The following is a 56755-nucleotide window of genomic DNA, read 5'->3' as shown; positions in this document are numbered from 1 at the left end:
GGCATGGGCAAATGCAGGGCCTCGAGGGGGGCCAAGGCCAACTCGTCGAGTAACGTCGCCACCAGCCGGCCCGGGGCGCCGTCTTCGTCGTAGAGCTGCGGGAAGCTGACCGCCTTGCCGATCAATTCGTGCAGCAATGGCGACACCGACAGCGTGCAACATTGCCGGGGCAGGGCGCTGGCGGCGTCCGGGCTGATCAACAGGCAATATACATCTGCTTCGCCAGCGCCACGGGCCGCGTGGGTCACACCGCCGGGAATCCACAATGCGCATTGCGGCGGCACGATCCAGATACCCGCCTCGATCACACAATGCACCACGCCGCGCAAGGTGTAGATCAATTGCCCGTGTTGATGGTGGTGAGGGATATGTTCCCAGCGTTCGGACGTACTCGAGGCGCCCACTGCAACAATCGAGCGAGGGATCGCGGCGGCGTCCCGGACCCGGCAGGGGTCGTATTGGTCGAGGCGGTGATGAACCATGCTGATAACTGCCGTGGCTGGATTGCGAAATATTCTGGCTATTCTGTGCAATGCTGTCCAGCGTCATGCGCCCTATGATGAGAACCAATCTCATCAAAGGAGCTTTGCCATGCGACTCGACAGTTCAACTTTCCCGGTGGTGAAAATCTTTTTCGACGCGCCTAGCGAGGGAGCGCCGGAAGACGCCTTCCTGACATTCGAACGTCTGCTGGCGCGTGAGCAGCCCTTCTTGCTGCTGCACGAAAAAGCCGTGGATGAGAACAATCACGAACACGCCCACGAAGAGCGCAAGCGCGCTTCTATCTGGATGAAGAAAAACAAGGCTGCCTTGCGCGCTTACGTCAAAGGCATGATCCAGGTGGAGCCCAGCGCTGCCAAGCGCCTGGCCCTCAAGCCCTTTGCCGTGACGTTCGGCAAGGCCTGGGGTTACCCGCTGCTGGTGGTGGAGTCCAAGGATCGCGCCTGGGCGTTGGCCCAGGATGTGCTGGATGCAGAAGTGTCGGATGTGGCGTATTTCTGAGCCTGGCCAAAGCTCGACAGCGTCCACAATTGAACTACCTTGATTGACGAGCCTTCCCACTCGGTACTCAAGCATGCGCACTTTATGGACGCGGTACCTGGCGTTGCTGGAAAACGACCTGAGCACGCAGATTTTCGACAATGTTAAAAACCTGTTGGTCTGCGCGTTGTTGTTTGCGGCGGGGACCAACGCGCTGGTGGGACCACGCGAGTTGCTGATCGGTATCTTCGCCTCCAGCGTCGCGGGCTGGGGCTTGATTGTGCTGTCCACGGTGCTGATGCTGTTGAACGTCAGCGACGGCATCCGCCGCCTGGCCAAGTTGCGTTATCACTTGGCGTTGCAACTGTTGTTGATCCTGATCTACGTGGTGATTGCCGAGCGGGTGGTAGAGATTGTGTGGGTGTTGCGCGCCCATTGACGTATCCTCCGCGCCTCGTTTACCACTGATTCGAACAAAGATGACAGGACAAGCTATGCAGGCGCTGCTGGAGTCGATCCTCGACGAAGTGCGCCCCTTGATCGGCCTCGGCAAAGTCGCCGATTACATTCCCGCGCTGGCCGACGTGCCCGCCAACCAACTCGGCATCGCGGTATACGGCAACGACGGCACGGCCTACTGCGCTGGAGATGCAGACACGCTGTTTTCGGTGCAAAGCATTTCCAAGGTCTTCAGCCTGGTGCAGGCCATCGACCATGGCGGCGAATCCATCTGGGAGCGCTTGGGCCACGAGCCCTCGGGGCAGCCGTTCAACTCCATGGTGCAGCTGGAATTCGAGCGTGGCCGCCCGCGCAACCCCTTTATCAACGCTGGCGCGCTGGTGATCTGCGACATCAACCAGTCACGCTTCGCCGTGCCGATTCTGTCGATGCGCGACTTTGTACGGCGCCTGTCGGGCAATCCGCAGATCCTGGTCAACAGCGTCGTGGCCGAATCTGAAGCCCAGCATGGTGCGCGCAATGCGGCCATGGCCTACCTGATGAAGTCGTTCGGCAACTTTCATAACGATGTGGACGCGGTGCTGCACAGCTACTTCAACTATTGCGCGTTGCAGATGAGCTGCCTGGACCTGGCCCGAGCGTTCAGCTTCCTGGCCAATGAAGGCGTGAGTGCCCACAGTGGCGAGCAGGTGCTGACGGCGCGCCAGACCAAGCAAGTGAATTCGATCATGGCCACCAGCGGGCTGTATGACGAGGCGGGCAATTTTGCATACCGCGTGGGCCTGCCGGGCAAGAGCGGGGTCGGCGGCGGGATCGTCGCGGTGGTGCCGGGGCAGTTTACGGTGTGCGTATGGTCGCCGGAGTTGAACGCAGCGGGCAACTCGCTGGCGGGGATGAAGGCGTTGGAATTGTTGAGTGAGCGGATTGGGTGGTCGGTGTTTTGAACTCGGTCCCCCTGTGGGAGCTGGCTTGCCTGCGATAGCGGTTTTTCAGTGCTGGATGTGCTGGCTGACACAGCGCCATCGATCACTGTAGGAGCGAGCTTGCTCGCGAAAAACGCCCAGGCTCTGCGGTCATCCAGGTTGCCCGCGTCATCGTTGACGATCTTCGCGAGCAAGCTCGCTCCTACAGTAGGTCAGTCGCGGGGCCTGTTGAGACGCGGCACGATCATGCCCACCTCACTCTGATAGCGCCGATACCGTTCACCAAACAGCGCCACTAAATCCCGCTCTTCGAAACGGGCGCCAATGAACAGATACACCGACATCCCCAGCGCAAACAGCAGATGCCCCACGGTCATATGCGGCGTTGCCCAAAAGGCGATCAGGAAGCCCAGGTACAGCGGATGACGCACGACTTTGTAGAGCATCGGCGTCCTGAATGTCGGGCCCGATTGTGGGGCGTTGCGCCAGCGATCAATGGCCTGTTTCAGCCCGAACAACTCGAAGTGACTGATCAAGCAGGTTGCCAGCACCACGATGCCCCAGCCCAGCCAGAACAGGCCGGTCAGCATTGCCTTGGCCCAGGCGGCGTCAACCTCCCAAACGGTCTGTGTAATGGGCCGCCACTGCCAGAACAGCAGCGCGAGCATCAGGCTGGAGAGCAACACATAGGTGGAGCGCTCTACCGCTGCCGGGGCGAAGATTGCCAGCCAGCGCTTGAAGCGTTTACGTGCCATGGCGCTGTGCGGGATGCCGAACACCATGATCAGTGACGCGTTGATCAGGAGTGCCTGCGCCCAGTCGATGCGCGCGCTGGAGTCGATGTGTTTGGGTACGACCACAGCCCCCACGAAGCCCATCATGTAAAGCAAGGTGAATAAGAAAACCAGGTAGCAGCAGGTGCTATAGGCCAGGCCAGCCAAGCGTGCCGTGAGGGTGTTTGAAGAGGTCTGCCGTTTCATGGACGATTCCTTTCGCACATGGTGAATGGGTGAGCCAGTCGATGGCTGGCTCGCTCAGACTAACGGCATTCAAGTAGGCAGTAACCTGTTGGAATTGACAGTTGCAAGAGCGATTGGCGATTAACCGACGTTCAACCGATCCAACAAGCTATACCAGGCCACGCCTGCGCCAATGTAGAACCGCTGCAAGCGATGCAATGGCAAGCGCTGCAAGGGCGTTATCGGGTAGGCGAAGTCGGCCGTGCTGTCGCATAGCCGCCCAGCCAATTGCTGACCCAGGCTGGTACACAACGCGATCCCGCGCCCATTGCAACCCAACGCCAAGGTGAGCCCCGGCGCCGGTTCGTGGACATGGGGCATGAAGTCCCGCGTGATCGCGATGCGGCCGGCCCAGCGGTAGTCGAATTCCAATGGCCCCAGTTGCGGAAACAGCAGTGCCAGGGAGCGCTCCAGGTGGGCAAAATCGGCCGGCCCGGTGGGGTCGTTGAACAGACCGCGGCCGCCCATCAGCAGGCGTCCATACGCGTCTTTGCGAAAATACAGTAGCAAGCGTTGCGCGGTCGACACGGTCTCCTGCCCTGGCAAAATGCTTTCGGCTGCGCGGCCACTCAATGGCTTGGTGGCGACGATAAAACTATTGGCCGCGAGAATGCTCTGGGCCATGCCTGGCCATAAGTGATCGCTGTAGCCATTGGTGGCCAGCACCACTTGATCTGCCGTGACCTGCGCGCCGCCGGCTGTCTGCAATTGCCAAACCGAGCCCTGGCGCTGCAAGCCTGTCACCGCACTGTGGCCATGCACCCGTGCGCCGGCCGCCAACGCCGCTGCCACCAACCCGCGGGCATACGCCAAGGGTTGAATGGCCCCGGCACGTCCATCCAGCCAGCCGCCGGCAAACGCCGAGCTGCCCATGCGTGACGCCACCGCAGTGGCGTCCAGGCGCCGTACTGGCACGCCGCGTCGGGCCCATTGTTCGGCCCGTGCATGTAACCCGGCCACCGCCTTTTCACTGTACGACACCTGCATCCAACCCTTGCGCACCGGCGCGCAATCGATGCCATGGCGTTCGATCAGCTTGAACACCAGGTCCGCTGACTTCGACACCGTGGCGATCAACGGCTCGGCGCGTTCCGGCCCGTACTTCTGTACCAGCTGCTGCGGGTCATATTTGAGCGTGGGGTTGACCTGCCCACCGTTGCGCCCCGAGGCGCCCCAGCCTGGCTCATGAGCCTCCAGCACACACACGCACACGCCACGCTCTGCCAAGTGCAGCGCCGTCGATAAACCGGTATAGCCGGCTCCGACAATCGCCACGTCGACCTTCACCGACTCGTTCAATGCCGGTGTTGGCACCACTGACGGCGCAGTCGCCGACCACAACGACTTCATGGCAGGCTCCGCGTGTTGCCTGTGGGGTGCAGCACGCGCCGCAGGAAGTCCTGGGTACGCGCATGCTGCGGGTTGCCCAGCACCTGTTCGGCGGGGCCGCTTTCGACTATGTAACCGCCGTGCAGGAAGCACACGCGGTCGGCCACTTCGCGGGCAAAGCCCATTTCGTGGGTGACCACGATCATGGTCATGCCTTCATCGGCCAGGGTGCGCATTACCGCCAGCACATCGCCGACCAGTTCCGGGTCGAGGGCCGAGGTGGGTTCGTCGAACAACATGGCGTCGGGTTTCATCGCCAGGGCGCGGGCGATGGCAACGCGTTGCTGCTGGCCGCCGGAAAGTTGTTCGGGGTAGGCGTCGGCCTTGGCGCTCAGGCCGACTTTTTCCAACAGCACAAGGGCTTCTTCGTGGACTTGGCGGGGCGGTTCGCCTTTGACGTACACCGGGCCTTCCATTACGTTTTCCAGCACCGTGCGATGGGGGAACAAGTTGAAGCGCTGGAACACCATGCCCATGCGGCTGCGCAGAGCGTGTACGGTCTTGCTGCCACGTTGTACGGTTTCGCCGAACACGTTGATATGCCCGCCGTCGTAGGCTTCCAAGGCGTTGATGCAGCGCAGCAGGGTGGATTTGCCCGACCCGGAGGGGCCGATCAGGCACACCACTTCGCCCTTGGCCACGTCAAGGTCGACGCCGTGCAGGACGCGGTGATCACCGTAGTGTTTTTGCAACTGGCGAATCTCGATCATGCTTTTTTCCTCCGGCCCAGGTACTGCTCCATGCGACGCAGGCCATACACCAGTGGCAGGCTCATCAACAGGTAGAGCAGGGCGACCAGGGTGTAGACGGTCATGTTCTGGAAGGTCGACGAGGCGATCAGTTGGCCCTGGCGCGTCATCTCGGCGACGGTGATGGTCGACACCAGTGACGAGTCCTTGAGCATCATCACCAGGGTGTTGCCGTAGGGCGGCAGGGCGATGCGAAAGGCCTGGGGCAGAATCACACGGCGCATCATCAGCCCCGTGCGCATCCCTAAGGCTTCGGCGGCTTCACGTTGGCCTTGTTCGACGGCGATGATGCCGGTGCGGAAGTTCTCCGCCTGGTACGCCGAGTAGGCGATGCCCATACCGATCACTCCGGCATAAAACGCGGTGAGATGGATGCCCATGTCTGGCAGCACGAAGTAGATGTAGAACAGCTGCACGATAATCGGCAGCCCCCGGATTACGTTGATGATGGTGCTGGCGGTCCAGGACAGCGCGCGAATCGGCGACAGCTTGAGCAGTGCCAGCACCAAGCCGAGGGCGCTGCTGAGCAGGAACGACAGCACGGTGATCTGGATCGTCACCCAGGCGCCTTGCAGCAGGATCGGCAGGAAGTCCTGGGCGTTCTGCAGGAACTCAGCCAGGTTCATGGGCGCTCCTGGGCGTCCAGCCCCCATTTCTTGAGGATGCTGTCCAGCGTGCCGTCGGCCTTGATACTGGCGATGGCGGTGTTCAGGCGCTCAAGGGTTGCGGCATCGCCCTTGCGCACCACCAGGCACACTTCGCCGACGTTAGTGGGCTTGTAGTCAGGCGCCAGTTTCACGCCTTTGAACAGCTTTTGACGGATCTGGTAGGCCACCACCGGCTGGTCACCCACGGCGGCCTTGATGCGGCCCAGGGACAGGTCGCGAACCATCTCACCGATGGAGTCGTAGGTGCGGATCTCCTTGAAGATGCCCAGCTTGTTCAGTTGGTCGTAGAAGATTGTGCCGGCTTGCACGCCGACGACCTGGCCTTTGAGCGGCATCAGGTCAGGGTAGGCGGCATCGTCGTCGGCGCTGATGATCAGCCCTTCACCATAGGCGTAAACCGGGGCGCTGAAGTCGACCACTTGGGTACGCTCCGGGGTCTTGAGCATGCCGGCGGAAATAAAGTCCAGCTTGCCGGACGTCAGGGACGGGATCAGCGCGGCAAAGTTGGTCTGCTCGATCTGGCTGCTGAACCCGCCGGCCTTGCCGACGGCTTCGGTCACGTCGACCATCACGCCCTGGATGCTGTTGCTCTTGATATCCAGGAAGGTAAACGGCGAACCACTGGCGGTTGCACCGACTTTGTACGAGGACGCACTGCCTGCGTGCGCGACACTGATGCAGAGCGTGGCGCACAGGCCGAAGGCAAGGCGGCGGAACAAGGGCGAAAGACTGTTCATCGGGTTACTCCAGACGGAAAACGGAAAGCCAGTACCGCAAGCGGCTGTCGATAAAATCGCAAGCTCTATGCCATTTCGAATCAAATAAATCGCAAACGATGATAAAAATATTGGAAAATGAACCGGTCGTATCGATATACGATATTTAATGGTCATTAATCTAGTTTTAAGGTAGAAATATCACCACGCCTGAGCCACCTGCCCGCGAGTTCGCCATGCCCGAAGACCGCAACAGTTTGCACAACCAATCCCTAGAAAAAGGCCTGTCTGTGCTCAAGGCTTTCAGCGCACAGCGCCGTAGCATGAGCCTTGCAGAGGTGGCAGAGGCCGCTGGCATGACCAAAAGCTCGGCCCAGCGCATGGTGTTTACCCTCGAAAGCCTGGGTTACCTTCGGAAACACTCGCGCACACGCCATTACCAACTCACCCCTCGGGTATTGGAGTTGGGCTTCAGTTACCTGGATGCGCATTCGTTGATTGAAGTGGCCAACCCGTTCTTGTCCGAGTTGACCCGATTGACCGGCGAGACGTCGTGCCTTACCGAGCCGGCGGGCTACGACATGACGTACATCGCGCGCTTTGTCAGCGCAGGGTTCGTGCCGGTGCACATGCCGATTGGCTCACGGGTGCCGATGTATTGCACGGCGTCGGGGCGGGCGTATTTGAGTGCGTTGCCGCAGGAGGAGGCGTTGGCGTTGATCGAGAACAGCCAGCGAGTGGCGCATACCAGCCGCACCCTGACTGACGTCGAGGCGATCATGGCCTCCTTGGAGCAGGTGAGGGCGCAGGGCTATGCGGTGAACACTCAGGAACTGTTCCTCGGCGACATGACCATCGGCGCGCCAGTGCTGGGTGGCAATGGCCGGCCCGTGGCCGCAGTGCATGTAGTGGCGCCGACCAGTCGCTGGAGCAGGGCGGATTCTGAGCAACAGTTGGCGCCTGCGCTTTTGCAGTGCTCCAGAGCATTGAGTAACTCTGCGCGTAATCTCGAATAACAAAAGTCTGGGCTGACCTGTGTTTTATCGCCCCTGTTTTTGCGCAAGCCACCTTTGGTCAACAGAGTCCAAGACGTTCCTGCAAGTGATTTTGCATTGATAGCCTTTTGCCAACTGGTAGTCTTTCATATCCTGACTAATCAAGTAGAATTCTCGGCGTTTGTCACGTCTCGATCATGCAAGACCTTTTTTGTTGTACGCCTTGGAGGCTTGTTTGAAAGGATTTCCTATCGACCTTGATCGTCTCAAGGGCTTGGCCGCCACCCGGGGTGGGCGTGTAGCGTTGGCCGGGTTCGAGTATCAGCGTGCCTTTGCGACATTACGAATGGTATCCATGCTGATTGGTCACGTCGTCAAAGGATCTAGTACGCAAATTCCGGCGTGGATACGTTATGAGTGGGCGGAAGATATCGACGAGTTGGACACCAATGGTGGTGTCACCTTGTGGCAATGCAAGCAAGGTAACGATTGGACCGAACCCGCAAAATTGGCCAAAGTTTTTTCCGGTTTTGCGCCTAAGTGGTTATGGACAGCGGACACGCAGCGCGAGCGCCTGAATCTGCGCCTTGTGACCAACGACGTTGCCTACGCTGAGTTTCGCGACTTGCCAGGAGCATTGAAAAAAAAGACTGAAGTGTATGCGCATTTTTTGAACGCTGTTCGGGAGACTGCCGGAAAGGGCAGCGATCTTGCGCAGTGGCAAGATGAGGCTCAAGCGTTCGGCCTTAGAAAATTGTTCAATGAGATGTGGTCAGCAACGCAGGTTCTGTTTGTGCCCGATGAAGCAGCCGCGAGTACGGCAGCACTGTGGCCAGCCGAAGATGATGCTGTGAATGCATTGGCCAGGGCGCACTGGCTGGCACCGGATCAAAACCCCCAGGACGTTATTCACTGCTTGCATGCATTGCTGGGACTTGCGCCTTCGAACACCGGTCTCGGCGGGCAGATTGACCGATTGACTACCACTCCGCTGGGCATCAGGCCGATTGATGTTAACGATCGGCTCGACCCTTTCCGTCGAGAACATGTGAGCTCAAGCTTGTTCCTGCCATTGATTGACCGCACCGCGCTGCAGCAATTGCGAAAACTCCCCCAGAAGCGATATGTCGCACGTCGGCCGGAATGGAAGGATGTGGTGCACGGTAGTGACGCTACCATAGGTTTTTTTGAGCGCAGCATTACATCCGATGTTGTTGATGGTCTGCGCAACGCATTGAACGATTGCCTCCAGTCTCAAGAGAAACTGCGCTTGCAGTTGCTGGTCGGTGCGCCAGGTAGCGGCAAAAGCACGCTGGCTATACGTGCAGCGGCACAGTTGGTAGACGAAGGCGTCTGTACTGCTATCGACGCTCGTTTTGCAGTGAATGACGAAGAAGAAGTCCTTGCGGTGGTCGCTACGTTGCAAGGGCGGCAGGATCCCAAGCGGGCCTTGTTGCTGGTGCTGGATGACCCGCTAGGTGTTGCCAGCCTTTGGCCACGTGTGCTGGACAAATTGTCCAAGTTGCGACCGAGAATGGTGGTGTTGGCCGCGACACCTGAGTTTTTGCTGGATCGATATAGTCAGCAACTAAGCAGTTTGCGCTTATTGCCTCCCAGGCGAGTGGAGCGCCCTGACTGCTCCGAGCGTCTAACGCTGGCCCGCTTTTATCCAAAGTCGGATATGACGGAGCTATCATCGGGTAATGAGGAACTGCTGGTGTTAACGATGCTAGCCGCCACTAATACCCCGTTCGATGAGATCATCGATGGGCTATGGGACAACTTGGCAGAAGGTGCTCGATTGCCACGGACAGTCCTGGGGCGTGAGCTACCGTGGCAAGTAGCAGCACTTTGGCTGGTGGTGTTCTTTAATCGCGCCTACGGTGCGTGCCCGCTACTTCTACTTAAGGCATTTCTGGCTCCGTGGTTTCGTGATGACGAAGAAGTGGGTGAGCGGCTGGCACAAATGAAAAGTGCTCACGGTTGGGGGGTGTTTCAGATCGAGGAATCACCTGCGAGTTTCGCCTCCCAAGGCGGTGTGGTTCGTACCATGCATACACTGGTTGCACAAGCTGCCTGGGATCGGCGACCTGCCGCCAGTTGGTCGGTGACCGAGTCTATCGCGAAGGCCAGCTTGCGTTTTCCAATGGCGGCACGGCCTCTGGCGCAAGCGCTGGTAGCACTTCATGAGTTTTCTGCGGCGGAGGCTAAACCGTTGCTCACCGCAGTGGCCAATGCCTGGTGTGCCGCCGATGTAGTCACGCTGGAAACGCGTTACCTGTGTGAGCTTTGTTGGATATGGAAACGTAGTGCGGTGCCAATGCCGCCCTGTATCAATGGGGCGTTACTGCACCGAATAGCGTTGAATGATGAGCAGAGTTGGTTGGCGGCTTACCACGTCCTTTATCTGGGCTCCACGACACAGGTACGCAGTTTGTCCCATGCGTTGCCCTATCGGGACGTGCTGGACTCAGCCGATTTTTTTATCGAGCAGAGTCGCGCAATGGCTCTGTGCAGCGCACTTGTAGATCAGCCTACGCTGCAGGCAAGGTTGCTGGATCACATCTGGTGTGCTTTCGACGACACCAAAGGCGCGAGAATCAGCAGCAATTTTCTCAACTGGATGATGATTCATGGTGGCGCCTGGTCGGTTGTCTCACGCAAAGACGTCATTCGTGCTTGGATCGCACAACACCCTGACGACACTCACGTGCGTGTCGCCTTTATGATGCACCTTAAGCGACTCACTCCGGCTGATTGCACTGCGACGCTCAATGATTTGCGTCGATGGTTAGCCGAACACCCCGAGGATATGGATGTACGCAATAGTTTTCTGGCCCATCTTGGCAAATTCAGTGAGATCGACCAGGCTGCCATTCTAGACGACTACGTGAGCTGGCTTGCCGTTCACCCTAACGATTCAAATGTACGTAATGGTTTTCTCAAGCACATCGACAAGCTCAGTGTTGCGGAGCAGATATTGGTGCTTGATGCTTATTGGGAATGGCTGGCCGACCATCCTGAAGATACGAATGTGCGCGCCGCTTTTCTAAGTCATGTACACAAGTTCAGCGAAGAGAAACAGGCGTTTATTTTCAGTGAGTATTCCGAATGGCTGACTCGTCACTCTGATGACACCAACGTACGTTCAGCTTTGCTGAAATGTTTGCACCAGCATGCACACCACACGTTGCCGAAAGTTATTGAGCAGACACTTACCGGGCTAAGCTACGAGACACGAGACTTCCACCCTGCTGGAGCCGTGCTTCTGGCTGTGGGGGGGCTTGGCGTAGAGCATCTGCAGCTTATTGTTCGCTGGCTTCAATGGCTTGCACAGGTGCTTGAACGCTACAAAGGGATTAAGTCAGCAGCATTTTTCATGAGGGGCTCTCTCACCAACGTTCTCGAGCAGGCACGTGGGCATGCGCAAAGCGATGAATGCCCTGAGCATGACAGGGTATACGCATTACAAGCCATTGAGCATTTGGAGAACTCAATCCGACAGTGGAGAGAGTCTGTCGGTCGACCCGTGACAGCATGAAAAAAATGCGCCCCTGAGGGCGCATTTTTTGCTCGGTCAGCTATGGCCTATCAGGCCGTCGCATCCCAGGCCCGATCACCGTTCTCGTCTTTGATCCGAGTCGGTAAGCCCATCACATCCAGCGCCTTGAGGAACGGCTCGGCCGGTAGTTCCTCGACGTTGGCCATATGCTTCACATCCCACTCGCCACGCGCCACCAGCAGCGCAGCGGCTACCGGTGGTACGCCTGCGGTGTAGGAGATGCCCTGGCTGTCGGTCTCGGCATAGGCCTCTTCGTGATCAGCCACGTTGTAGATGAACATCTCACGCGGTTGGCCATCCTTGGTGCCTTTGACCAGGTCACCGATGCAGGTCTTGCCGGTGTAGCCCGGGGCGAGCGAAGACGGGTCGGGCAGCACGGCCTTGACCACTTTCAACGGCACCACTTCCAGGCCTTCGGCGGTCTTGACCGGCTGTTCGGAAAGCAGGCCGAGGTTTTTCAGCACGGTGAACACGTTGATGTAGTGTTCGCCGAAGCTCATCCAGAAACGCACGTTGGGCACGTCGAGGTTTTTCGACAGCGAGTGCACTTCATCGTGGCCGGTGAGGTAGAGGTTCTGCGAACCGACTACCGGCAGGTCGTCGGTGCGTTTGACTTCGAACATGGTGTTGCTGGTCCACTGGCTGTTCTGCCAGCTCCACACCTGCCCGGTGAATTCGCGGAAGTTGATTTCCGGATCGAAATTGGTGGCGAAGTATTTGCCATGGGAGCCGGCATTGACGTCGAGAATGTCGATCGAATCAATGCGGTCGAAATGCTGTTGCTGCGCCAGCGCGGCATACGCGTTGACGACACCTGGGTCGAAGCCCACGCCAAGGATGGCGGTGATGTTCTTCTGTTTGCACTCTTGCAGGTGGTTCCACTCGTAGTTGCCGTACCACGGCGGGGTCTCGCAGACCTTGCCCGGCTCTTCGTGGATGGCGGTGTCGAGGTAAGCCACGCCCGTGTCGATGCAGGCACGCAGTACCGACATGTTGAGGAAGGCGGAGCCGACGTTGATGACGATCTGCGAATCAGTCTCGCGGATCAGGGCCTTGGTCGCTTCCACGTCCAGGGCGTTCAGCGCGAAGGCTTGGATATCGGCGGGAACCTTGAGGCTACCCTTGGCCTTGACGCTGTCGATGATGGCCTGGCATTTGGAGATGTTGCGCGACGCGATAGCAATACGACCGAGTTCGTCGTTGTGCTGCGCGCACTTGTGGGCCACCACCTTGGCGACACCTCCTGCACCAATGATAAGAACGTTCTTTTTCAATTGCTTTATCTCTCCTTTATCCGCCAGCTCAGGACAGGCTGGACAGGTAGTCGTCGTAACCAAATTCACGAACCACCTCGACTGTACCGTCGAGTTGTTTCACTACGATGGACGGCATTTTCAGGCCGTTGAACCAGTTTTTCTTGACCATGGTGTAGCCTGCGGTGTCGATGAACGACAGCCGATCGCCGATGGCCAGCGGACGATCAAATTGATACTCGCCGAAGATGTCCCCGGCCAGGCAGGATTTGCCGCACACCATGTAGGTGTGTTCACCCTCGCTCGGCGCCAGTTTGGCGTTGAGGCGGTAGATCAGCAGGTCCAGCAGGTGGGCTTCGATGGAGCTGTCGACCACGGCGAGATTCTTGCCGTTGTAGAGAGTGTCGAGCACGGTGACTTCCAGGGAGGCGCTGTTGGTGATCGCCGCTTCGCCGGGTTCCAGGTAGACCTGCACGCCGTACTTCTCGGAGAACGCTTTGAGCCGTGCGCAGAATGCATCCAGTGCATAGCCTTCGCCGGTGAAATGGATGCCGCCGCCGAGGCTGACCCACTTGACCTTGTGCAGCAGTTCACCGAAGCGTTCCTCGATGGTGCCGAGCATCTTGTCGAACAGGCTGAAGTCACCGTTCTCGCAGTTGTTGTGGAACATGAAACCGGAGATCTGATCGATCACGCCATCGATCTTCACCGGGTCCCACTCGCCCAGGCGGCTGAACGGGCGCGCCGGGTCGGCCAGCAGGTAGTCAGAGCTGCTCACCTGCGGGTTCACACGCAGGCCGCGGGTCTTGCCTTCGCTGCGTTCGGCAAAACGCTGCAGCTGGCTGATGGAGTTGAAGATGATCTTGTCGCAGTTCTCGAGCATCTCTTCGATTTCATCGTCGGCCCAGGCCACGCTGTAGGCGTGCGCTTCACCTTCGAACTTCTGGCGACCGAGCTTGAGCTCATACAGCGACGACGAGGTGGTGCCGTCCATGTATTGCTGCATCAAGTCGAATACCGACCAGGTGGCAAAGCACTTGAGCGCCAGCAGAGCCTTGGCGCCGGACTGTTCGCGCACGTAGGCAATCTTCTGCATGTTGACCAGAAGCTTCTGTTTATCGATGAGGTAGTACGGCGTTTTGATCATTTTTGAGAGCCTGCGGCGGTGCCTGCCAAAAAAGGACACGCATTGTGCCCGCACTTGGAACAGATCGAAAGGTTAGCCGGCGGATTTTGCGCGCCACGTTAAGCATAGGGCGTAAGTATGACCGTTCATAAGAATCATGCCGCCTCCTGTGGGAGCGCTCGAGCCTCAGCGAGGCCGCGATGACGGCGCCCCTGGCACCCCACACATCAACAATAGCGCCGCGAATATCCTGCTTACCTGAACATGAGTAAATCTTGTGATGATCTAGAACAGAATGAGTTTGTCTCAAGACGCCCCTCTGCCGACAATGACCGCCATTAATCACACCATCGGAGTTGTAAGTCATGGCAGTCGCTCATTCCCTCGGGTTTCCACGCATTGGACGCGATCGTGAACTGAAAAAAGCGCAGGAAGCGTTCTGGAAGGGTGAGCTCGACGAAGCCGGCCTGCGCGCCGTTGGCCGTGATTTGCGCAGCACCCACTGGGCGCTGCAACAGCAAGCCGGTATCGACCTGTTGCCGGTCGGTGATTTCGCCTGGTACGACCAGGTGCTGACCCATTCGTTGATGTTCGGTGTGGTCCCTGAGCGGTTCCGCCCGGCGGATGGCCAGGCCACGTTGCATACCTTGTTCGCCATGGCCCGTGGCGTCAGTGACAGCTGCTGCGGCGGTGCCCATGCCCAGGAGATGACCAAGTGGTTCGACACCAACTATCACTACCTGGTGCCGGAGTTCAGCGTCGATCAGCAATTCCACCTGGCGTGGGACCAACTCTTCGAAGAGGTCCAGGAAGCCCTCGACCTGGGGCACAGCGTCAAGCCCGTGGTGATCGGCCCGCTGACCTATTTGTGGCTGGGCAAGGCCAAGGGCGCTGACTTCGACAAGCTCGACCTGCTCGAGCGACTGCTGCCGCTGTATGGCCAGATATTCCAGCGCCTGGCCGAATTGGGCGTTGAGTGGGTGCAGATCGACGAGCCAATCCTGGCGCTCGATCTGCCTCAGGATTGGAAGAACGCTTTCGAGCGCGCCTATAACCTGATCCAGCGCGACCCGCTGAAAAAATTGGTGGCCACTTACTTCGGCGGCCTGGAAGAAAACCTTGGCCTGGCTGCCAACCTTCCGGTGGATGGCCTGCATATCGACCTGGTGCGTGCGCCGGACCAGTACCCGACCATTCTCGACCGCCTGCCAGCGTACAAGGTGCTGTCCCTGGGCGTGGTCAACGGCCGAAACGTGTGGCGTTGCGACCTGGAAAAAGCCCTGGCCACCTTGCAGCATGCCCATGAGAAGTTGGGCGATCGCCTGTGGGTCGCGCCGTCCTGCTCGCTGCTGCACAGCCCGGTGGACCTGGAGCGGGAAGATCAGTTGGGTGCCGAGCTGAAAAGCTGGCTGGCCTTCGCTGTGCAGAAGTGCGCGGAAGTGGCGCTACTGGCCAAGGCCGTCGATCAGCCCCAAGCCCCTGGCGTACTCACCGCCCTGGCTGCGAGCCGCGCGGTGCAGGCAGCTCGTGCTGCATCGCCACGCATTCACAAGCCTGCCGTTCAAGCTCGTGTAGCGGCCATCACTGCACGGGACAGCCAGCGCCAGTCGCCGTTTGCCCAGCGCATCGAAAAGCAACGGGCCGGCCTTAACTTGCCGCTGTTCCCGACCACCACCATCGGCTCGTTCCCACAGACCGCGTCGATCCGCCTGGCGCGTCAGTCGTACAGGGCGGGCAAGTTGAGCCACGCCGAATACGTCGAAGCCATGCACAGTGAGATCAAGCACGCTGTCGAGGTGCAGGAAAATCTCGGCCTGGATGTGTTGGTGCACGGTGAAGCCGAGCGTAACGACATGGTCGAGTACTTCGCCGAACAACTGGATGGCTACGCGTTCACCCGGTTCGGCTGGGTGCAGAGCTATGGTTCGCGCTGTGTGAAACCCGCAGTGATTGTCGGTGACCTGAGCCGCCCGAACGCCATGACCGTGGAGTGGATTCGCTATGCCCAAGGCCTCACCGACAAGGTGATGAAGGGCATGCTCACAGGCCCGGTGACCATGTTGATGTGGTCGTTCCCACGGGAAGACCTGAGTCGCGAAGTGCAGGCCCGGCAACTGGCCCTGGCGATTCGTGACGAAGTGGTGGACCTGGAAGCGGCCGGCATCAAGATCGTGCAGATCGACGAAGCGGCTTTTCGTGAGGGCTTGCCGTTGCGCCAGGCGCAGTGGCAGCACTACCTGGACTGGGCGACTGAGGTGTTTCGTTTGTGCGCGAGTGGCGTGGGCGATGAAACCCAGATCCACACCCACATGTGCTACAGCGAGTTCAACGATGTGATCGAGTCCATCGCCGCCATGGATGCCGACGTGATCACCATCGAGACCTCACGCTCGGACATGGAGCTGCTCGACGCGTTCGAAGCCTTCGCCTACCCGAATGAGATCGGCCCGGGGGTCTACGACATCCACTCGCCACGGGTGCCGGATGCCTCGGAAATGGCCAACTTGCTGCGCAAGGCCGCCAAGCGGATTCCGGCAGAGCGCTTATGGGTGAACCCCGATTGCGGCTTGAAGACGCGGGGCTGGCCGGAGACCGAGGCGGCGCTCATTCATATGGTCACCGCCGCTCGGCAACTGCGTGCTGAGTCAAACTGTAGGAGCGAGCTTGCTCGCGAAAAACGCCAACGATTACGCGTAGCTTCTGAATGAACGTGGCGCCTGTGAGTTTTTCGCGAGCAAGCTCGCTCCTACAAGGGGAGGGGGCAATATTCGCCCCCTGCATCAGGTCAGAGGTATTTGAGCCACGCCAGGTCCCGCCGCCGTGCTTTCAGGCCGGCGAACCAACGCACGGGCAAGTACAGGGCAATCGGCAACAGCAGCGCTGCCAACCACACCGCACCGATATCGTCGAAGCCAAAGTAAGTGCCATGGTTGAGGCCAAACAGCGCAACGCAGGCTACATAGAGGATTTTCAATACATAGAGGTGCAACAGATAAAAGAACATCGGCGCCGCGCCGAACACCGCCAGCACGCCGATCCAGCGCTTATGCCCGGCGCGTTCAAACGCCAGCAGCAACAGCAAGCCAATCCCCAGGGTCAACGCCAGGAACAACAGCGAAGGCGGGTACTTGGTGATATTGAAAAAGCTCATCAGCGTCAGCACGCTGCTGTCATACGCCTGCCAAGGCTGCTCGCCATAGCCGTTGAGCGCTCGCAACAACCCAAAGCCCACCAACGCGCCCACCCCTGCGACCAGTAAATAACGCTGACGCACAGCCGGCAGCGTGGCATTGGCAAACCATGGCCCGAGGCCGTAACCCAGGGCAATCACACCGATCCATGGCAGCACCGGGTAGGTGGTGCGCAGGCGCAGGTTTTCAGAGACTTCAATCCAGGTGCGTTCATGCAGGATGGCCCACGGCACATGCAACATCGAACCCGCTGCGAAGTGCAGCCCATCGAGCAGGTTGTGCCCGGCGATAATCACCAGCGCCAAGCCGATCAGCCAGGCACGCGGTAGCCAGACCAACGCGGCGAGGGCGATCATGCTGATGCCGATGGCCCAGATCACTTGCATGTAGATCACGCTGGGCGGCAGTTGGAAGGTCCACGCGAAGTTGACCAGGGTGAATTCCAGCACCACCAGGAACAGCCCGCGCTTGAACAAGAATGCCGACACGTCGCGACGACCTTGATATTTCTGACCGTACAGCCAAGCCGACAAACCGGTGAGCAGCACAAACACCGGCGCACACAAGTGAGCCAGGGTGCGGCTGAAAAACAACGCAGGCTCGGTGCTGTCTATGCTCATGGGGTCGCTGACCTGGCGGTGCAGCAGGAAGGTTTCACGCACGTGGTCCAGCAACATGAACAGGATCACCAGGCCGCGCAGGGCGTCGATGGACAGCAGGCGTTTGCGTAAAGTCATAGCGTCAGTCATAAGTTAAGGATCACACGCAGGCAAAATATTGACGTTATTCTATAACATTAAGCGAGGCGCTGATGACAAGCATGACCCCACACTCGGCCGAAGCTGTAATCGCGTTCTGGAAACAGGCGGGGCCCAAGCGTTGGTTCGCCAAGGACGAGGGGTTCGATAGGGACTTTCGCGATAGATTCAACGCGGCTCATATGCAGGCTGCACGGCGTGAACTCGAAGGTTGGTTGACCACGGCGGATGGCGCGCTGGCGTTATTGATTCTGCTGGATCAGTACCCGCGCAACGCCTTTCGCGGCACGGCGCATATGTTCGCCACCGACCCGCTGGCGCGGTTTTATGCGCGAAAGATGGTGGACGCGGGATTGGATCAACAGGTTGAACCTCAGTTGCGCGCGTTCTGCTATTTGCCTTTTGAACATTCGGAAGACCCGCAGGACCAGCAACGCTCCCTGGCCCTGAACCAGCAGTTGGATGCCAGCACCTACCACTGGGCCAAGGAGCATGCCGACATCATCGAGCGGTTCGGGCGGTTTCCCCATCGTAATGGGGTGTTGGGCAGGGCGAGCACCGATGAAGAACTCGCCTTCCTCAAGGCCGGTGGCTTCGCCGGTTAGGCGTGTTCTGGCGCCAGGCTCTGCTGGGTGGCGACACGGCGAAACCGCCGCACGCCCTTGAGGTCTATCGCCCACCGCAACGCTTCAGTGGCTGAAGGACGCGGGCCTTGGGTGATCGCCTGTTCATCCTGGCCCAGTGCGTCGAGGTAACCCTGGGCACCGCCGCGTTCGCTCCAATAGTGAGTATGGCTGAGCCAGGACTTGGCCAGCCAGCCTTTGCCGTTGCCCACGGTCACCGGCAAGTCCAGCACGCCGCCGCCCATCACGGGCTTGACCGGGCCGCTGACGATGTCGCCGAACAGGCCGAAGGGGGCAGGGAAGTACAGGTTGGTCCAGCGCGTGACGGCAAAGGCTGCGGCGTGGTGCAGGTAGTGCGGGGTGAAGGGCTTTTGGCCGAGCATCAGCGGTTGGCGGGCGTTGTAGCCGTAGCCTTGGGTGTCTTCGGTCGGCGGGCAGGCCGGGGCTTCGCGGCGTCCCATGCGCTGTTTGAAGTCACTGACGCTGCGGCCCAGCAACAGGCTGGCGTGGGCCATCGGGCTGCCGACCGTGACTAGGTCGGTGATGCGCCAGGGGTTGCCCAGGCCGCGCTGTTCGGCAAAAGCTTCGGTCTGTTGCTGACGAAAATTCAACAGGCTGCTTAGGCTGCCGTCCAGCAAGGCGCCGGCTGCGGGCAGGGCCTCCTTGACCACCGGTTGCAGCGGTTCGCGGTTGGCATAACGGGCTGCCAGCTCACGGTTGCTGGGGGTCAGTTGGGTCAGTTTGTCGTGGTACTCATGCCAGAGGTAGCCGACGATGTCATAGGCAATCACGCTGCCCAAACTGTGGCCCACGACGATGATGCGCTCGTAGTCACCCTGATTGTGCAGAGCGCGCAGCAGGTCGACACCATCAGCACGGATCTGCTCGCGCACCATCACGTTTTGCGGGTTGGGGCTGAGGTAGCGTGCGGCGTCTCCCAGGTAGGCCAGCGCCGAATAGCGCAGCGCCAGTCCCATGGCCGCGAGCAGCAGGGGGATCAGCGCGAAGGGGTTGTCGCTGGGGGGCAATTGGCCCCAGGCCGTGGCCAATGTACCGCTGGCAACCAGCAGCAATAACACCAGCACCGTCCAGCGCGTGCTGCGCCAGATCGGCACGATGGCCTCGGGAATGTCGCGACGCGGGCGCTTGAAGATGTCCCACAGCCAGCCCAGCAGATGGCCGAACTTGGTGCCCTGCATCTTGTGGGCCCAGTAGTACTCATAGAAATCCGTCGAGGTACGGCCCGAGGCCTTCAGTACGCGCAGGTCGAAGTTGCGCGACAGCCGATCCGGCTTGCTCCAGTACAGAGGTGTGCCATCGGGGGTGTCCGTGGGGATCATCGCCTCGACAAAGCCGCGCAAGGTGTCCATTGGGCGCTGTTCGCCGATGCCGTGGATAACCACAACTGCTTGTTTCATGTGCTGTTCCTTCCTTGAAAATCAGCGTGAGCCATAATATTGCCACTAGCCGCGCTATTCCTGCCAGGAATGCCCCCATAAAAACCCTGCATTGTCTTTATCGGCCCTGATCTCGTAGCGTGATGCCTCACACCAGGAGATTGTCCATGAGCCAAGGCCCGCTGCACCTCTACGTTGATTCGCTGTTCACCAGCCCCTATGCCATGTCGGTGTTTGTCGCCTTGCGCGAAAAAGGCCTGGCGTTCGAGACCCTCACCCTGGACCTCGATGCCGGGCAGAACCAGGCGGCAGATTACGTCCAACGCTCCCTGACCCAGCGAGTGCCGACCCTGGTAGACGGTGATTTTGCGCTGTCGGAGTCTTCGGCCATCACCGAGTACCTGGACCAGGCCTACCCTGAGACCCGCGTGTACCCGGCGGATGTGCAGCAGCGGGCGAGGGCGCGACAGGTTCAAGCGTGGTTGCGCAGCGACCTGCTGCCGATTCGCCAGGAGCGCTCGACGCTGGTGGTGTTCTGCGGGCAGAAGAGGCCGCCGTTGTCAGCAGAGGCTCAAGCCGCCGCGACCAAGTTGATCACCGCGGTGCAAGCCTTGCTGGCGGATAACCGCGAGTACCTGTGCGGCCAGTGGTCGATTGCCGATGTGGACCTGGCGGTGATGCTCAATCGCCTGATCCTCAACGGTGACGCCATGCCAGCGCAGCTGGTGACCTACGCGCAACGCCAGTGGCAGCGGCCGTCAGTGCGCGAGTGGGTCGAGCTGCGACGGCCCGCGCTCTAGCTCTGCCTGCTGGGCAACGCGCCGGTCGAGGTCTTCCCAATCGGCCATGCCCAACACGCGCATGGTGTTCAAACCACGCAAGTAGCCGCGCAGTTGCTCGGCGCTGGCGCTGCCTTTTGCGGCGTCGGCGTGTGAGTCCAGCAGCACGGTTTCGTACTCGACCAGGTAGTCGGCGACTCGCTCGCGAAACTCTGGCAGGACTGCCTCGCGGATACGATCGAAGATTTTCTGGTAGGGCTTCATGGCGGGTCCTTATAGATTTTATGGGCGGCCTGACACTATCGGTTCAAATGATAGTCACCATCAAGGATCACAAGTTCTGTTTTTTCGCCAAACGCGCAGAATCTGCACATCGAGACGCAGCCCAAGGAAAATGCGCGATGAGGACGATTATCCAGTTGGCTTTGATGGCCCTGATGCTGGGCACCGCGGTCATGACCACCCCGGCGATGGCCGATGACGTGCGTACAGGCCATTTGCTGCCACTGGTGGGTAGCGTAGACTCTCTGCAGCGTGCCCAGTCGGTGGGGGTGTTGTTCAGCGAAAACACCCGCGACAACCTCAGCTACCTTGAACGCTACCACGCCATGGCGCTGAACGGCGCCAAGGATGCCCTGGATGGGCGGATTCGCGAGGCGTTCGTCAACAGCTCCGACCCGGAACTGGCGATCGACTGGTTGATGCACTCGTTGCAGGGCACTTTTTTCTCGGTGACGGTTTATAGCAGCCTGGATGCCCTGGTGCAGGCGCACCCGGATGTGGTGGTGGTGCTCGATACCCATAACCAATTGCTGACCCAGCGTAATGACCGGGTCGAAGCACGCTTTGTCGCACGCTTCTACGACGCGAACCTGCAGTTTATCGCCAAGGCCGAAGGCTCGGTGGACAAGCACGTGCCGTCAGTGTGGGTGCACGACAAGGCGGCGCCGGAGATTGCTGCACTGATCGAGCAACAACGCGATGTACAGCAAGATGCCCTGAAGCAGTTCGATGCGTCGCTCAAGGCCCTGGTTCGCGCAGGTTGACCCGCGAATGGTTGTGAACCCTATTTGGTTATTTTCAGGAATGTTTATGCGCTCTTTCTTCGCCCCGGCCCTGGCTTGTGCTTCGTTATTGCTGACCGGCTGTATCACGGCGCCAAATGCCCCATCACTGACCCTGCAAACCAACAAGACCCCCGACGGCTATGTGCAATGCGTGTTGCCCAAGCTGGAAAAGCACGGCATCACCTCGACCGTCACCCAGAACTCGCGCCACGCCAAGGTGCTGCTGACCAGCAAGATTGCCGCCGATGATGTGCTGGAGGCCTACAAGTCCCAGGACGGCACCAAGGTCTTCCTGTACGAGCGCAAGCCGCTGGCTTCGGCGATCAAGCCATCGCGGCTGGAGCAGGCCGCACAGGATTGCAGATAAACCCAGGCACAACGCAAATCCAAAGGTGGGCGGGGGCAACTTCTGACACCCTGTAGGAGCGAGCTTGCTCGCGAAAGACGTCAACGGTAACGCGCGCCCCCTGAATAAACGCGGCGCCTATGATTTTTTCGCGAGCAAGCTCGCTCCTACAGGGTATTGGCCCCATTTGGATCAGGGTTTGGCTTCGTTGCTGAAGCTGTCGACAGTCTTGACCAATCCCTGCGCCGCCAATGCCACCAACTCACCGCCTTTCTCCACAGTAGCCAACGCCGGGTCCGAGCCCATGCGGCCGTCAGGGAAGCGCGCCCGGAAGTCCAGGGCCTCGCGGATCGGGCCGGTGTTGGCAATTCGTGGTGAGTAGTCGGCAGACTTGATCGCGTCCGGATACGCCCACTGCGTCACAGCAATTTCCGACGGCGTGGCGTGGCTGCCATGCCCGACCGGGAATTGACGCTGGGCCAGGTCAGTGACGCCTTCCAGGTCCCACCAGTTCACGAGCTTCAGCGCGAACCCGGCCGGGCGGCGGGCGAAGCTGGCTTCGGCGTACAGCTCGGAGAACGCCGCTTCAATCGTGGCGATGTTGCCGCCGTGGCCGTTCAGGAACAGGATCTTTTCGAAACCATGCCCGGCCAACGAGCGCACCCAGTCGCCAATTGCGGCGATAAAGGTGGAAGGGCGCAGGGAGATGGTGCCGGGAAAGCCCAGGTGGTGTTGAGCCATGCCGATATTGAAGGTCGGGCCGACCAGGATATCGGCGTGCTTCTGGGCGTGGTGGGCGATGATCTCCGGGCACATCCAGTCCGTGCCCAGCAGGCCGGTGGGGCCATGTTGCTCGTTGGAACCGATGGGAATCACCACCGTGCGGCTGCGTTCCAGGAACTGCCCGATTTCGATCCAGGTGGAGGTGTGTAGAAGCATGCGACGCTCTCTTTTATCTATGGGGACAGGCTATCCGCCACGGATTGTACGACTACTCGCCACCTGTTGGGGTTTGCAATTGAGGTAGGTCGACGACTTCAGCCAGCGCTGGTCGGGGTACCACGAAAACATGAACTGCCCGTCCTTGAGCTTGTCCACCACTTGACGGGCAACTTGCGGGCGCACGGCCGGGCAACCCTGGCTGCGGCCGATGCGGCCTTCGCGCTTGCTCCATAAGGGGCTGACGTAGTCGGCGGCATGAATCACGATGGCGCGGTCGCGGGCCTGGTCATTGAAACCGGGTTCCAGACCGTCCATGCGCAGCGAGTAGCCATGGGCGCCCAGGTAGCTTTCCTGGGTGCGGAACAACCCCAGGCTCGACTGGTGGCTGCCCTCGAGGTTGGAGAACTGGGTAGCGAAGTTTTCCCCGGACTTGGCGCCGTGGGCCACCAGGTCGCGTAATACCAGGGTCTTTTTGCGCAGGTCGAAGATCCACAGGCGACGGGCGGTCGAGGGCTGGGAGTAGTCAATAACCGCTAGGCGATCGGAACGTTCCTCGCCGTTATTGACCGCGCACTGTACGGCGCTCAGGGCGCTTTTCAGCACGGTGGGATTGAGTTCTGGAGCCGAGCGCGCCAGGCTGCTATACAGGGAAGGAGAGGTGCCATTGGCGGCGAGCGCAACATTGCTCAATAAAGCCAGGCACCCAGTGATCAAGCCCAGGCTGGATAGCCTGAGCAGGCGTATAAAAGTCAGCATCTACAGTCGAGTCCCCGCTGTGGAGTGGAGCTAAGTCAATTGTTCAAAAAACACGCATGTTACTTGAGCATTTGCCTGCTCGTTGCACCATTGGTCGCTACAGCCGAAACGCTGCCGGTGGAGCCATTGCCCGTCACCACCCCTGCACCGGTCGCGCTGGCGCCACTGCAACAGGCGTTGGCGCAGTTGACCAGTGTCTGCCCGCACCTTGCGCCGCGTATCGATGCTGCCGCGTTGGTGCGCCTGCAAGCCTTTTACCAGCAGCAGGGCGATGCCCCGCTATGGTCGGCTGACGAACGCCGGCAAGCCTTGCACAGCCAGTTGCTGATGCTTGCCGACGATGGCCTGGACCCCACCCACTATAGCTTGCCTGCGGCGGATGCCACGGCCAACGTGCTGTGCAGCGATATCGCCAACAGCCAGCAGTACCTGCAAGCCCTGCAGGATTTGCATTACGGGCGTCTACAGCAATCGCGCTTTGAGCCTCTATGGCATTCACAGCCGCCCAGTGGCGATCCTAATGCCGAGGTACTGGCGTTCGCCGCCACCGGCCTGCAAGACATGGCCCAAGCCTTCGATCAGGCGCGGCCCAGCGCTGATTTGTATCGCAGCCTGCGCAATGCCTACGCCGGCGTGCGCCAGCAACCGCTGCCCCATTGGGACCCGGTCGCCGAGGGCGCGTTGTTGCGCCCGGGGATGAACGACCCCCGCGTGCCGGAACTGGCGCGGCGCCTGCACAGCGGTGCCTACCTGGCTCAGTTGCCCAGTGGCAACGGCAAGCAATACCAGGGCGAACTGGTCAAAGCGGTGAAAGCGTTTCAGCTCAGCCACTCGTTGCAGGCCGACGGCGTGGTCGGCGCCGGCACCGTGGCCGAACTCAATATCAGCCCGGCGGTGCGTCGTGAACAGCTGCGCATCAACCTGGAGCGCTTCCGCTGGCTGGCCCAGGACCTGGAGCCTGAAGGTGTCGTGGTCAATGTGGCCGCCGCACAACTGAGCGTGTATCAGAGCGGCATCCCGGTGTGGCAAACCCGCCTGCAAGTAGGCCGTGCCGAACGCCAGACACCACTGCTCAAGTCGCGCATCACTCGGCTGACCCTCAACCCCACCTGGACCATCCCGCCGACCATCATGCGTGAGGACAAGCTGCCCGCCATCCGTCTCAACCCTGAATACCTGCGCCAGCAGAACCTGCAGGTGCTCGACGCCGAAGGTCACCCATTGACCCCCGACCAAGTCGACTGGGCACGCCCCGGCAATATCCTGCTGCGCCAGCAGGCCGGCCCGCGTAACCCGCTGGGCAAGATTGTGATGCGCTTTCCCAATCCGTATTCGGTGTACCTGCATGACACCCCCAGCCAGCCCTTGTTCACCAAGGGCCCACGGGCGTTCAGTTCGGGATGCGTGCGGGTCGAGCAACCGTTGTTATTGCGCGATCTGCTCGTAACGCCCGCCGAACGCACCCGCACCGATGAGCTGCTGGCGACCGGCGAAACCCATGAATTCAGGCTCGCCACGCCGGTACCGGTGCTGTTGGGGTATTGGACGGTAGAAGTGGATCGCCAGGGCGAGTTGGTGTATGCGCCGGATATTTATGCGCGTGACCCGGTGTTGATCAAGGCCATGGGCAGCGTGTTATAGCGTCAGATGGCTTGATATGAATGTAGGAGCGAGCTTGCTCGCGAAAAACGCCAACGATAACGCGTGCTTCCTGAATGAACGCGGCGTCTGTGAGTTTTTCGCGAGCAAGCTCGCTCCTACGTTCTATTCCGGCATCAGTTGCTGGCGGCATTCCAGCACCAGGCGGGCGCCGCCCAACTCACTGGTGCCGACCTCCAGCTTGAAGCCATGCAAGTTGATGATCGCCGCCACAATCGACAGGCCCAGCCCAAAGCCGCCTTGCTGATCACTCTCATCGACCCGATAGAAACGCTGGAACACCGACGCGCGCTCGGCGGCTGGAATGCCTGGCCCGGAGTCGAGCACTTCGATGCGCGTACTCCCAAGGTCGTTGACTGCTCGCAGGATCACCTTGCCATTGGGCGGGGTGAACTTGATCGAGTTACTCAGCAGGTTGGCCAGGGCTTCAAATAACAGCGCACGGTCACCAGTAATCCACGGCAGTGAGTCAGGCGCCTGCAACACCAACTCCAGTTCGCCTTCTTCGGCCAGGGGCAGGTAGAAATCATGCAGTTCGCGTAGCAGCGGCAGCGGGTCCAGCACCAGGAAGCCTGAGCGACGCTGGTGGTCTTCCAGTTCCGAGATGCGCAGCAGCCCGCGAAAACGCGCCATCAGCGTGTCGGTTTCGGCGATGGCGTCATCGAGTTTTACCGCGTGGGCCGAGTCTTCCTCGGCTTGTTGCTTGATGCGGTAAAGCTGGGCGCGCAAGCGAGTGAGCGGGGTGCGCAGGTCGTGGGCGATGTTGTCGCACACGCCCTTGACCTCGTTCATCAGTTTTTCGATGCGGTCGAGCATGGCATTGACGATGGCGGCGAGCATGTCCAGCTCGTCGCGCCGGTTGGACAGCGGCAACCGGTGCGTGAGGTCGCCGGCGACGATGGCCTCGGCGCTGGCCTGGATCCCGCGAATGCGCCGCAACGGGCGGCGGCGCAGCAGGTGCCAGCCGGCAGCGCCAGGAATGATGGTCAAGGACAGCGCCCACAGCAGGGCGTGCCAGATAATCCGCGTTACCCCGAACAACGAGCCGTTGGCGCGTACCAACACCAGCCAGCGGCCGTCTTCGGTGTGGGTGGCCACGGCGTCGCAGCTGTCCTTGGGCAGTTTGGGGTCATCGGATTGCACGCAATTGGTCAGGGCGTAAATCTTGCCATCCAGCGGCAGGTCGGGTGGTACGGCGCGGATCGGCCCGCTCAAGGGGCGAAATTGCTCATCGAACAGGCCATAGGCGTCAACACCCTTCATGTCGAAGGTCATGCTGGTGGTCAGCGCTTCCACCAGTTCTTCGCCGTCGAAACGCTGGAAAAGATGCTGGCGCTGCAACAGGGAATGGCGCGACAAGTCGCTGAGGTAGCCTGAGACCTCGTAGTACAGCACCCCCATGAGGATGCAACTCCACGCCACGAACAACGAACTGTACAGCGCCAGCAAGCGGCTGCTGGAAGAGCGCCAGCCTTTAGAGGGGTTCAGCAATGACATAGCCCGAGCCTCGTACCGTGCGGATCAGCGGCGTGAGGCCCGGTGGGTCGATTTTCTTGCGCAGACGGCCGATGTGCACGTCGATCAGGTTGGTGCCGGGGTCGAAGTGATAGCCCCAGACTTCCTCGAAAATCATCATCCGCGACAGGATCTGCCCGGTGTTGCGCATCAGGAATTCCAGCAGTTTGTATTCAGTGGGCAGCAGCGTCAGCGGCTGGTCGGCCCGGCTGGCTTCGCGGCTGATCAGGTTCAGTTCCAGGTCGGCCACGCGCAGAGCGGTTTCGAATTCCTGAACGGTGCTTTTACGCCGCAGCAGCACCTCGACACGGGCGGCCATTTCATCCGAGGCGAACGGCTTGGTCAGGTAGTCATCACCGCCGGCACGCAGGCCGCGCACGCGCTCGTCGACATCGGAGAGGGCGCTGATCATCAGGATCGGCGTAGACACCCCAATGGTGCGCAACGTGGTGACGATGGCCAGGCCATCCAGCTCGGGCAGCATGCGGTCGAGGGTGATCAGGTCGTAATCCCCACTCACGGCACGGACCAGGCCCTCGCGGCCGTTGTCCACCCAATCTACGTCCAGTCCATGGCTACTCAGCTCGGCGACAATCTCGCGGGCCGTTACGGCGTCATCCTCGATGGTCAAAATGCGGGTCATAGGATTACCTGGTGAGCGTTCACACTAGAAGTGACGACATTTTGCCAAGAAGTTGCTGAATGTTTCCTAAATAAAACTTCATCTTCTTCAAACCGACATCGCCCTGTGGGAGCTGGCTTGCCTGCGATGGCGGCTTACCTGCTGGCATATTCGTTGGCGGTCATGCCGCTATCGCAGGCAAGCCAGCTCCCACAGGGGAGTGCATTACGCCCGCCTAATATCGCCGTTTATTGCAACCTGCATGATCTGGCTAAGTTCAATTTAAATAAATCATTGAAATTAAAGGAATTTAATTTTAATCGCCGCTGGCACGCTGCCTGCACTGTCCGTTTTGAGACTTGTAACATCATTTTTCGTGCCTGGAGCAAAACAACAATGATCACATCCTCAACCACGCTGCAAGAGTCAAGCACGCTCTCCGGGGTTTCCTGGGGGGCGATTTTCGCCGGTGCCGCTGCGGCGGCTGCACTGTCATTGATCCTGGTATTGCTGGGCTTCGGCCTGGGCTTTTCGGCGGTGTCGCCTTGGGCTGACAGCGGTATCAGCGCCAAGGGCCTTGGCATTTCCACAATTGTCTGGCTGGCGTTCACCCAGATCGTTGCGTCGGGCCTGGGCGGTTATATCGCCGGTCGTTTGCGGGTGAAGTGGGCCAATATGCACGGGGACGAGGTGTACTTTCGCGACACCGCCCATGGCTTCCTGGCTTGGGCAGTGGCCACATTGATCACGGCGATGCTGGTGGTTGGCTCGGTCAGCAGTGTGGTCAGCGGCGGCGTGAAAGCTGGCGCCAGCGTGGCATCGGGCGCCGCCAGCGGCCTCACCCAAGCTGCGGGCAGCGCGGCAAAAGGTGCCGACAGTGGTGACTTCGGTTATTACGTCGACAGCCTGTTTCGCGATGATCGCCCAGCGGCGGTCAGCGATGATGCAGCCCACGCCGTGGTCGGTCGTATCCTGACGCGTACGTTGAGCAACGACGGCCAACTGGCAGCGGAAGATCGCGCCTACCTGGCCCAACTGATCAGCCAGCGCACCAACCTTAGCCAGGCCGATGCCGAAGCCCGTATCGACAAGGTCTATGGCGACGCGCGCAAGGCCGTTGAAGACGCCAAGCTCAAAGCCAAACAAGCCGCTGACACCGCTGCGAAAGTAGCGGCCTACACCTCGCTGTGGACCTTCGTGGCCCTGCTCATCGGTGCGTTCTTCGCCAGCTTCGCCGCCACCTTCGGCGGTCGCCGCCGGGATGCCGTGGTGTATGTCGAAACCGAAAACTACGTTCGTTAATTCAAGGAGAACATGATGCGCTCATTACTGCTGTGGTTCCTCGGCGTGCCGATTCCGGTGATCATCCTGATCGCGATTTTCATGCACTAATTGTAGGAGCGAGCTTGCTCGCGAAGAACTGCTGGGCGCCGCGTTCATTCAAAATGGCCGCGGCGTTCTTGCGTTTTTCGCGAGCAAGCTCGCTCCTACAGTTGGAGGTTCAGTCGTCGAACCCGACCTGTTCGTGAATCTCATCCACCTTGAGTTCCAACCGATACGCCACCGCAATAAACAGCGCCTGGCACAGGCACAGCGTGGCGCTCAGCGAGCGGAAAGCAAACGAGGAACCTTCATTGACCAACAACACCGCATTCGCCCGCTTGGCCAGGGGCGACAGGTTGCTGTCGGTGATGATCAGGGTCTTGGCCTGGTGATGCTGCGCGATGCGCAGGCAGTGCTGGGTCTCTTTGCCGTAGGGCGTGAAGCTGATGGCTATCACCAGGTCATTGGCGCGCACGCTGCGCATCTGCTCGCGATAACTGCCGCCTAGCCCCGAGATCAGGTGGATGCGCTTGTTGGTGTGCTGCAGGTTGTAGACCAGGTAGTCGGCCACCGCAAAGGAGCGGCGCACGCCGACCACGTAGATGTTGTCGGCATTGACTACCAGGTCCACGGCTTTCTCGAAGGCAGCGTCGTCCAACTCCAGCCCCAAGCGTTCGATGCCCGACAGGGTGGCGTTGACGCACTCGCGCGCCAGGTCGCCGCCGCTGGCCTTCTGGGACTTGTTGGCGATCATGCTGCGAATGCGCTGCTGGTAGTTTTGCACCGGCGTGGTCTTGTGCGTATACGCCTCGCGAAACAGCGCCTGCATCTCACTGAACCCGCTGAAACCGAAGCGCTGGGAAAACCGCACGATGGCCGAAGGGTGCACTTCGCATTCCCGGGCGATGTCGCTGATCCGGTCGACCATGATCCGGTCACTCTGCTGACTCATGTAGCTGGCGATACGCTTGAGCTGGCGCGGCAGGCTCTCGTATTCGTCGGTGATCAGCTGCAACAGGCGTTCGGCATTGATCGGAGGGCTGGCGATAGTTTCTTCCAGGGTAGTCTCGGGACCGGTGCGGGACATGGGCAATCCTTCTGGCGTGTTCGTCTGATGCGCTGATAGGTGGCGCAAGTCTACAGGGTAGGCACAAAAAAATACCCCGGCATCGCGGCCCGCGTGGCCTGCTGAAACGATGCATGGGCGCTGGCGTGCCACTATCCTGAGGTATTGGAAAAAATATTCCACTAAAAATAATTATGGAATAAATATTGATTGCTGCCAGCGGACGTTCTAGTCTGCTCCCACCAAGAGCGTTTGCCGTCGCCACGGCGGCACAACGCAGGCTGATAAAAATAACAGGAGCCAGCATGGGCCAGACTCGTTTTGCCAGTGGGCGTCAATTGGATCTGATTTGCCTCGGGCGCCTGGGCGTCGATCTTTATGCGCAGCAAGTCGGTGCGCGGCTTGAGGATGTGTCCAGCTTCGCCAAGTATCTGGGCGGTTCTTCCGCCAATATCGCTTTCGGCACGGCCAGGCTTGGGCTCAAGTCGGCGATGTTGAGCCGGGTGGGTGATGACCATATGGGCCGTTTCCTGGTGGAATCCCTGGCCCGTGAAGGCTGTGATGTCAGCGGCATCAAGGTCGACCCGGAGCGCCTCACCGCCCTGGTGCTGCTGGGCCTCAAGGACCGCGAAACCTTCCCTCTGGTGTTCTACCGCGAAAACTGCGCCGACATGGCCCTGCGCGCCGAAGACATTAGCGAAGCCTTCATTGCCTCCAGCAAAGCGCTGTTGATCACCGGTACGCATTTCTCCACCGACGGCGTGTACAAAGCCAGCCTCCAGGCCCTGGATTACGCGGCCAGGCACAACGTCAAGCGCGTGCTGGACATCGACTACCGCCCTGTGTTGTGGGGCTTGGCAGGCAAGGCCGATGGTGAAACCCGTTTCGTCGCCGACCAGAATGTGAGCCAGCATGTGCAGAAGATCCTGCCGCGTTTCGACCTGATCGTCGGCACCGAGGAGGAGTTCCTGATTGCCGGCGGCAGTGAAGACCTGCTCACCGCCCTGCGCACCGTGCGTGAACTGACCCCGGCCACCCTGGTGGTCAAGCTCGGCCCCCAGGGCTGCACGGTGATTCACGGCGCAATTCCGGCGCGCCTGGAAGACGGGGCCATCTATCCTGGCGTGCGGGTTGAAGTGCTCAACGTGTTGGGCGCCGGTGATGCTTTTATGTCGGGCTTCCTCAGCGGCTGGATCAATGACGCCAGCGATGAGCGTTGCAGCCAGTTGGCCAATGCCTGTGGCGGCCTGGTGGTATCGCGCCACGCCTGTGCGCCAGCGATGCCGACCCCCGCCGAACTCGATTACCTGTTCAACAGCCCCGTGCCCATCACCCGGCCGGACCAGGACGTGACCCTGCAACGCCTGCACCGTGTCACGGTGCCGCGCAAAGCCTGGAAGCAACTGTTCGTCTTTGCCTTCGACCACCGCTGGCAATTGGTGGAGCTGGCGCAAAAAGGCGGCCAGGCCCCTGAGCGTATCAGCGACATCAAGCAGTTGTTTATCCAGGCCATCAAACGCGTCGAGCGAAAACTCACCGAGCAGGGCGTCGAGGCGGATGTGGGCCTGCTCGCCGACCAACGCTTTGGCCAGGATGCACTCAACGCCGCCAGCGGTCGCGGCTGGTGGATCGCTCGCCCTGTGGAAGTGCAGAACTCGCGGCCCCTCGCGTTCGAGCACGGGCGTTCGATCGGCAGCAACCTGATTGCCTGGCCCCAGGAACAGATCATCAAGTGCCTGGTGCAATTTCACCCCGATGACGAGCCGATGCTGCGCCTGGAACAGGAAGCGCAACTCAAGGCGGTGTACGAGGCGTCGCTGGTCAGTGGCCACGAACTGCTGCTGGAAGTCATCCCACCCAAGGATCACCCGTCCACCTACCCGGACGTGCTCTACCGTAGCCTCAAGCGCCTGTACAACCTGGGCATTTACCCGGCCTGGTGGAAGATCGAAACCCAATCGGCCGCAGACTGGAAAAAGCTCGACGAACTGATCCAGGAGCGCGACCCCTACTGCCGTGGCGTGGTGTTGCTGGGCCTGAATGCTTCCCCCGAGTTTCTCGCCGATGGCTTCAAGCAAGCCAGCCAGAGCAGCACATGCCGTGGGTTTGCCGTGGGCCGCACGATCTTCCACGAGCCGAGCCGGGTGTGGATGGCGGGGGAGATTGATGATGAAACGCTGATCCAGCAGGTGCAGGCGACCTTCGAACAGCTCATCAATGCCTGGCTCAGCGCCCGACGGTAAATACGATCAAATGTGGGAGCTGGCTTGCCTGCGATAGCAATCTATCCGTTGCAAATGTACTGCCTGACACACTGCTATCGCAGGCAAGCCAGCTCACACACAAAGCAGATCCCAGTGAATTCTGAAGATAAAAACAAAAGGTGCAGCCATGCCCGCAATCCGAATTGGCATCAACCCGATCTCCTGGAGCAACGACGACCTCCCGGCCCTCGGCGGTGAGACCCCTCTGAGCACGGCCCTGAGCGAAGGCAAGGACATCGGCTACGAAGGTTTTGAACTCAACGGCAAATTCCCCGAGGATGCCAAGGGCGTCGCTGAAGTGCTGCGTCCTTATGACCTGGCGCTGGTGTCCGGTTGGTACTCCAGCCGTCTGGCCCACCGTTCGGTGGCTGAAGAAATCGAAGCGATTGCCGCCCATGTCGAACTGCTCAAACACAACGGCGCCTCGGTACTGGTATACGGCGAAGTGGCTGACTCGATCCAGGGCTCGCGCATTCGCCTGATCGAGCGCCCGCGTTTTCACAGTGAACAGGCCTGGCAGGCTTACGCCGACAAGCTTACCGAGCTGGCGCGCTTCACCTTGTCCCAGGGCGTGCGCCTGGCCTATCACCACCATATGGGCGCGTACGTCGAATCCCCCGAGGACATCGACCAGTTGATGAAACGCACGGGCCCGGAAGTCGGCTTGCTGTTCGATTCGGGCCACTGCTACATGGGCGGCGGCGAACCCATCGAGGTGCTGCGCAAGCATATCGAGCGCGTCTGCCATGTGCATTTCAAGGATGTACGCAAACCCGTGGTGCAACTGGCGCGTAACCAGATGTGGAGCTTCCCGGACTGCATCGTCAACGGCACTTTTACCGTGCCCGGCGATGGTGATATCGACTTCGCACCGTTGCTGGATATGTTGCTCGCGGCGAACTACAAGGGCTGGCTGGTGGTAGAAGCCGAGCAGGACCCGGCCGTGGCGCCCAGCTATATCTACGCGAAGAAGGGTTACGACACCCTGCGTGCGCTTCTCAACCAGAGGACTTGAGTGATGAGCTTGTTGGTCAAAAGCAGCAAACGCGGGCAAACCATGGTGGCGTTGGAAGCCGGGCGCCTGGAATACGTGGGCTTTGCCGCGTACCGCCTGAGCCTGGGCGAAACCCTGCCGGTCAGTGCGGGCGATCAGGAACTGTGCCTGGTGCTGCTCAGCGGTCGAGTGAATATTGAAGGCCAAGGCTTCAATTGGCAGAACCTGGGGGATCGCCAGTCGGTGTTCGAAGACAAGTCACCGTTCGCCGCCTATTTGCCGCCGGGCACTGACGCCCGAGTCACGGCCCTGAGCGATGTGCAGATTGCCGTCTGCGCAGCGCCGGGTGCTACGGGTTTTGCCCCGCGCTTGATCCGCCCCGAGCAGTGCAAGCGCAGTGTGCGCGGCAAAGGTGCCAACACTCGCTACGTCTGCGACATCCTGCCCGACAGCGAGCCGGCCCATTCGCTGCTGGTGGTGGAAGTGCGCACGCCGTCGGGGCATTCCTCCAGCTACCCGCCGCACAAGCACGACACCGACGACCTGCCGCACCAGAGCTTTCTGGAAGAGACCTACTACCACCAGGTCAACCCGCCCCAGGGCTTCGTGTTCCAGCGCGTGTACACCGATGATCGCAGCATCGACCAGGCCATGGCCGTGGAAAACAGTGACCTGGTGGTGGTGCCCAAGGGCTATCACCCGGTCAGCGTGCCGTATGGCTACGAGTCTTATTACCTGAACGTGATGGCCGGCCCCAAACGTGCCTGGCATTTCCATAACGACCCGCAGCACAGCTGGCTGCTGGACCTGTAAACGGTGTTGGACGGAGAACAAAAACAATGAAGTCGCCGCTACGTTTTGCCCTCAACCGCATGGTCGCCCCCAACCTGTCCCTGCCGGATTTCATCCAGTTGGCGGCGGCTCTCAACTGCGAGGCCATTGAGATCCGCAACGACCTCAAGAACCGTGAAATCGAATACGGCACACCCGCCAGCCGCGTGCGTGAATTGTGCGCAGCGCAGGGCATCAAGGTGCTGTCGATCAACGCGCTGTACCCCTTTGATGTGTGGAATGACGAACGCCGTGCCCAGGCAATCGAACTGGCCACCTACGCCCGTGAGTGCGGGGCCGAAGGCTTGGTGATGTGCCCGTTCAATCAGCCTGGCGATACGCGCAACGACGCGCAGCGCGCGGCTGGTTTGCGCACGGCGTTGAGCGAGCTGGCGTTGATCCTGCGCGAGTACGGGATTCTGGGTTTTATCGAGCCCCTGGGCTTCACCGTATCCGCCCTGCGCCGCAAGCGCGTGGCAGTGGATGCAATCAAGGCCATCGGCGGCCTGGATGTATTCCGGGTGGTGCACGACACCTTTCACCATCACCTGGCCGGCGAGCATGAGTTCTTCCCGGAACTGACCGGGCTGGTGCACATCTCCGGGGTGGAAGACCGCGAGGCGCCGCTGGACTCGATCCGCGACGGCCACCGCGTGCTGGTGGGCGAGGACGATATCCTCGGGAATGCGGCGCAGATCGACACCTTGCTGAGCACCGGCTACAGCGGCTATCTGTCGTTCGAACCGTTTGCCGAAAGCGTGCACGGGTTGGCGGATATCCGGCAGGCGTTGGGCAGCAGCATGGCGTATTTGCAAAAGCCCTTGCCATAACGCGATCAAAAATGTGGGAGCTGGCTTGCCTGCGATAGCGGTGTGTCAGGCAATACCTGTGCAACTGATAGACCGCTATCGCAGGCAAGCCAGCTCCCACAGTGGATCGGTGTTGAACATTCCAATTGCATTCATACAAGGTGCAAGTGATGACCACAACAAGATTGACCATGGCCCAGGCCCTGGTGAAGTTCCTGGACAACCAATACATCGAAGTCGACGGCGTACAGAGCAAGTTTGTCGCCGGGGTCTTCACTATTTTCGGGCATGGCAATGTGTTGGGCCTCGGTCAGGCTCTGGAGCAGGACAGCGGCGACCTGGTGGTGCATCAGGGCCGCAATGAGCAAGGCATGGCCCACGCCGCCATCGGGTTCGCCAAGCAGCACCTGCGCCGCAAGATCTATGCGTGCACGGCCTCGGTCGGGCCGGGCGCGGCCAATATGCTCACCGCCGCAGCGACTGCCACCGCCAACCGCATCCCGTTGCTGCTCTTGCCCGGCGATGTCTATGCTAGCCGTCAGCCCGACCCGGTGTTGCAGCAGATCGAGCAGTTCCACGACCTGAGCATCAGCACCAACGACGCCTTCCGCTCCGTGAGCAAATACTGGGACCGCATCAACCGCCCCGAGCAACTGATGACCGCGGCGATCCATGCCATGCGCGTGCTGACCGACCCGGCTGAAACCGGCGCGGTGACCCTGGCCTTGCCCCAGGATGTACAAGCCGAAGCATGGGACTATCCCGACTATTTCCTGCAAAAACGCGTGCACCGCATCGACCGACGCCCGGCCACCAGCGCCATGATCGGCGACGCGCTGGCTGCGTTTCGCGGCAAGCGCAAGCCGCTGATCATTTGCGGCGGCGGGGTCAAATACTCCGCCGCCAACCAGGCACTGCAAGCCTTTGCCGAGCGTTTCGATATTCCTTTCGCGGAAACCCAGGCGGGCAAGAGCGCCGTGGTGTCCAGCCATCCTCTGAACGTCGGCGGCATCGGCGAAACCGGCTGCCTGGCGGCTAACCTGCTGGCGCCTGAGGCGGACTTGATCATCGGTGTCGGCACCCGTTATACCGACTTCACCACCTCCTCAAAATCGCTGTTCAAGCACCCCGAGGTGAAGTTTCTCAACCTCAATATAAGCCCCTGCGATGCGTTGAAGCTGGACGGCGTGCAAGTGCTGGCCGATGCAAAAGTCGCCCTTGAAGCACTGGCCGATGCCCTGGGCGATTACCGTTCGGGCTGGGGCGAGCAGATCGCCGACGCCAAGGCGCAATTCGACGCTGAAGTGGACCGCGTGCATCAGGCGCACTACCAGGGCGATGAGTTTGTCCCCGAAGTCGACGACTACCTGGACCGTGCCGTGCTGCGGGAATTCATCGAGCTGACCGGTTCGTGCCTGACCCAGAGCGCTGTGCTCGGCGTGCTCAATGCACGCCTGGCCGATGACGCAATCATCGTGGCCGCCGCTGGCAGCCTACCCGGCGATTTGCAGCGTGCCTGGCGCAGCAAGGGCGTCAACACCTACCACGTCGAGTATGGCTATTCATGCATGGGCTACGAGATCAATGCCGCCCTGGGCGTGAAGCTGGCCGAGCCGAGCAAGGAGGTGTACGCCCTGGTCGGCGATGGCTCCTACATGATGCTGCACTCGGAGCTGGCCACCTCGATCCAGGAGCGCCGCAAGATCAACGTGGTGCTGTTGGACAACATGGCGTTCGGTTGCATCAACAACCTGCAGATTGGCAATGGCATGGACAGCTTCGGCACCGAGTTCCGCTACCGCAACCCCGAGAGCGGCAAGCTCGACGGTGGCCTGGTGCCAGTGGACTTCGCCATGAGCGCAGCGGCCTACGGTTGCAAGACCTACAAGGTCAGCACGCTGGAACAGCTGGAAGCGGCGTTGGCGGATGCCCGCACGCAAAGCGTCTCCACGTTGATCGATATCAAGGTGCTGCCCAAGACCATGATCCACGGCTACCTGTCGTGGTGGCGGGTGGGTGTGGCGCAAGTGTCCACCAGTGAACGTACGAATGCAGCGGCAAAAAAACTCAATGAACACCTGGCCCAGGCCCGGCAGTACTAACAACAAGAGGAGTGTTTGCATGTCTTTGAAACTTGGAGTGATTGGTACGGGCGCCATTGGCCGGGACCATATTCGTCGTTGCAGCCAGGCCTTGCTCAACAGCCAGGTGGTGGCCGTCACCGATATCAACCTTGAGCAGGCGGCCCAGGTGGTGGCGGACTTGAAGCTGGACGCCGAGGTGTACCCGGACGGCCATGCATTGATCAACGCGCCAGAGGTCGAAGCGGTACTGGTGACGTCCTGGGGGCCGAGCCACGAAGAGTTTGTGCTGGCCGCGATTGCTGCCGGCAAACCGGTGTTCTGTGAAAAACCGCTGGCGGTGACGGCCGAGGGCTGCCGCAACATTGTCGAGGCCGAAGTGGCACACGGTAAGCGCCTGGTCCAGGTGGGTTTCATGCGCCCGTACGACCAAGGCTATCGTGCCCTCAAGTCGGTGATCGACAGCGGCCAGATTGGCGAGCCGTTAATGCTGCACTGCGCGCACCGTAACCCCACGGTGGGCGAGAACTACAACACCGGCATGGCGATCACCGACACCCTGATCCATGAGTTGGACGTGCTGCGTTGGCTGCTCAACGACGACTACGTGTCCGTGCAGGTGGTGTTCCCGCGCAAGACCAGCAAGGCGCTGGCGCACCTGCGCGACCCGCAGATCGTGCTGCTGGAAACTGCCAAAGGCACGCGTATCGACGTGGAAGTGTTTGTGAACTGCCAATACGGCTACGACATCCAGTGCGAAGTGGTAGGGGAGAGCGGCATCGCCAGGTTGCCGGAACCATCTCAGGTGCAACTGCGCAGCGACGCGAAGCTGTCCAACGCAATCCTGATGGATTGGAAGGATAGGTTTATCGGTGCCTATGACGTGGAGTTGCAGGCGTTTATCGACAGCGTGCTGGCCGGGCAGGTCGGCGGGCCGTCGGCCTGGGATGGGTTTGCGGCGGCGGTGGCGGCGGATGCGTGTATTGAAGCCCAGGGCAGTGGGCAGATTGTGAAAGTCAGCCTGCCGGATCGCCCGCGCTTCTACGGCTAACTCACTGCAGAAAAGTGGTTGACACTATGGGAGCTGGCTTGCCTGCGATGGCGGTCTATCAGTGACAGATTGATTGCCTGACTCACTGCTATCGCAGGCAAGCCAGCTCCCACAGTTGATTGGGTTTCCAAATCAATTCTGGAGTTGAGCATGCGAATCGGACTAGTGGGCTACGGCCACGGCGGGCGCTTTTTTCATGCGCCGTTGATTGCCACCCTGCCTGGCGCCACCTTTGTCGGCGTGGTGACGCGTTCACCCGAACGTCGCAAGCAACTGAGTACTGACCTTCCGGGTGTCAAAGCCTTCGACTCCATCGGCCAGATCGTCGAAGCCGGCGTCGATGCCCTGGTGATTTCCACCACCCTCAAAGGTCGCCCGGCCCTGGTGCTGGAAGCCATCGAGCACGGGGTGGCGGTGGTCAGCGATAAACCCTTTGCCGCCAACGCCGAACAAGCCCAGGCCCTGATTACCGCTGCCGAGCGCCAGGGCTCGCTGCTCAGCGTCTACCAGAATCGGCGCTGGGATTCGGATTACCTGACCCTGCGCAAACTGATCGACGCTGGCGCCCTTGGCACCATCACCCGCTTTGAATCCCGCGTGGAACGTTACAGTCCGCAGGCCGTGGGCAATGCCAGCGGTGGAGGATGGCTGCGTGACCTGGGCAGCCATCTGGTGGACCAGGCGTTGCAACTGTTCGGCCCGGTGGAGCGGGTGTTCGCCCAATTGCACTACACACCAGAACATCCCACCGTGGACCACGGCTTCTTTGTCTCCCTCACCCATGCCAATGGTGTGATTTCGCACCTGTGGGGCAGCGCGTTGCAGAACAGCCAGGCACCGCGATTTCGCGTCAGTGGCAGCCTGGGCTGCTACACCGTCGACGGATTGGATGGCCAGGAAGAAGCGCTGCTGGCCGGCAAGTCACCGAAAACCGAAGGTGAACACTGGGGCGCCGAGGAGCATCGACGCTGGGGCTGGTTTGAGCAAGGGCCGGAGCGTGAGCGGGTGCCGTCGGAGAAGGGCTGCTGGCCCCAATTCTATCGGCAGTTGCAAGCGGCCGTGGTGGGGCAGGGACCGTTGCCGGTCAATGCCTATGACGCCCTGGAAACCACCCGTATATTGGACGCCGCGCGCCTGAGTGCCGAGCGCCAGCAGGTGGTTTCGACGAAAATAGAATAAAATTCTAAAACAGGTTGATATGGAAATTATTTTCTAATACAGTCTTTTCCAGGTTGCATAAAGTACGTCCCGGAACCTACGGGCGACTCAACAAAAACAAGATCAAAAACAACCAGGTACCGTCAGATGAAAATCTTCAACGCTGTACTGCGAGTTTTACGCCCCCTCCAAGCGCCACGCGGACTGCCCCGCGCCCGGCCGTTCTACTTCTCCTTCCTGAATGTGCTGTGCGTCGAAAACCAGGGCGCGCTGGTGTGCTGCATTCCAGGCGCGCCGGTGGTGCGACTGACAGCCGAGTCCTGATCAACGCAACGTCGAAAAAAACCAACAAGAAAGTGGAGACAGACCGTTCATGAAGACCCCGATCCGTTTTACCGCCCTGGCCTTGTCCATGCTGCTGGCCAGTGGCGTTGTCGGCGCCGCCGATCTCAAGGTGGGCGTGACGATGTCCGCGTTCGATGACACCTTCCTCACCTACCTGCGCGAGGATATGGATAAGCAAGCCAAGTCCTATCCAAAAGGTGATGGCGTGCAACTGCAATTCGAAGATGCCCGCGCCGATGTGGTCAAGCAATTGAGCCAGGTCGAGAACTTCATCAGCCAGAAGGTCGACGCGATTATCGTCAACCCGGTCGATACCGCGTCGACCAAGAACATCATCAGTGCCGCCACCAAGGCGGGTATACCGCTGGTGTTCGTCAACCGCCGCCCCGACCAGAAAGACTTGCCCAAGGACGTGGTGGCCGTGACCTCCGATGACGTCGAGGCCGGCCGCCTGCAAATGCAATACATCGCCGAAAAACTCGGCGGCAAGGGCAAGGTCGTGATCCTTTTGGGTGACCTGGCGAACAACTCCACCACCAATCGCACCAAGGGCGTGAAGGAAGTGCTGGCCAAGTACCCGGACATCAAGATCGAGCAGGAACAGACCGGCATTTGGTTGCGTGACAGGGGCATGACCCTGGTCAACGACTGGCTGACCCAGGGCCGGGAGTTCAATGCGGTGCTGGCCAACAACGATGAGATGGCGATCGGGGCGTCCATGGCCCTGAGATCGGCCGGCAAGGAAAAAGGCAGCGTGTTGATTGCCGGTGTCGACGGCACGCCCGATGGCTTGAACGCGATCACCAAGGGCGACATGACCGTGTCGGCCTTCCAGGACGCCAAGGGCCAGGCGGTAGGTTCGGTGGAGGCAGCGCGCAAAATGGCCAAGAAGGAGCCGGTCGAGCAGAACGTGGTGATCCCGTTCCAGTTGATCACCCCGGACAACGTCAAAGATTTCAAGTAGCCCCAACATAACAACAAAAGCTGGCAGGGCGGCCACGGCCGCCCTGCAGATGGAGTACCTCCCTATGCTTGCTCAAGCCGCCACGTCTCAGCCCGTCGCCCACCCGGCGCTGGCGCTGGACGAACCCTACCTGCTGGAAATCCTCAACATCAGCAAAGGCTTTCCCGGTGTCGTGGCCCTGGACGATGTGCAGCTGCGGGTGCGCCCCGGCACGGTGCTGGCGTTGATGGGCGAGAACGGTGCGGGCAAGTCGACGCTGATGAAAATCATCGCCGGCATCTACCAGCCCGACGCCGGCGAAATTCGCCTGCGTGGCAAGCCGATCACCTTTGAAACGCCGCTGGCCGCGCAAAAGGCCGGGATCGCGATGATCCATCAGGAACTCAACCTGATGCCCCATATGAGCATCGCCGAGAACATCTGGATAGGCCGCGAACAGCTCAACAGCCTGCACATGGTCAACCACCGCGAAATGCACCGCTGCACCGCCGAGTTGCTGGCGCGCCTGCGCATCAACCTCGACCCCGAAGAACAGGTCGGCAACCTGAGCATTGCCGAACGGCAGATGGTCGAGATTGCCAAGGCAGTGTCCTACGACTCCGACATCCTGATCATGGATGAACCCACCTCGGCCATTACCGACAAGGAGGTGGCCCACCTGTTTTCGATCATTGCCGACCTCAAGTCCCAGGGCAAAGGCATCGTCTATATCACCCACAAGATGAACGAAGTGTTCGCCATCGCCGATGAAGTGGCGGTGTTCCGCGACGGCCAATACATCGGCTTGCAACGGGCCGACAGCATGAACAGCGACAGCCTCATCTCGATGATGGTCGGGCGTGAATTGAGCCAGCTGTTCCCGGTGCGCGAAACGCCTATTGGTGAGCTGTTACTGTCGGTGCGCGACCTGAGCCTGGACGGCGTATTCAAGGACGTATCGTTCGACCTGCACGCCGGCGAGATCCTCGGTATCGCCGGGCTGATGGGCTCCGGGCGCACCAACGTGGCGGAAACCATTTTTGGTATCACCCCAAGTTCCAGCGGGCAAATCACCCTGGACGGCAAGGCGGTGCGCATTACCGACCCGCATATGGCCATTGAGAAAGGCTTTGCGCTGTTGACCGAAGACCGCAAGCTCAGCGGCCTGTTCCCGTGCCTGTCGGTGCTGGAGAACATGGAGATGGCGGTGTTGCCGCACTATTCGGGCAACGGTTTTATCCAGCAGAAAGCCTTGCGTGCCCTGTGTGAAGACATGTGCAAGAAGCTGCGGGTGAAAACCCCGTCACTGGAGCAATGCATCGACACCTTGTCCGGCGGTAATCAGCAAAAGGCCTTGCTGGCGCGCTGGCTGATGACCAACCCACGCTTGCTGATCCTGGATGAGCCGACGCGTGGTATCGATGTGGGCGCCAAGGCTGAGATCTATCGCTTGATCGCCTTCCTCGCCAGCGAGGGCATGGCGGTGATCATGATTTCTTCCGAACTGCCCGAAGTGCTCGGCATGAGCGACCGGGTGATGGTGATGCACGAAGGTGAACTGATGGGCACCCTGGATCGCGCCGAGGCGACCCAGGAAAAAGTCATGCAGTTGGCTTCCGGGATGACCGCAGTCCACTGATCTATAGAATAAGAAGGTGATGGGTTATGAACGCAATAACAGACAACAAGCCGGCAACCGCGCCGGTCAAGAACCGTCGACGCATGCCCACCGAGCTGAGTATCTTCCTGGTGCTGATCGGTATCGGCCTGGTGTTTGAATTGTTCGGCTGGATCGTGCGCGACCAGAGCTTTCTGATGAACTCCCAGCGTCTGGTGCTGATGATCCTACAGGTGTCGATCATCGGCCTGCTGGCCATCGGTGTGACCCAGGTGATCATCACCACGGGCATCGACTTGTCGTCCGGCTCGGTGCTGGCCTTGTCAGCGATGATCGCCGCCAGCCTGGCGCAGACCTCCGACTTTTCCCGGGCGGTGTTTCCGTCCCTCACCGACTTGCCGGTGTGGATCCCGGTGGCGATGGGTTTGGGCGTAGGGCTTTTAGCGGGGGCAATCAACGGCAGCATTATCGCGGTCACCGGCATCCCGCCGTTTATCGCAACCCTGGGCATGATGGTCTCGGCCCGTGGCCTGGCACGCTATTACACCGAAGGCCAGCCGGTGAGCATGCTCTCGGACTCCTACACAGCGATCGGCCATGGCGCGATGCCGGTGATTATCTTCCTGGTGGTGGCGGTAATCTTCCACATTGCCCTGCGTTACACCAAGTATGGCAAGTACACCTATGCCATCGGCGGCAATATGCAGGCGGCGCGTACTTCGGGGATTAACGTCAAGCGTCACCTGATCATCGTCTATAGCATCGCCGGTCTTCTGGCGGGCCTGGCCGGCGTGGTGGCCTCGGCACGTGCAGCGACGGGGCAGGCCGGCATGGGCATGTCCTACGAGCTGGACGCGATTGCCGCCGCAGTGATCGGCGGTACCAGCCTGGCCGGTGGAGTAGGGCGCATCACCGGCACGGTGATCGGCGCGCTGATCCTTGGCGTCATGGCCAGCGGGTTTACCTTTGTCGGGGTGGATGCGTATATCCAGGACATCATCAAGGGCCTGATCATCGTGGTGGCGGTGGTGATCGATCAATACCGCAACAAGCGCAAGCTCAAGCGCTGAGTACCTGCCCTTGTAGGCGCGAGCTTGTGTGGCGAGCAAGCTTGCTTGCGGGGGGCGAAGCACCCCAATAAAAGCCGGAGACTGCTGCGCAGTCGGCGGGAGCAAGCTCCCTCGCCACAGCAAGCTCGCGCCTACAGGGGATCAGGCACTTTCAACCGTTTGTCTTCTATATAGCTCCACAACACTGAATTTCTTGCTATAAACGCACTCCGATGACCGTTCGCCAAGCCCGTCCTGGTGCTTTTGGGGGTTGATCGGGAAAAAATGCCTGTCTTTTCAGTTGCTGCGCCCTCAAGTCGGCCTTAGACTGCCGCCCCTCGTAAATTGAGTGCCGGGTGGCGCTTGGAATGGATGGCGCCCTTCCGAGACCTGCACAGGTCGGCCGGAACGCTCCCTAATTCGCCTTAATGCACGTATTTTTTATAGAGAAATCAATGACAAAGGAAAAGTTGCTGGCCATGCCGGCGGATGACTACATGAATGCCGAACAGCACGCTTTTTTCGAGAAGTTGCTGCAAGACATGAAGGTGGAGCACCACGAGCGCATTGAGCAGAACCGTATCGCCATTGAGAGCCTGGACACCCCGGCCGACCCGGCTGACGCGGCTTCTGTCGAAGAAGAACGCACCTGGCTGGTAAACGCCATTGACCGCGACCAGCGCATGCTGCCGCAACTTGAGCGTGCTCTGGAACGCATCAAGGAAGATTCCTTTGGCTGGTGTGACGACAGCGGCGAGCCTATCGGCCTCAAGCGCCTGCTGATCAGTCCTACCACCAAGTACTGCATCGAAGCGCAAGAGCGCCACGAGCAGATCGACAAGCACCAGCGTCAAGCCTGATGCGGTGAAGGGGGCGGCTCTCTAGCTGGCCGCCCTGGATCGGCATTGTTGCTGTTTATGCAATGAAGCTATTCCGTGGATAGCTTTTTCCAACTGGAATAAAGCCGTAGCATGGCCAACATTGTTAGCCAGCTAACTAATGCTGCGGAGAAGCTCCATGCAAAACAAAGTCGATGTGGCCGTAATGATCGGCAGTGGCGTACCCCAAACCCTGCGAGCCCTGGGCCAGCGAGCTTGCTGGGTGGTGTTGCTCAACGGTGAGCAGCGCGGCACTGCATTCGCCAGCCGGGACGAGGCGCAGGAATGCCAGGCTGCCTGGCAAGCGCTATTGCGCAGGGAAGCGTCAGACAGCCTGCATTGATCAAGCGCGGGGAGGCTCATGCAGCAGCGCATTGAGGTCATCCACTGCGGGAGCCCATTCTGCGTCGACCTGCAATTGTTCCCTGAGGAAGTTCGCCTGCTGTTCGCTCCAGAATGGCGCGTCGATGAGTTTTACATCATCGGGCAGTCGATGTTCGGCGGTAAAACGTTCGATGGCTTCCTGGCTGGAATCCAGCCCCAGTTGTTCGAACAGGGTTTCAAGGGTTGGGGTGGTGGTGTCCATAGCTTTCTCCATGCGGGCTTATCGTCATGCATGTGAGGGGCAGGGCACGCCAGAGTTCTATCGGATTGTCAGGTATTGAGCGCGCCGCAATCCACGGCGGTTTTCAGTGCCTTGGCCGCCTCTTTGCCAGCCATGGCCGCTGCGTCGGCGGTTTTGAACCAGCGGTCTTTCTCCACCTGGTGCGCGGTGACCTTGTTCAGCGGTGGTTTTGCTCGCATGATGATGACCGCTTGAAACTCACCGTCTACTTCCCTCGCATCGCCGTGGATAATAAATTCGCCAATATCAAATTCCGTCACGTATGGCTTTCCCTTCAAGGTAACTGCGTTGATGAAACCTGACCCGCGGGGGGCAAACTTCCATGGACAGGCCAGTATGGCAGTTGTTGAGGGGCAGTGGCGCGGTAAAGTCATCCAGGCGACGAAACGATTCCGCCGCCTGAGGCGTATAGCTTGGCTTCAAGGGACTTGGCCAGTTCGCAGGCTTTGATGTGATCGCTGCGAAACCCCTTGATCTTGCCGCTGGGCACTTCAAGAATATGAAAAAAGTTCTTTCCTGCGGGTACAACTTGGTAAAGCACCGAATTGGAGTACCCATTCAGGTTCAGCAGGCAGTAGTATTGCTGTTCGTCGGGACATGGTGAACGAGTGTGGAAAGACGTAGCGTCGTGTTGACGTCGTTGCATGCTCAGCTCCTGTCGATCGATCCTGATAGCTTGTCTGCATTGTTTCGGGTGGTTTTCACCCTGGTTGCTGTTCTAGTATTGTCGTCGGTAGTTCGTGACTGGTTCCATGCCCAGATGTTTTTTTGTGTTGGGGTGTCGGAAAACTGCATTTTTAACTGGGTTATTCTCTGAAGTCGGCAGACCCGTATTCTCGGGTCGTTGAACCTGTGATTTGCTGTATCGCGGTTGACTTCCCATGAGGTCCGCCGTTGAGGTTTGTACTAGCCTTACGAGTTCTCTTCAGTTTTTTAATGACTCTGTATCGTGTCGTAACGGCCATTTTTTGTGCTGTTCGCTTTGGCGGTCAGTGCTTTTTTGATGTGGGGGCGTTTCCTTGGCAGTCAGTAATCTGGATATGCACGCGTTATTCGTGCTGGGTGATTTGCGCGCAAAGTTGGTCAAGCAGTTTCAATCTCGGTTTGTCTACGTCACTGAACAGACGCCGGAAGGTATTTATATCGCCGAAATCGATACCGAAACGGCGCTGGTCGTGGACGACAAGCCACGTCTGGAACTCAAAGTAGGTGACCATTTTCGCGCAGCGGTATTGCCCAGCCGCGAAGGTGGCAAGTTCGAATTGAGGTTTCGCGATATCAAGTTGACCGTCTACGGCCTCGGCGACTATGCCTTTGTGTCGTCGAACGAAGGCCAGGGTATTGTGTTCAAGGAAGGCCACAGTGTGATGCTGGTATTCGCCGCCCATGAGCAATTGCAGGAAGGGTTGACCAAGACCCTGAAGGCCGTGACTGGCAAAGCCGCCAAATGGCGCAAGGGTGAACTGGTGACCTTCAAGGCCAGCGAGTAGGCGATAAATACGCTGTGCATCTTTGTCTTTTGGAACCTCTACTACAGTTGAGTTGACTTAACTATTCAGAGGCTTCGCGCATTCGCAGCAAAGCCGTTCGCCATGACTGCGAAAACGCGAGGTGCACAGGCATGAAAGGATTGAAGTCACTGCTGGCGGCGGGCCTGACGACCCTGAGTCTGTCATTGCCGGTATCGGCTGCCCAGGCACCGGTGCATTTTGCCGACCTGAACTGGGAAAGCGGCAGCCTGATCACTGAAGTACTGCGTTTTATCGTCGAGAAGGGCTATGACCTGCCCACCGACACCTTGCCTGGTACCACTATTACCCTGGAAACCGCCCTGGCCAAGAATGACATCCAGGTGATCGGCGAGGAATGGGCAGGCCGCAGCCCGGTATGGGTCAAGGCTGAAGCCGAAGGCAAGGTGGCGGGCCTGGGCGATATCGTCAAAGGTGCGACCGAAGGCTGGTGGGTGCCGGAATACGTGGTCAAGGGTGACCCCTCCAAAGGGCTAAAACCCCTGGCTCCAGACCTCAAAAGCGTGCAGGACCTGGCGCGCTACAAGGACGTGTTCAAGGACCCTGAATCTCCGGGCAAGGGGCGTTTTCTGAACAGCCCCATTGGCTGGACCTCCGAAGTGGTCAACAAACAGAAGCTCAAGGCTTATGGCCTGGACGACAGCTATGTGAACTTCCGCAGCGGTTCGGGGGCGGCGCTGGATGCGGAGATTGCCTCTTCGATTCGCCGGGGCAAGCCCGTGCTGTTCTATTACTGGTCGCCGACCCCGTTGATGGGGCGCTATAAATTGATCCAGCTGGAAGAACCGCCATTTGATGCAGATGCGTGGAAGACCCTGACTGACGCAGACAACCCGAACCCGAAGCCGACACGCTCATTGGCTTCCAAGCTGAGCATTGGCGTGTCGACGCCGTTCCAGCAGGAACATCCACAGATTGCCCAGTTCTTCGAGAAGGTCGAGTTTCCCATCGAGCCGCTTAACAAAGCCTTGGCGACGATGAGCGAGCACCACACGCCGCCTCGGGAGGTGGCCCAGGCGTTTCTCAAGGAACATCCGCAGGTGTGGAAGGCCTGGTTGACGGAAGATGTGGCGCAGAAGGTCGAGGCGAGCCTCAAGTAACCGGCGGTCTTTGTATCGAGTGAAGATCAAGATGTGGGAGCTGGCTTGCCTGCGATGACTGAGTGTCAGACAACATATTTTTATGCTGACCCACCGCTATCGCAGGCAAGCCAGCTCCCACATTCAATTGCATTTCAAGTCAACGGTCGTTGCAGCGTTAGAACTTGGTCTGTACGGCCAGCTCAAAGGTCCTCGGTGATCCCAGATAGTACGCCGGCGACACATGGGCAAACTCGGCATACACCTCGTTAGTCAGGTTACGTACGCGCCCGGTTACCGAGGTATGCGCATCCACCTTATAGCGCAGGAAGGTGCCGAACAGCGTATAGGCCGGTACGGTCTGGGTGTTGGCATTGTCCGCATACACCTGAGCGACATAACGCGCATCCACCCCGCCTTGCCAATTCTCGGCAAAGTCATAGGTCAACCACAGGTTGCCCACGCGCTTGGGCACGTTGGTTGGCGTATTGCCCTTGCGCGACACCACGGCGCCGCTGGCGATTTTCTCGTTGAACTCATCGTACTGCGCGTCCACCCAGGCGAAGTTGCCTTCGGCCAATAGCCTCGGCGTGATGCGCAACGAACTGGCCAGTTCGATGCCCTTGGACGACTGCGCGCCCACCGGGATGCTGCTGGTCGGGTCCAGCGGGTCGGTGACGGCGAAGTCCTTGCGTTCGATCCTGTACGCGGCGACCGTGGCGGAACCGCGGCCCTCCAGGTAATCGAACTTGCTGCCGATTTCCCATTGCTTGCCGGTGGACACGTCGAACACCTGGGTAGTGGTGTTGGGCTGTTCGACGGCGGTGCTGTATTGCACATAGACGTTGGCGGAGGGGATGAACTGATAGGTCAGGCCCACCCGGCCCGTTACCGGCTCCCAACTGCGCTTGAAGTGTCGCGGGTTGGTGGCGGTGATCGTACGATGGTTGGTCACGTCCAGATCGATGGCGTCATAGCGCAGGCCAGTCAGCAGCGAGAGCTTATCCGTCAGTCCCAGACGGTTTTCCACGAACAGTGCCTTGGTCGTCACCTGGTTGGTCTTGTCCTTGACGAAACCTGGCCGGGTACCGGGAATATCATAGAAGTGCCCCGGGTCGTAGTGGTTCGGGTCTACGGTACTTTTGCCCGGCACGTTCAACGGGCTGTTAGTGGTGCTGTTGATCTTGTACTCAAAACCGCCGGACCAAGTGGTGGCGAGGCCGAAGACGCTCGTGTCATGGCGCAGTTCGAACTGGTTGCCGTTCTGCTCGCCCTGATGCCGCACCTGATAGGCCGTCGAGCGGTTCACCGCGCTGTTGTCGGCGTTGTATTGGTAGGTCTCCAGGTTGCGGTAGTCGCGCTGGCTGTCGAGGTGGTAGAGGGTATTTTTCAGTGTGGTGCTGTCGTTGATCCGGTAGTCGATGATCGAGCGTGCCCAGATCGTGCGTTGCTCATAACGGCCGTCGGCTACGTTGTAGTTATTGAAGCGGTTGTGCTTGTCGATCTTCAGCTCACCGGCCTTGGGGTTGAGCACCGGCGTGCCCCAGTACGGGCTGTCTTCATGTTCGTCCTGATACTCCAGGGCCAGGGTGTGGGACAGGTTCGGGGTGAGGTCGCTGAGCAGGGAAAACGCCACGCTCCAGGCATCGCGCTGGTCGCGGTCGATGTAGCTGTGATTGGTGTTGCGGCTCACATCCAGGCGGGCGTAGTGCTGCACCTCGGCGCCGGGTTCGGTCAGCGCATGGTTGAGGCCGAACGCCATACCGGCGGTGTCGTAACTGCCATAGCTCAGTTGGCCCTCGATGGCCTGTTCCTCGCGGCTTGCCAGCTTGGTCACGTAGTTCAGCGAGCCACCCACTGAGCCTGCGCCGTTGATCAGGGAGGAGGGGCCGCCTACCAGTTCGACGCGGTCATAGATCCACGCATCCACCGGTCGCGCCAGGCCCGAGGCGACATTGATGCCGTTGAACATCTGGGTGATCTGGCTGCTGGTAAACCCTCGGTACGAGACAAACCCGCCAAACCCAGGCGGCGCGCTGGCGTTGACGCCGGGCAGGGTATTGGCCGCATCACGGAAGGTCTTGGCGCCGTGGCGCTCGATATCGTTGCGGTTAGCAATGGCCACCGACGCCGGCGTTTCCCGCACGCTCAGGCCCAGGCGCGAGGCCATGCCGCTGGATTGGTCCAGGGCCAGCCCAGGCTCGGCACTTTGCTCGCCGTCAATGGTGGTTGGCGCCAACTCAAGGGCCGAGGCGCAAACAGGCAGGCAGCCGAACAGGCCCGCCAACAGGGGTAAATGTTTCATGGTTGAATCCTGAAAACTTGGCTCGAAAACAACGCACTGCTCCCCGTACTCCTTACGGAAACGAAGCGGTGCAGATCAGAACGCGCAGGGATCAGGCGAAGGCAGGTGGCGCGCGCGGATTAGCCGCAGGCCAGGTGAAGCGGGCGGGAATGTCGGCGGCGAGCACCACCGCTGCGGGCGGCGCATGGGGTTGCGGCAGGACTGCCACATTCAGGTGGGAGTTGAGCGCCGGGCCCATGCCGCCGGTAGAGCACAGCGGGCAACCAAACGCCTTCGACAGCGTTGGCAGGCTCTCATCCGTAGAATTGCTGGGCAGGGGCGCCTGGGTACGTGGGTCCACCGTACAGAACTGGCCGCTGATGCCGTTGAGCTGCATCCCCACCATCTGCCCATGACCAATGCTGCAGGCGAACACATTGAACAGGACGCAGCAGTAGAGCGTCCAGGCAATGAGTGAGCGGTCGGCACGGGCGAGTTTCATGGGGCGGCACTTTATCATCAGCGACCGACGAAATGCCTGCAAAAAAACTCAGGGCGGCTATCCTCATTCGCACATTTTTGTGGAGCGCCGACCATGAGCTTTGTGATTGCGCGGTGGATCGTCGGGGTATTTACCTTCATCAGCATGGTGCACCTGTATTGGGCTGCGGGTGGCAAGCTCGGCAGCCTGGCCGCTATCCCGCAACTGCCCGGAGAGTTTGCCTGCGGGCCGCGACCGGCGTTCAAGCCGTCGGCGCTGGGTACTTTTCTGGTGGCGATGGGGCTGGTGGCGATTGCCTTGCTCGTGTGTCTGCGCGCCGGGCTGTATTTCTCGCCGGTGTCCCACGGGGCGTTGCAGTGGGGTATCAGCGCGATTGCCGTGCTGATGTTTGCCCGGGCGATTGGGGATTCGGAGCTGGTGGGGTTTTTCAAGAAGGTCGGCGGGTCGAGGTTTGCTCGCCTGGATACCTATTTCTATTCGCCGTTGTGCCTGGTGTTGGGCGCCGGCTTGCTGGTGGTGGCGTGGAGCTGAGCCTGAGCCCACAGATACCTGGCTGACACCGCGCAATCCAAATGTGGGGGCTGGCTTGCCTGCGATGCAGACACCTCGGTCTACCAGCCAAACCGGGTTGATCCCTTCGCAGGCAAGCCAGCTCCCACCTTCAACCACGCTCGACAGGTAAGCCCGAGCGCCACCAAGCCCCTGTGGCCGCCATTTGATTCACCTCCAAGTATTTCCCAGACAAAAACACACCCCCCGGTTTTATAGCGCTTGACCTTCCCAGTATGGCAAGCCGGATAAAAACCCCACGTGTCGGTTTGTCTTGAAAATTCCAAGGAGGGTGAACGATGTGCACCAAACCAGTAAGCCTCATTACCGGGGCGTTGGCCGTAGCATTGATGCTCGGCGGATGCTCGGACAATGCGCCGCCAGCTGCAGCAGCCAAGCCACCCGGCGTGCCGGTCGCCCAGGTGGTGGCGCGTGCGGTGACGCCGTTTGTGGAGTACACCGGTTCGTTGACCGCCATCGACCAGGTTCAATTGCGCCCGCGAGTCAGTGGCTATCTGCAAAGTGTCAGCGTGCCCGAAGGGCAGTTCGTGGCCAAGGGCAGTCCACTGTTTGTGATCGATCCGCGTATGTTCCAGGCGGCAGTGAACGCAGCCAAGGCACGTCTGCGCGAGGCCGAGGCCAATGCGTTGCTGGCCCAGGCCGAGCATGGCCGTGCCGAGCAGTTATATGCCAAGAAGGTGGTGGCACGTGATCGTCTCGACACCGCCGTTGCTTCGTTGAACGCCGGCAGAGCGCAGGTGGAGGCCGCCAGGGCTGCGTTGGATACAGCCCAACTTGACCTGAGTTACACCCGCGTCACCGCGCCTATCAGCGGGCGCATCGACCGCGCATTGGTGACGGAAGGCAACTATGTGACCCGCGGGGAAACACCCCTGACCACGATTGTCTCCATCGACCCCTTGCATGTGTATTTCGATGTGGATGAACGCACCTACCTGCATTCGCTGGCGGCGACGCGGCAGCACGCAGGGTCCAAGGGCGAGCAAGCTGCCAAGGTCATGGTGGCGATGCTCAATGACACCACCTATGCACGGGCAGGGCGCGTGGACTTCCTGGCCAACTCGGCCGACCGCAAGACCGGCACGGTGCGCGTGCGTGCGGTGGTGGAGAACCCGGATGGGCGCTTGACGCCGGGGCTGTTCGCCAAGGTCAAGCTGGATACCGGCTCGGCGCAACCCCGGGTGTTGATTGCCGACCATTCCATCGGCACCGACCAGGGCCGCCGTTATGTGCTGGTTGTCGGTGAGGGCGACAAGACCGAGTACCGCCCGGTGGAACTGGGCCCGGTGGTCGACGGCCTGCGGGTCATCGAACAGGGCCTGCAACCGGGCGAGCGCATTGTCGTCAAAGGCCTGGTGCGCCCCGGCATGCAGGTAACACCACTGGCTGCCAGCATCGAGGGCAAGCCGCTTGAAGCACCGCTGGCGGTGGGGGGCGTGCAATGAGCTTCCCACGCTTTTTCATTGACCGACCGATCTTCGCCATTGTCCTGTCGGTGTTGATGATGATCGGCGGCATCGTGGCCTTCTTCCATTTACCGTTGAGCGAATATCCCGCCGTCACGCCGCCCACGGTGCAAGTGACGGCGTCGTATCCGGGGGCCAACCCGCAGGTGATTGCCGAGACGGTGGCGGCGCCGCTGGAACAGGTGATCACCGGGGTTGAGGGCATGCTTTACATGACCTCGCAGTCGGCCACCGATGGCCGCATGATCCTGACTGCAACCTTCGCCCAGGGCACCAACGCGGACATGGCCCAGATCCAGGTGCAGAACCGTGTGTCGCGAGCGTTGCCGCGCTTGCCCGAAGAGGTGCAGCGCCTGGGCGTGGTCACGCAGAAAACCTCGCCGGACATCCTCATGGTGGTCCACCTGCTGTCCCCCGACCAACGTTATGACCCGCTCTACATCTCCAACTATGCCTACCTGCAGGTGCGCGATGAGTTGTCCCGCCTGCCGGGGATCAACGATGTGCTGGTGTGGGGCGCGGGTGAATACAGCATGCGCCTGTGGCTCGACCCGGACCTGATCGCCGCCCGTGGCTTGACCGCCGGCGATGTCATCACCGCCGTGCGCGAGCAGAACGTGCAAGTGGCGGCCGGCTCGGTCGGCCAGGCACCGGATTCCACTGCGGCCTTCCAAGTCACGGTCAATACCCTGGGGCGCCTGACGGATGAAGAGCAGTTTGGCGACATCATCATCCGCACCGGCGATAACGGCCAGGTCACGCGCCTGCGTGATGTGGCCCGTATCGAGATGGGCGCCGATGCCTACGCGCTGCGCAGCCTGTTGGACGGTGAGCCTGCGGTGGCCTTGCAAATTATCCAGAGCCCAGGGGCGAACGCACTGGATGTGGCGCAGTCGGTGCGCGATACCATGCAGCGCCTGCAAACCAACTTCCCCGAGGGGTTGGTGTCGCGGATTGCCTATGACCCCACGGTGTTTGTGCGCGCTTCGCTGGAGTCGGTGGCCATCACGCTGATGGAAGCGATCCTGCTGGTGGTGATCGTGGTGGTGGTGTTCCTGCGCAACTGGCGCGCGTCGCTGATTCCCTTGATGGCCGTGCCGGTATCGATCATCGGCACCTTTGCGGTCATGCACCTGATGGGCTTCTCTCTCAATACCTTGTCGCTGTTTGGCTTGGTGTTGTCGATCGGCATTGTGGTCGACGATGCCATCGTGGTGGTGGAGAACGTCGAGCGGCATATCGAGAACGGCGAGGAGCCGATGCAGGCTGCGCGACGGGCGATGGGTGAGGTCACCGGCCCTATCATTGCGATCACCTCGGTGCTGGCGGCGGTGTTCATTCCCACCGCGTTTCTCAGTGGCCTGCAAGGCGAGTTCTATCGGCAGTTTGCGCTGACCATCGCGATTTCCACCATCCTCTCGGCGGTCAACTCGTTGACCCTCAGCCCGGCGCTGGCCGGCCTGTTGCTGCGGCCACGGCATGCCGCTGTGGTGCATGACCCGCGCAGCCTGCGTGGTCGTGCCGCACGGCTGTTGGAGGTACTGGGCCGGCCGTTCCAGCGTGCGCCGCAAGCCTATGGCAACACTGTGCGCAAGGTCGTCGGCCGTCGTGGCGTGGCGCTGTTGGCTTACGGCGGCTTGCTCGCATTGACCTGGTTCGGCTTCAACGCGGTACCGGCCGGCTTCGTGCCGATGCAAGACAAGTACTACCTGGTCGGTATCGCCCAGCTGCCGAACGCGGCCTCGTTGGAGCGTACCGATGCGGTGGTGCGGCAAATGTCGAAAATCGCCCTGGATGAGCCGGGGGTCGAGAGTGTCGTGGCGTTCCCGGGACTGTCGGTCAACGGCTTCGTCAACGTTCCGAATGCGGCGGTGATGTTCGTCATGCTTGATCCGTTCAAAGAGCGCACCTCGCCGGATATGGCGGCGGTCGCCATCGCCGGGCGTCTGCAGGCCAAGTTTGCGAGCATCCCCGACGGCTTCCTCGGCGTGTTCCCGCCGCCACCGGTGCCGGGGCTCGGGGTAACCGGGGGCTTCAAGCTGCAGGTCGAGGACCGTGGCGGCGTCGGGCTGGAGGCGCTGGTGCAGCAGACCCAGGTACTGATGACCAAAGCCACTGAGTCAGGCCAGGTAGCCGGGCTGATGACCAGCCTGGACGTCAATGCGCCGCAACTGAATGTCGACATCGACCGCACCCAGGTCAAGAGCCAGGGCGTGCGCCTGGCGGATGTGTTCGAGTCGCTGCAGGTCTATCTGGGGTCGCTGTACGTCAACGACTTCAACCGGTTTGGCCGCACCTACAAAGTCACGGCCCAGGCCGACGCGGACCATCGCATGCAGGCCGAAGCCATTGGCCGCCTGCAGGTGCGCAATGCCGCCGGGGACATGCTGCCGTTATCAGCGTTTGTCACGGTCACGCCGAGCTCCGGGCCTGACCGGGTGATTCACTACAACGGCTATCCCTCGGCGGATATCTCTGGCGGCGCGATGCCAGGGGTCAGCTCCGGGCAGGCGGTTGCGCTCATGGAGCGCCTGGCCCAGGAGGTACTGCCCGAGGGCGTGACCTATGAATGGACAGATTTGACCTACCAGCATAAGCTCGCCGGGTCATCGGCCCTGTTTATTTTCCCGCTGTGTGTGCTGCTGGCTTATCTGATCCTTGCCGCGCAGTACAACAGTTGGCTGCTGCCGTTGGCGGTGTTGCTGATCGTGCCCATGTGCCTGCTCAGCGCAATCCTCGGCGTGTGGCTGGTGGAGGGCGACAACAACGTGTTCGTGCAGATCGGGTTGGTGGTGCTGGTGGGCCTGGCGGCGAAGAACGCCATCCTGATCGTCGAGTTTGCCCGCAGCCTTGAAGCCGAAGGCGCCAGCCCATTGGAAGCGGTGATCCACGCCTGCCAATTGCGCCTGCGCCCTATTTTGATGACGTCCCTGGCGTTTATCGCAGGCGTAGTCCCGTTGGTGTTTGCCAGTGGCGCCGGGGCCGAGATGCGCCATGCCATGGGGGTTGCGGTGTTTGCCGGGATGTTGGGCGTGACGCTGTTCGGTCTGTTCCTGACGCCCGTGTTCTATGTGGTGATGCGCAGCCTGGCGCTGCGCGTGCAGCGTCAGGGGGCGAGTCCGACGGTGCAGCTAAAGGAGAGCGCATCATGAAACAGGCGTATCCAGCTTTTCTGTTGTCGTTGACCCTGCTGGCCGGTTGCGGCTCGGTGGGGCCGGACTATTCCGCGCCAGTGCTGCCCGCTGCGCAGCGGGCGACGAGCTTCGGCGCGCCCATCGCCGGGCTTGGTCCGGGCGAGGTCGAAGTGCAGTGGTGGCAAGTGTTCGACGAGCCGGCATTGAGCCAATTGATCCAACAGGCATTGGCGGCCAACCACGACATCGGCATCGCCGCCGCACGCCTGGACGAAGCCAAGGCGCTGTTGCGCGAAAGCCGCCAAGGCTTCCTGCCCAGCGGCGGCGCCGCCCTGGGCTACGAGCACCGCCAGCGCAGCGAGGTCGAGACTCCCTTCGGCGAGCAGCGCTCTATTGAAACCACCCGTGCGGCGGTGGATGCAGCCTGGGAAATCGACTTGTTTGGGCGCGTGCGTCGCTCGGTGGAGGCGGCCCAGGCCCAGGCGGGGTCGCGTCAGGCGTTGCTGCGCAGCGTGCAAGCGAGCGTCGCGGCGACGGTCGCGGCAACCTGGTTCGAGCTACAAGGGATCGAAGCCGAACAGGCGGTGGTCGCGGATATCAGCCAGAGCCAGCGCGACAGCCTGGGCCTGGTGGGGCAGATGGTCAGCGTCGGCGCCGCCACCGAATTCGACCGGCTGCGTGCCGAGGCCTTGTTGCGCAATGTCGAGGCGGTAGCGCCTGACCTGGAGCGACGTCGCGCCAAGTCAACCAACGCGCTGGCGGTGCTGCTGGGGCAAGCGCCCCAGGGGTTCAAGCCACCGCTGGCCCGGCCTGGGCGTGAAACCTTGAACCTGCGCACGTTGCAGGTGGGAGACCCGGCCGGCTTGCTGGCGCGCCGTGCCGATATTGCCGCGGCCGAACGCACGCTGGCGGCTGCGACCGCGCAGATTGGCGTGGAAACCGCTGGCTTGTATCCGGATATCCAGGTGCAGGGTTCCATCGGTTTGCTGGCCGGAAGTCTCAGCGCCCTGGGCGATGCGGGCATGCAGTCGAACTTTATCGCGCCGGTGATTCGCTGGTCGTTGCTGGACACCGGGCGCGTACGAGCGCGGATTGCCGCCAGCGAGGCACGCACCCAGGCGGCATTGATCGCTTATGACCAGACCGTGTTGCGGGCCCTGCAGGAAACCGATGATGCGTTCCAGGCCAACCGTACGGCCGGCAACGCCCTGGGCTTGCGGCTGTTGGAGGCGGCCGCCAACCGTGAGGCAGCCAGCTTTGCGCGCGAGCGGTTTGCGCAAGGCGAGGGTGTGTACCTGGATGTGCTTGAGGCCGAGCGCGCGGACTTCACCAGCCGCCGGGCATTGACGGCGGCGCGCACGGAACAGCGCTTGGCGGTGGTGGGGATCTATAAGGCGCTGGGTGGTGGGTGGGAGATCTGTGAGAGGGCGGGGCAGGCGTGCAAGGGGGCTACGGTGTTGCGCTAATGTGGACCTGTGGGAGCTGGCTTGAACTGCGAAGGCGGCCCGCCAGCCGACGCCTATCTACCCGACACCCCAACGATCCAAATGTGGAAGCTGGCTTGCCTGCGATAGCGGCCTGACAGCCGACACAGGTGTCAGACCGAGTACATATCCATTCCTGCGGTAACGGCCACTTAGGGTTCCGCTCTTACAGCGGGT

Annotated in this window: 52 protein-coding genes (1 of these 52 cut by a window edge); 31 read left to right on the top strand and 21 right to left on the bottom strand. The window is 60.4% G+C overall.

Features of this window, described 5'->3' with window-relative positions; translation table 11 throughout:
* Window positions 1–482: the 5' portion of an AraC family transcriptional regulator gene (locus OC445_RS22930; protein WP_054897762.1), read on the bottom strand. Its footprint begins 364 nt before the window's first position; only the first 482 of its 846 coding nucleotides appear in the window; the start codon lies at window positions 480–482; its stop codon lies off the left edge, out of view.
* Window positions 483–591: 109 nt separating this feature from the next.
* Here OC445_RS22930 and OC445_RS22925 point away from each other — a divergent pair, with 109 nt between their 5' ends.
* The 3 genes from OC445_RS22925 (at window position 592) to glsB (ending at window position 2384) form a co-directional block, all read left to right on the top strand.
* Complete coding sequence (locus OC445_RS22925; RefSeq protein WP_034125714.1) at window positions 592–1002, top strand: hypothetical protein; 411 nt, start codon at window positions 592–594, stop codon at window positions 1000–1002.
* Between the two features lie 73 nt (window positions 1003–1075).
* Window positions 1076–1420, top strand: coding sequence for a hypothetical protein (locus OC445_RS22920; RefSeq protein ID WP_014718790.1), 345 nt, complete (start codon window positions 1076–1078; stop codon window positions 1418–1420).
* Window positions 1421–1475: 55 nt separating this feature from the next.
* A complete protein-coding gene (gene glsB, locus OC445_RS22915; protein WP_014718789.1) occupies window positions 1476–2384 on the top strand; it encodes a glutaminase B in 909 nt (302 codons plus the stop codon).
* Between the two features lie 191 nt (window positions 2385–2575).
* Here the strand turns inward: glsB and mddA are convergent, their stop codons facing one another.
* From mddA to OC445_RS22890, 5 genes are all read right to left on the bottom strand, one after another.
* Window positions 2576–3343 carry a methanethiol S-methyltransferase gene (gene mddA / locus OC445_RS22910; RefSeq protein WP_198791077.1) on the bottom strand — a complete coding sequence of 256 codons (768 nt, stop codon included), beginning with the start codon at window positions 3341–3343 and terminating at the stop codon, window positions 2576–2578.
* A 120-nt stretch (window positions 3344–3463) separates the two neighbouring features.
* Window positions 3464–4732: an NAD(P)/FAD-dependent oxidoreductase gene (locus OC445_RS22905; protein ID WP_054897764.1), complete on the bottom strand. Its 1269-nt coding sequence runs from the start codon at window positions 4730–4732 to the stop codon at window positions 3464–3466.
* Window positions 4729–5481, bottom strand: coding sequence for an amino acid ABC transporter ATP-binding protein (locus tag OC445_RS22900; protein WP_054897765.1), 753 nt, complete (start codon window positions 5479–5481; stop codon window positions 4729–4731). Before OC445_RS22900 ends, OC445_RS22905 begins: the two co-directional genes overlap by 4 nt.
* The gene (locus OC445_RS22895; RefSeq protein WP_003191710.1) at window positions 5478–6146 is read right to left on the bottom strand and encodes an amino acid ABC transporter permease; all 669 of its coding nucleotides are present in this window, start codon (window positions 6144–6146) and stop codon (window positions 5478–5480) included. Before OC445_RS22895 ends, OC445_RS22900 begins: the two co-directional genes overlap by 4 nt.
* Window positions 6143–6925, bottom strand: coding sequence for an ABC transporter substrate-binding protein (locus OC445_RS22890; protein ID WP_054897767.1), 783 nt, complete (start codon window positions 6923–6925; stop codon window positions 6143–6145). The genes OC445_RS22895 and OC445_RS22890 overlap by 4 nt, the downstream gene beginning before the upstream one ends.
* 215 nt (window positions 6926–7140) lie before the next feature.
* Here OC445_RS22890 and OC445_RS22885 point away from each other — a divergent pair, with 215 nt between their 5' ends.
* Together OC445_RS22885 and OC445_RS22880 are read left to right on the top strand one after the other, a co-directional pair.
* Window positions 7141–7920 carry an IclR family transcriptional regulator gene (locus OC445_RS22885; RefSeq protein WP_054897768.1) on the top strand — a complete coding sequence of 260 codons (780 nt, stop codon included), beginning with the start codon at window positions 7141–7143 and terminating at the stop codon, window positions 7918–7920.
* Window positions 7921–8134: 214 nt separating this feature from the next.
* Window positions 8135–11440 carry an ATP-binding protein gene (locus tag OC445_RS22880; RefSeq protein ID WP_262020374.1) on the top strand — a complete coding sequence of 1102 codons (3306 nt, stop codon included), beginning with the start codon at window positions 8135–8137 and terminating at the stop codon, window positions 11438–11440.
* Window positions 11441–11490: 50 nt separating this feature from the next.
* Here OC445_RS22880 and OC445_RS22875 read toward each other — a convergent pair whose 3' ends face one another.
* Together OC445_RS22875 and OC445_RS22870 are read right to left on the bottom strand one after the other, a co-directional pair.
* Entirely contained in the window at window positions 11491–12735 is a 1245-nt protein-coding gene (locus OC445_RS22875; RefSeq protein ID WP_032901677.1) for a saccharopine dehydrogenase family protein, read from the bottom strand.
* A gap of 28 nt (window positions 12736–12763) precedes the next feature.
* Window positions 12764–13861: a carboxynorspermidine decarboxylase gene (locus tag OC445_RS22870; RefSeq protein WP_005787689.1), complete on the bottom strand. Its 1098-nt coding sequence runs from the start codon at window positions 13859–13861 to the stop codon at window positions 12764–12766.
* A 344-nt stretch (window positions 13862–14205) separates the two neighbouring features.
* Between OC445_RS22870 and metE the strand changes: the two genes are divergently transcribed.
* A complete protein-coding gene (gene metE / locus OC445_RS22865) occupies window positions 14206–16548 on the top strand; it encodes a 5-methyltetrahydropteroyltriglutamate--homocysteine S-methyltransferase (RefSeq protein WP_181125026.1) in 2343 nt (780 codons plus the stop codon).
* Between the two features lie 77 nt (window positions 16549–16625).
* Here the strand turns inward: metE and OC445_RS22860 are convergent, their stop codons facing one another.
* Complete coding sequence (locus OC445_RS22860) at window positions 16626–17780, bottom strand: DUF1624 domain-containing protein (RefSeq protein ID WP_054897771.1); 1155 nt, start codon at window positions 17778–17780, stop codon at window positions 16626–16628.
* A gap of 71 nt (window positions 17781–17851) precedes the next feature.
* On the opposite strand from OC445_RS22860, the gene OC445_RS22855 reads away from it, so the two are divergent.
* Window positions 17852–18394: a DUF924 family protein gene (locus OC445_RS22855; protein ID WP_054897772.1), complete on the top strand. Its 543-nt coding sequence runs from the start codon at window positions 17852–17854 to the stop codon at window positions 18392–18394.
* Here OC445_RS22855 and OC445_RS22850 read toward each other — a convergent pair.
* A complete protein-coding gene (locus OC445_RS22850; RefSeq protein WP_034125709.1) occupies window positions 18391–19830 on the bottom strand; it encodes a hypothetical protein in 1440 nt (479 codons plus the stop codon). The genes OC445_RS22855 and OC445_RS22850 overlap by 4 nt on opposite strands.
* A gap of 146 nt (window positions 19831–19976) precedes the next feature.
* Between OC445_RS22850 and yfcF the strand changes: the two genes are divergently transcribed.
* The gene (gene yfcF / locus OC445_RS22845) at window positions 19977–20609 is read left to right on the top strand and encodes a glutathione transferase (RefSeq protein WP_198791076.1); all 633 of its coding nucleotides are present in this window, start codon (window positions 19977–19979) and stop codon (window positions 20607–20609) included.
* Here the strand turns inward: yfcF and OC445_RS22840 are convergent.
* Window positions 20568–20852: a hypothetical protein gene (locus tag OC445_RS22840; RefSeq protein WP_034125707.1), complete on the bottom strand. Its 285-nt coding sequence runs from the start codon at window positions 20850–20852 to the stop codon at window positions 20568–20570. The two genes, yfcF and OC445_RS22840, sit on opposite strands and share 42 nt — an antisense overlap.
* Before the next feature lie 137 nt (window positions 20853–20989).
* On the opposite strand from OC445_RS22840, the gene OC445_RS22835 reads away from it, so the two are divergent.
* Both OC445_RS22835 and OC445_RS22830 read left to right on the top strand, forming a co-directional pair.
* Window positions 20990–21634: a hypothetical protein gene (locus tag OC445_RS22835; protein WP_054897774.1), complete on the top strand. Its 645-nt coding sequence runs from the start codon at window positions 20990–20992 to the stop codon at window positions 21632–21634.
* A 46-nt stretch (window positions 21635–21680) separates the two neighbouring features.
* Complete coding sequence (locus OC445_RS22830; RefSeq protein ID WP_034125705.1) at window positions 21681–22022, top strand: hypothetical protein; 342 nt, start codon at window positions 21681–21683, stop codon at window positions 22020–22022.
* A gap of 171 nt (window positions 22023–22193) precedes the next feature.
* Here the strand turns inward: OC445_RS22830 and OC445_RS22825 are convergent, their stop codons facing one another.
* Both OC445_RS22825 and OC445_RS22820 read right to left on the bottom strand, forming a co-directional pair.
* Entirely contained in the window at window positions 22194–22940 is a 747-nt protein-coding gene (locus OC445_RS22825; protein ID WP_020301789.1) for a creatininase family protein, read from the bottom strand.
* 30 nt (window positions 22941–22970) lie between these two features.
* A complete protein-coding gene (locus OC445_RS22820) occupies window positions 22971–23699 on the bottom strand; it encodes a murein L,D-transpeptidase catalytic domain family protein (RefSeq protein WP_054897775.1) in 729 nt (242 codons plus the stop codon).
* A gap of 39 nt (window positions 23700–23738) precedes the next feature.
* Here OC445_RS22820 and OC445_RS22815 point away from each other — a divergent pair, with 39 nt between their 5' ends.
* Window positions 23739–25340, top strand: a complete 1602-nt coding sequence (locus tag OC445_RS22815) for a murein L,D-transpeptidase (RefSeq protein ID WP_198791075.1) — start codon at window positions 23739–23741, stop codon at window positions 25338–25340.
* Window positions 25341–25463: 123 nt separating this feature from the next.
* Here the strand turns inward: OC445_RS22815 and OC445_RS22810 are convergent, their stop codons facing one another.
* Together OC445_RS22810 and OC445_RS22805 are read right to left on the bottom strand one after the other, a co-directional pair.
* Window positions 25464–26855, bottom strand: coding sequence for a sensor histidine kinase (locus tag OC445_RS22810; RefSeq protein ID WP_034125702.1), 1392 nt, complete (start codon window positions 26853–26855; stop codon window positions 25464–25466).
* A complete protein-coding gene (locus tag OC445_RS22805; RefSeq protein WP_003191687.1) occupies window positions 26833–27516 on the bottom strand; it encodes a response regulator transcription factor in 684 nt (227 codons plus the stop codon). Before OC445_RS22805 ends, OC445_RS22810 begins: the two co-directional genes overlap by 23 nt.
* 375 nt (window positions 27517–27891) lie before the next feature.
* On the opposite strand from OC445_RS22805, the gene OC445_RS22800 reads away from it, so the two are divergent.
* A complete protein-coding gene (locus tag OC445_RS22800; RefSeq protein WP_054897777.1) occupies window positions 27892–28797 on the top strand; it encodes a hypothetical protein in 906 nt (301 codons plus the stop codon).
* Between the two features lie 199 nt (window positions 28798–28996).
* Here OC445_RS22800 and OC445_RS22795 read toward each other — a convergent pair whose 3' ends face one another.
* Entirely contained in the window at window positions 28997–29905 is a 909-nt protein-coding gene (locus OC445_RS22795) for a MurR/RpiR family transcriptional regulator (RefSeq protein ID WP_054897778.1), read from the bottom strand.
* A gap of 284 nt (window positions 29906–30189) precedes the next feature.
* On the opposite strand from OC445_RS22795, the gene iolC reads away from it, so the two are divergent.
* The 13 genes from iolC (at window position 30190) to OC445_RS22730 (ending at window position 44248) form a co-directional block, all read left to right on the top strand.
* Complete coding sequence (iolC, locus tag OC445_RS22790; protein ID WP_198791072.1) at window positions 30190–32127, top strand: bifunctional 5-dehydro-2-deoxygluconokinase/5-dehydro-2-deoxyphosphogluconate aldolase; 1938 nt, start codon at window positions 30190–30192, stop codon at window positions 32125–32127.
* A 148-nt stretch (window positions 32128–32275) separates the two neighbouring features.
* Window positions 32276–33163: a myo-inosose-2 dehydratase gene (iolE, locus tag OC445_RS22785; protein ID WP_262020373.1), complete on the top strand. Its 888-nt coding sequence runs from the start codon at window positions 32276–32278 to the stop codon at window positions 33161–33163.
* A gap of 3 nt (window positions 33164–33166) precedes the next feature.
* Window positions 33167–33955 carry a 5-deoxy-glucuronate isomerase gene (gene iolB, locus OC445_RS22780; protein WP_089042579.1) on the top strand — a complete coding sequence of 263 codons (789 nt, stop codon included), beginning with the start codon at window positions 33167–33169 and terminating at the stop codon, window positions 33953–33955.
* A gap of 26 nt (window positions 33956–33981) precedes the next feature.
* Window positions 33982–34803 carry a TIM barrel protein gene (locus tag OC445_RS22775; protein ID WP_054897781.1) on the top strand — a complete coding sequence of 274 codons (822 nt, stop codon included), beginning with the start codon at window positions 33982–33984 and terminating at the stop codon, window positions 34801–34803.
* Between the two features lie 149 nt (window positions 34804–34952).
* The gene (iolD, locus tag OC445_RS22770; protein ID WP_262020372.1) at window positions 34953–36884 is read left to right on the top strand and encodes a 3D-(3,5/4)-trihydroxycyclohexane-1,2-dione acylhydrolase (decyclizing); all 1932 of its coding nucleotides are present in this window, start codon (window positions 34953–34955) and stop codon (window positions 36882–36884) included.
* 19 nt (window positions 36885–36903) lie between these two features.
* Window positions 36904–37914: a Gfo/Idh/MocA family protein gene (locus OC445_RS22765; RefSeq protein ID WP_072447792.1), complete on the top strand. Its 1011-nt coding sequence runs from the start codon at window positions 36904–36906 to the stop codon at window positions 37912–37914.
* A 150-nt stretch (window positions 37915–38064) separates the two neighbouring features.
* Entirely contained in the window at window positions 38065–39093 is a 1029-nt protein-coding gene (locus OC445_RS22760; protein ID WP_259039067.1) for a Gfo/Idh/MocA family oxidoreductase, read from the top strand.
* 126 nt (window positions 39094–39219) lie between these two features.
* Window positions 39220–39396 carry a hypothetical protein gene (locus OC445_RS22755; RefSeq protein WP_003191673.1) on the top strand — a complete coding sequence of 59 codons (177 nt, stop codon included), beginning with the start codon at window positions 39220–39222 and terminating at the stop codon, window positions 39394–39396.
* Window positions 39397–39445: 49 nt separating this feature from the next.
* The gene (locus tag OC445_RS22750) at window positions 39446–40381 is read left to right on the top strand and encodes a sugar ABC transporter substrate-binding protein (protein WP_057977503.1); all 936 of its coding nucleotides are present in this window, start codon (window positions 39446–39448) and stop codon (window positions 40379–40381) included.
* Window positions 40382–40445: 64 nt separating this feature from the next.
* Window positions 40446–41999: a sugar ABC transporter ATP-binding protein gene (locus tag OC445_RS22745; RefSeq protein WP_057977505.1), complete on the top strand. Its 1554-nt coding sequence runs from the start codon at window positions 40446–40448 to the stop codon at window positions 41997–41999.
* Between the two features lie 26 nt (window positions 42000–42025).
* Entirely contained in the window at window positions 42026–43048 is a 1023-nt protein-coding gene (locus OC445_RS22740; protein ID WP_003191668.1) for an ABC transporter permease, read from the top strand.
* Window positions 43049–43482: 434 nt separating this feature from the next.
* Window positions 43483–43887 carry a TraR/DksA family transcriptional regulator gene (locus OC445_RS22735; RefSeq protein WP_003191666.1) on the top strand — a complete coding sequence of 135 codons (405 nt, stop codon included), beginning with the start codon at window positions 43483–43485 and terminating at the stop codon, window positions 43885–43887.
* Window positions 43888–44044: 157 nt separating this feature from the next.
* Window positions 44045–44248 carry a hypothetical protein gene (locus OC445_RS22730; RefSeq protein ID WP_034125690.1) on the top strand — a complete coding sequence of 68 codons (204 nt, stop codon included), beginning with the start codon at window positions 44045–44047 and terminating at the stop codon, window positions 44246–44248.
* On the opposite strand, the gene OC445_RS22725 is transcribed toward OC445_RS22730, so the two are convergent.
* The 3 genes from OC445_RS22725 to OC445_RS22715 all read right to left on the bottom strand — a co-directional run bounded on the left by OC445_RS22725 (window position 44249) and on the right by OC445_RS22715 (window position 45176).
* Entirely contained in the window at window positions 44249–44491 is a 243-nt protein-coding gene (locus OC445_RS22725) for a DUF2789 domain-containing protein (protein WP_034125689.1), read from the bottom strand.
* Between the two features lie 68 nt (window positions 44492–44559).
* Window positions 44560–44790, bottom strand: coding sequence for a hypothetical protein (locus OC445_RS22720; RefSeq protein WP_262020371.1), 231 nt, complete (start codon window positions 44788–44790; stop codon window positions 44560–44562).
* 110 nt (window positions 44791–44900) lie between these two features.
* Complete coding sequence (locus OC445_RS22715) at window positions 44901–45176, bottom strand: hypothetical protein (RefSeq protein WP_032872432.1); 276 nt, start codon at window positions 45174–45176, stop codon at window positions 44901–44903.
* Between the two features lie 394 nt (window positions 45177–45570).
* On the opposite strand from OC445_RS22715, the gene OC445_RS22710 reads away from it, so the two are divergent.
* Both OC445_RS22710 and OC445_RS22705 read left to right on the top strand, forming a co-directional pair.
* Window positions 45571–46020, top strand: coding sequence for a hypothetical protein (locus tag OC445_RS22710; protein ID WP_052199932.1), 450 nt, complete (start codon window positions 45571–45573; stop codon window positions 46018–46020).
* Window positions 46021–46151: 131 nt separating this feature from the next.
* On the top strand, window positions 46152–47159 hold the full coding sequence (locus OC445_RS22705; RefSeq protein ID WP_236454856.1) for an ABC transporter substrate-binding protein: 1008 nt from the start codon (window positions 46152–46154) through the stop codon (window positions 47157–47159).
* Window positions 47160–47316: 157 nt separating this feature from the next.
* On the opposite strand, the gene OC445_RS22700 is transcribed toward OC445_RS22705, so the two are convergent.
* Together OC445_RS22700 and OC445_RS22695 are read right to left on the bottom strand one after the other, a co-directional pair.
* Window positions 47317–49443, bottom strand: coding sequence for a TonB-dependent receptor (locus tag OC445_RS22700; RefSeq protein ID WP_198791066.1), 2127 nt, complete (start codon window positions 49441–49443; stop codon window positions 47317–47319).
* Between the two features lie 91 nt (window positions 49444–49534).
* Window positions 49535–49924 (bottom strand): DUF2946 domain-containing protein, encoded by a 390-nt coding sequence (locus OC445_RS22695; RefSeq protein WP_034125684.1) that lies wholly within the window; start codon window positions 49922–49924, stop codon window positions 49535–49537.
* Window positions 49925–50017: 93 nt separating this feature from the next.
* Here OC445_RS22695 and OC445_RS22690 point away from each other — a divergent pair, with 93 nt between their 5' ends.
* The 4 genes from OC445_RS22690 to OC445_RS22675 all read left to right on the top strand — a co-directional run bounded on the left by OC445_RS22690 (window position 50018) and on the right by OC445_RS22675 (window position 56560).
* Window positions 50018–50455 carry a DUF3995 domain-containing protein gene (locus OC445_RS22690; protein ID WP_054897788.1) on the top strand — a complete coding sequence of 146 codons (438 nt, stop codon included), beginning with the start codon at window positions 50018–50020 and terminating at the stop codon, window positions 50453–50455.
* 317 nt (window positions 50456–50772) lie between these two features.
* The gene (locus OC445_RS22685) at window positions 50773–51939 is read left to right on the top strand and encodes an efflux RND transporter periplasmic adaptor subunit (RefSeq protein ID WP_198791065.1); all 1167 of its coding nucleotides are present in this window, start codon (window positions 50773–50775) and stop codon (window positions 51937–51939) included.
* Window positions 51936–55112, top strand: coding sequence for an efflux RND transporter permease subunit (locus tag OC445_RS22680; protein WP_262020370.1), 3177 nt, complete (start codon window positions 51936–51938; stop codon window positions 55110–55112). Before OC445_RS22685 ends, OC445_RS22680 begins: the two co-directional genes overlap by 4 nt.
* Entirely contained in the window at window positions 55109–56560 is a 1452-nt protein-coding gene (locus tag OC445_RS22675; RefSeq protein WP_032901662.1) for an efflux transporter outer membrane subunit, read from the top strand. Before OC445_RS22680 ends, OC445_RS22675 begins: the two co-directional genes overlap by 4 nt.
* Window positions 56561–56755: the final 195 nt, after the last annotated feature.

It is taken from the genome of Pseudomonas sp. Pse35 (assembly GCF_024519715.1).
Lineage (GTDB): Bacteria > Pseudomonadota > Gammaproteobacteria > Pseudomonadales > Pseudomonadaceae > Aquipseudomonas > Aquipseudomonas paracarnis.
Note: the sequence above shows the minus strand (reverse complement) of the source record. Positions and strands in the feature narration are given on the sequence as shown.

Bases quoted from the DNA above. Each gene is read 5' to 3' on its own strand.
- iolE (WP_262020373.1), top strand. From the start codon at position 32,276: ATGCCCGCAATCCGAATTGGCATCAACCCGATCTCCTGGAGCAACGAC.
- OC445_RS22755 (WP_003191673.1), top strand. From the start codon at position 39,220: ATGAAAATCTTCAACGCTGTACTGCGAGTTTTACGCCCCCTCCAAGCG.
- mddA (WP_198791077.1), bottom strand. From the start codon at position 3,343: ATGAAACGGCAGACCTCTTCAAACACCCTCACGGCACGCTTGGCTGGC.
- iolB (WP_089042579.1), top strand. From the start codon at position 33,167: ATGAGCTTGTTGGTCAAAAGCAGCAAACGCGGGCAAACCATGGTGGCG.
- OC445_RS22840 (WP_034125707.1), bottom strand. From the start codon at position 20,852: ATGAAGCCCTACCAGAAAATCTTCGATCGTATCCGCGAGGCAGTCCTG.
- OC445_RS22700 (WP_198791066.1), bottom strand. From the start codon at position 49,443: ATGAAACATTTACCCCTGTTGGCGGGCCTGTTCGGCTGCCTGCCTGTT.
- OC445_RS22695 (WP_034125684.1), bottom strand. From the start codon at position 49,924: ATGAAACTCGCCCGTGCCGACCGCTCACTCATTGCCTGGACGCTCTAC.
- OC445_RS22830 (WP_034125705.1), top strand. From the start codon at position 21,681: ATGCGCTCTTTCTTCGCCCCGGCCCTGGCTTGTGCTTCGTTATTGCTG.
- iolD (WP_262020372.1), top strand. From the start codon at position 34,953: ATGACCACAACAAGATTGACCATGGCCCAGGCCCTGGTGAAGTTCCTG.
- OC445_RS22730 (WP_034125690.1), top strand. From the start codon at position 44,045: ATGCAAAACAAAGTCGATGTGGCCGTAATGATCGGCAGTGGCGTACCC.
- OC445_RS22855 (WP_054897772.1), top strand. From the start codon at position 17,852: ATGACCCCACACTCGGCCGAAGCTGTAATCGCGTTCTGGAAACAGGCG.
- OC445_RS22685 (WP_198791065.1), top strand. From the start codon at position 50,773: ATGTGCACCAAACCAGTAAGCCTCATTACCGGGGCGTTGGCCGTAGCA.
- iolC (WP_198791072.1), top strand. From the start codon at position 30,190: ATGGGCCAGACTCGTTTTGCCAGTGGGCGTCAATTGGATCTGATTTGC.
- OC445_RS22800 (WP_054897777.1), top strand. From the start codon at position 27,892: ATGATCACATCCTCAACCACGCTGCAAGAGTCAAGCACGCTCTCCGGG.
- OC445_RS22725 (WP_034125689.1), bottom strand. From the start codon at position 44,491: ATGGACACCACCACCCCAACCCTTGAAACCCTGTTCGAACAACTGGGG.
- OC445_RS22680 (WP_262020370.1), top strand. From the start codon at position 51,936: ATGAGCTTCCCACGCTTTTTCATTGACCGACCGATCTTCGCCATTGTC.
- OC445_RS22835 (WP_054897774.1), top strand. From the start codon at position 20,990: ATGAGGACGATTATCCAGTTGGCTTTGATGGCCCTGATGCTGGGCACC.
- OC445_RS22820 (WP_054897775.1), bottom strand. From the start codon at position 23,699: ATGCTGACTTTTATACGCCTGCTCAGGCTATCCAGCCTGGGCTTGATC.
- OC445_RS22760 (WP_259039067.1), top strand. From the start codon at position 38,065: ATGCGAATCGGACTAGTGGGCTACGGCCACGGCGGGCGCTTTTTTCAT.
- OC445_RS22705 (WP_236454856.1), top strand. From the start codon at position 46,152: ATGAAAGGATTGAAGTCACTGCTGGCGGCGGGCCTGACGACCCTGAGT.
- OC445_RS22690 (WP_054897788.1), top strand. From the start codon at position 50,018: ATGAGCTTTGTGATTGCGCGGTGGATCGTCGGGGTATTTACCTTCATC.
- OC445_RS22715 (WP_032872432.1), bottom strand. From the start codon at position 45,176: ATGCAACGACGTCAACACGACGCTACGTCTTTCCACACTCGTTCACCA.
- OC445_RS22675 (WP_032901662.1), top strand. From the start codon at position 55,109: ATGAAACAGGCGTATCCAGCTTTTCTGTTGTCGTTGACCCTGCTGGCC.
- OC445_RS22740 (WP_003191668.1), top strand. From the start codon at position 42,026: ATGAACGCAATAACAGACAACAAGCCGGCAACCGCGCCGGTCAAGAAC.
- OC445_RS22850 (WP_034125709.1), bottom strand. From the start codon at position 19,830: ATGAAACAAGCAGTTGTGGTTATCCACGGCATCGGCGAACAGCGCCCA.
- OC445_RS22805 (WP_003191687.1), bottom strand. From the start codon at position 27,516: ATGACCCGCATTTTGACCATCGAGGATGACGCCGTAACGGCCCGCGAG.
- OC445_RS22735 (WP_003191666.1), top strand. From the start codon at position 43,483: ATGACAAAGGAAAAGTTGCTGGCCATGCCGGCGGATGACTACATGAAT.
- OC445_RS22810 (WP_034125702.1), bottom strand. From the start codon at position 26,855: ATGTCATTGCTGAACCCCTCTAAAGGCTGGCGCTCTTCCAGCAGCCGC.
- OC445_RS22750 (WP_057977503.1), top strand. From the start codon at position 39,446: ATGAAGACCCCGATCCGTTTTACCGCCCTGGCCTTGTCCATGCTGCTG.
- OC445_RS22895 (WP_003191710.1), bottom strand. From the start codon at position 6,146: ATGAACCTGGCTGAGTTCCTGCAGAACGCCCAGGACTTCCTGCCGATC.
- OC445_RS22745 (WP_057977505.1), top strand. From the start codon at position 40,446: ATGCTTGCTCAAGCCGCCACGTCTCAGCCCGTCGCCCACCCGGCGCTG.
- OC445_RS22925 (WP_034125714.1), top strand. From the start codon at position 592: ATGCGACTCGACAGTTCAACTTTCCCGGTGGTGAAAATCTTTTTCGAC.
- metE (WP_181125026.1), top strand. From the start codon at position 14,206: ATGGCAGTCGCTCATTCCCTCGGGTTTCCACGCATTGGACGCGATCGT.
- yfcF (WP_198791076.1), top strand. From the start codon at position 19,977: ATGAGCCAAGGCCCGCTGCACCTCTACGTTGATTCGCTGTTCACCAGC.
- OC445_RS22920 (WP_014718790.1), top strand. From the start codon at position 1,076: ATGCGCACTTTATGGACGCGGTACCTGGCGTTGCTGGAAAACGACCTG.
- OC445_RS22890 (WP_054897767.1), bottom strand. From the start codon at position 6,925: ATGAACAGTCTTTCGCCCTTGTTCCGCCGCCTTGCCTTCGGCCTGTGC.
- OC445_RS22860 (WP_054897771.1), bottom strand. From the start codon at position 17,780: ATGACTGACGCTATGACTTTACGCAAACGCCTGCTGTCCATCGACGCC.
- OC445_RS22825 (WP_020301789.1), bottom strand. From the start codon at position 22,940: ATGCTTCTACACACCTCCACCTGGATCGAAATCGGGCAGTTCCTGGAA.
- OC445_RS22765 (WP_072447792.1), top strand. From the start codon at position 36,904: ATGTCTTTGAAACTTGGAGTGATTGGTACGGGCGCCATTGGCCGGGAC.
- OC445_RS22900 (WP_054897765.1), bottom strand. From the start codon at position 5,481: ATGATCGAGATTCGCCAGTTGCAAAAACACTACGGTGATCACCGCGTC.
- OC445_RS22795 (WP_054897778.1), bottom strand. From the start codon at position 29,905: ATGTCCCGCACCGGTCCCGAGACTACCCTGGAAGAAACTATCGCCAGC.
- glsB (WP_014718789.1), top strand. From the start codon at position 1,476: ATGCAGGCGCTGCTGGAGTCGATCCTCGACGAAGTGCGCCCCTTGATC.
- OC445_RS22775 (WP_054897781.1), top strand. From the start codon at position 33,982: ATGAAGTCGCCGCTACGTTTTGCCCTCAACCGCATGGTCGCCCCCAAC.
- OC445_RS22885 (WP_054897768.1), top strand. From the start codon at position 7,141: ATGCCCGAAGACCGCAACAGTTTGCACAACCAATCCCTAGAAAAAGGC.
- OC445_RS22870 (WP_005787689.1), bottom strand. From the start codon at position 13,861: ATGATCAAAACGCCGTACTACCTCATCGATAAACAGAAGCTTCTGGTC.
- OC445_RS22710 (WP_052199932.1), top strand. From the start codon at position 45,571: ATGCACGCGTTATTCGTGCTGGGTGATTTGCGCGCAAAGTTGGTCAAG.
- OC445_RS22905 (WP_054897764.1), bottom strand. From the start codon at position 4,732: ATGAAGTCGTTGTGGTCGGCGACTGCGCCGTCAGTGGTGCCAACACCG.